This is a genomic window from Streptomyces sp. NPDC059355 (assembly GCF_042752335.1).
In the GTDB taxonomy this organism is placed as follows: domain Bacteria; phylum Actinomycetota; class Actinomycetes; order Streptomycetales; family Streptomycetaceae; genus Streptomyces.
This window is the reverse complement of sequence record NZ_JBHYXN010000058.1, coordinates 1-47912: the sequence shown is the minus strand read 5'-3', so window position 1 is coordinate 47912 and position 47912 is coordinate 1. Positions and strand designations below refer to the sequence as shown.

Below are 47912 nucleotides of genomic sequence, written 5' to 3'. Positions count from 1 at the left end.
TGGCAGCAAGGCCACCGCCCCGAGCGCACCCGCACCACTCACTTACGCCGCCTCCTCGCACATCCCTCGAAATGAAAGATCAGCAACGGGGTCCTGAAGGAGGGGGATTCCTAGCTCACTTGGCCCGACCTCCGGCGGGGGTGCGGGTCTTACAAGATCAGCACTAGCCGGGTACGAGACCAGCCCGGACGAGCATCACGCGGGCGGAGTTCTTGTCCCTGGGGGACACGGTTTCGCACGCGGTGCACGTATACGTTCTCTCGGAGAGAGGTAGGCGGTGCTTGGCTCTCGCTCCGCAGTGCGCGCAGTCCATGGTGGTGTGCGCGGGGTGGACAAGGTGCACAGTCCGGCCGTGCTTGCGGGCTATCTCGACCAGTGCGGTCTTGGTGGCACCGATCGCGGCGTCGGCCGCCTTGCGGGCCATGGTGGTCTTCGCGAGGAACTTCGGCTTGAAGTCCTCGACCGCGAGAGTGTCGAAGTCCCGAACAACAGCCTTGGCCCACTTGCGGCCGGTGTCCTGCCGCTGTCGGGCGATCTTCTTCGACACCTTTGCTGCTGCCCGGCGGGCCTTCTTGTAGCCCTTGGTGTCGGGCCGGTTCTTCGGGGTCCGGCGACGCGCCATCATCCGCTGATAGTGCGCCAGCTTCGCAGCGGCCGTCTTCCCGTGCTGTGCGTGGGGAAGATCGTGGGCGTCGGACGTGGTGGTCGCGGTCTCCTTAACGCCCCAGTCGATCCCGATGGCCGCGCCGGTCTCCGGCAGGGCCTCGGTCACAGTGGCCACGACGAACGAGGCGTACCAGTGGCCGAGGCTGTCCCGGTACACGCGAACGCTGGACGGCGGCTTGGGCAGCTCGCGCGACCACACCACCGTCACCACGATCCCGCCCGCCAGATGTAGACGGCCGTCCTTCAGCCGCAATCCACGGGTCGTGTAGTTCAGCGACGGCGCCGCCTCCCGCTTTCGCTTGACGCGGGGCATCCCGGCCCGCTGCTGCATCGGCAGCTTTGCCTTGATGTCCTTCAACGCCTTGGCACGGGACTTGGCGAAGTCTCGGATGATCTGCTGCTGCGGAACCGAAGCTCCCTCACGCAGCCACGTCATCGACCGGCGGGCCTCGGTCAGCATCTTGTCGAGCTGCGCCGGCCCGCACGTCGTCTTCGTCTCGGCGTCCTTGTTGTACTTGTGGACCTTGCGGGACATCGCCACACACTCGTTCCACACCCAACGACACCTCCCCCACTCCGCTTCCAGAGCAGTACGGGAGGCGGACGACAGGCGCAACCGACAGGTGTACCGGGCGCGCCCGGCCACCTCGTCGGCTATCGCTGCTGTCGTCATGATCCAGAACCTAACACCCACCACTGACAACGGAAGAGAGTGCAGGTTAGAACAGATGCGCAGAGAACTCCGCCGCTTCGCGGCTCCGGTCCAAGGATCCATTCCTCCCCCGCCTGAAGGCGGGAGCCTCCTGGAAGAAGTCCGGTGAACTGGTGTCCGAGTCCGGAGCGCGGGAGCTGATCGGATAGCTGGTGCACGTCATCGAGGCGGGCGGCGCACTCATCATCTTCGCGGGTGCCGTCTGGGCCTTCGCCCGGTTCGCCACAACCAGCCTGCGCAGGCGCTCCCTCATCGGCGAGTTCAACAAGATCCGTCTCAGCCTGGGCCGCTTCCTCGTCCTGGGACTGGAATTCCAGCTGGGGGCGACGTCCTGCGCACGGCGGTCGCCCCCAGCTTCACCGAGATCGGCCAGCTGGCGGCCATCACCGCCATCCGCACCATCCCGAACTTCTTCCTCACCCGCGAGATCACACAAGAGCGCGCCGAGATCGAAGCCGACCAGAGGGAGCCCCTGCAGCGGACCGTAGCCTCCTGACCATTCGGCTCCCCACCACCAGCGTTTGACCCTGCCAAGCCGGTCACCGCGCACCCGCCGCCCGTCAGACCGCCTCACCAGCAAACGAACACACCGGCTGGAGATGCACCCCAGCGCGTATCGCTCCGCGGCCTGGGAACACGAGCAGTCATGCACGGACAACATGCGCGTCCCGCGAGCAATCCGTTCGGCCCGGCACCCGCAGTCCAGGCGCCCCCGTCCGGCAGAGCCGGCGCCAAGCACTCGCGCCGGAGCCGGATCGGCGGCCGGCTACACCGCCGCATCCTGGCATACCGGGCGATCGAATTCCTGTCCGCGCACATCCCGGACAACTCAGGCCCTGGCGAGGAATGTCTGCTCCTCGTCCACATCCGCCATGTCGTCGGCCAGGTCCGCTACACAATCTGCCCTGACTGCGCCCGCGGCACCATCACCGCCGTCATCATCGACGAGCGCTTCCACAGCGCCGGCCTGGGAACGCGGGCGCTCTCGCACCTGCGTTCCCGCCACCCGACGACTGCCTGGCGCAGCACGGCGACCGGGCGCACCACACGAAATCTCCTGCGCCGCATGCTTTTCCCCACCACCACCGCTGCCACATCCTGCGACCATGCGCGCCAGCCACTGATTGACCCAACGCCAGCCGCCTCCTGACCAACGCCCCGCCGCCTGCACGAGAGTGCCGGACGAGACCACGATCTGACCGGAATCGACCAGCCGCCGCTGGCGTGGAAGGTGTCCGCGTGCTGCAGGTAACGCCGGCTTCGCCGTTGAGAACCACTGGCTCCTGGTCATCAACCACGCCCACCAGGCCGAACTCTGCTCCTCACAACGTCCACCGCCTGCGTCGCGACCACGGGATGCTACCCACCCCGGTGCACGCGCTGGTGTCCTGCAGCCGTCCTTCCGCTCACAACGACGCCGACACCGCGGTCGCGGTCGCTGGATCGTCGACAATTCGGCTTACGCGCTCGCCGTCCATGCGTTCCACGGAGGCAAGGCAGTCAGCGCCTGCTTCCGGGGCCGCCAGCAGGCCGGACCCGTGCAGCGACAGCCAACACCCAGCAAGTGTGTACACCCGCGAAGTCGGGGCAGAAGGTGCGGACAGCCGTCAGCCAACTGGGAGGGAGCGGTCGCCATGTCTCGCTCGACCACCATGATCGGCCCCGTTCGGGCAAAAGAAGCGCAAGTCACAGGTATCCCGGGAACGCCGGTGGAGGATCGGGAACCGGTCCGGGTGGAGAACGCCCGTGAGATGGCGCCCGGCGACGCACGCGAGCTGTCGCGTGTCTTCTTCCGCAGACTGCGAACGCTGGAGGAGGGCACGCGCGAGTACCAGTACACGCGCAACACCCTGATCGAGATGAACCTCTCCCTCGTGCAGTTCGCCGCGCGGCGCTTCCGCGCCCGCGTGCTGGGCGGGGGTCTGGACATGGACGACATCATCCAGGTGGGAACCATCGGCCTCATCAAGGCGATCGACCGCTACGAACTCGAGCGCGAGGTCGAGTTCTCCACCCTTGCCCTCCCCTACATCATCGGTGAGATCAAGCGCCACTTCCGCGACACCACCTGGGCCGTGCACGTCCCCCGCCGTCTACAGGAACTGCGTAGCGAGCTCGCCAAATCCCAGGAGGCCCTGACCGACATCCTGGGCCGGGCCCCGACCGTCAAGGAGGTCGCCGGTCACCTCGAACTGACCGAGGAACAGGTCATCGACGGACTCATCGCGGCGAACGGATACACGAGCGGCTCCCTCGACACCGCCGCCGGCGAGAGTGACGTTTCGTCCCCGACCAACCGGACCACCCGCCCGCTGGCGGAGCTCGTCGGCGATATCGACCCCGCGATGGAACTCTTCGAGGACTTCCACACCCTCGCACCGCTGCTGCAACAACTGGCCGAGCGCGATCGGCTGATCCTGCGGATGCGCTTCGGCCAGGAGATGACCCAGGCCGAAATCGGCGCCGAGCTGGGCATCTCCCAGATGCAGGTGTCCCGCCTCCTGTCCCGAACTCTCGTCCGGCTTCGCGCCGGCATGCTCACCGGGTAGAGCCGACCGATGACGTCCCTACCGGGGAACGCGGTGCCGCGGTCTGACCCACCGTCCGGGCGACCTGGTCGAATCCCACACCACCGACAGCAGCTCCACGCTGCGGCTCCACAAGGCAATGCCCTGAGACAAGGGGTCCCCTACACTGTCACGACCATGCTGAGGCTTCTCGCATCACCCGGGTGCCTGCAACCGACCCAAGGCGCCGGCAGCGACCGTGGCGTGAGCCTGCTGTCGGGAGTAGAAGCCAGGGGTCTACGCGGGGGTGGAGCGACAGTGGAGACCCATGAACCGGAGGCGGGCGGTCCGATGAGCGTTGGTCCTCCCTCCGGGAGGCAACGCCGTCGGCTGATGCTCGCGGGTGTCCCGGGGCCGGTCGCCAAGGGCCGCGCCTTCACGCGCCAAGCACTCCAGGACTGGGGCTGGGACAGAACCGAGACCTCCGAGGACACCCTCCTCCTCGTGTCCGAACTGCTGACCAACGCGTCACTGCACGCAAACGGCTGCCACGAACTCGTCCTGACTGCCGACGAGACGGCCTTGCACATCGAGGTCCACGACGGCACGACAACCACTCCAGTCCGCCGCTCGGCGCCCCAACGCGGCATCCCGGGCGGCCGCGGTCTGTACATCGTGGAGCGTCTGTCCGATCGCTGGGGCACACACACGTACGGGACCGGCAAGGCCGTGTGGGCCGAGATCGAGGCTTCCCGGCTGGAGTACGGCATGGCAGCGGGAAGCTGACCACTCCGGTCCCGCACTGCTCACGTCGATCCAGAACATGCCGCGCTGTCGAGCACGACGTCGGTCACTTCGAGCGGGCCTTCCAGAGCATCGACTCCTTCTACCTGGACACCGCCACCCACCCGCCCCGTGTGTGACATCCCCCCTGGCAGCGAAACCCCGGCTTACAGGTGGCCCGGGTCCGCGGCTGGGGAGGGGCGCGGGTTCCACGGCCGTGTGGCGCAGGAGCATCGCATCCCCCTGAAGCCACGGTGTCCCGGAACTCCTCCAACCGGGCTGTCGGAGAAGCAGGACGGCTCCGAGGCGATGGGCGCCGGCGCCCAGGACTACCTCGTCAGGGGCAAGGTCGAAGCCTGCGGCCGGCTCGGCATCGAGGGGTTCCTGCCCCTGATCAACACCACACCGTCCCAGGACCCCGCGGCGCACTTGGACAGCCTGATCCGCCAGACCAGAGCACTCAACGCGGGAAGACACACCGACGACCCCTCCGTACTCCGCCTCGACTGGGGTTTCCACCAGGTCTGAAATTCATTGCTGGTGCCGAGGGGGGCGTTGTTGTCCCGGGCGGAGCCGGGTCGTGACGATGGCAGCGCCCCTCCTCAGTGACCGGCGGGAGCCTCCGATCTTGGTGGTCCGACTGCTACCGGCGGCGATCTCGCTCGCCGGAACGGTCAGCCTCCGTCGGTCGCCGTGCGGGACCGTACCTCCTCCGGAGTGAGGTAGTGGTCCGTGTACTCGAAGTCGCGCAGCGTCCCCGGCTTGTACGTTTGGAAGCCGGTACGGACGAAGTCGTCGCCGGCCACGGCGTTCAGGAGCCAGTTCGTCATCACCCGGGTCTTCGCGGCACCGGTGCGCAGCGCCGCCCAGTGGTAGCCGCGAGCCACCGCCTGGGCGGCCATCCCGCGCAGGTCGATGCCGAGCGGCCGGGAGACGCCGTCGCGGCCGCCGAGGTCCACGACCAGTCCGAGGTCCTTGTGGACGTACGGACGCAGCGGCGTGCCCCGCAGTGTGGCGACCACGTTGTCGGCGGCGACCTTGCCCTGGCGTTCGGCGTGCTGTGCGGTGGGCGGGCACACCGTACCGTCCCCGCCGCCGGCGAGGTCGGGCACGGCAGCCGCGTCACCGAGCGCGAACGCACCGTCCGCCCCGGGCACCCGCAGGTCCGCAGCGACGACGAGCCGGCCGCTCTTCGCGGTCTCGGCACCCAGCGTGGCGACGAGCGGGCTCGCGGCGACGCCGGCCGTCCAGATGAGCGTGCGGCAGGGCAGCACCCGCCCGTCGGTGAGGGTGACGTCTTCGGGGCCCGCCTTGGCGACGGAGGCGCCGAGCGAGACCTCGATGCCGCGGCGGCGCAGCACGTCGAGGGCTGCCCGGCCCAGCCGGTCGCCGAGCTCGGGCATCAGCTTCGGGGCCACGTCCACGAGGTGCCAGCTGATCTCGCGCCGGTCCAGCCGGGGGTAGCGGCCGACGGCGTTCGTGGTGAGCCGCTCCAGGGAGGCTGCCGTCTCGGTGCCTGCGTACCCGCCGCCCACCACGACGAAGCCCAGGCGTGAGGCCCGTTCCGCCGAGCCCGGTGCGGCGGCGTCGGCCAGGTCGAGCTGGGCGATCACGTGGTCGCGGAGGTGGGCCGCCTCGGCCAGCGTCTTCATGCCGCGGCCGTGCTCCGCCAGGCCCGGGATGTCGAAGGTGCGGGTCACGCTGCCCGGTGCGAGCACCAGGTGGTCGTACGGTTGATCCACCATCTCCCCGGTGATCTTCCGGATGACGCAGACCTTGGCCCGGGTGTCCACGCCCACGGCCCCGCCGGGCACGATCTGGGTCCGGTGGCGGCGGCTGCGGCGCAGCGACACCGCCACCGACTGAGGGGTGAGCACCCCGGAGGCCACCTGCGGCAGCAGGGGCAGGTAAAGCTGGTAGGAGAACGGAGTGACCAGCAGGATCTCCGCCTCCCCCGGTGACAGCGTCCGCTCCAGGCGGCGTACGCAGGCGACGCCGGCGAAGCCTGCACCGATGACCACGATCCTCGGTCGCACCATGGTGTCCGTCCCTTCTCGGGTATACGAGTCCCCGGCGCACCTTCCCCCGCAGGCCGTTTCATGCACGCGAAGAGCGGGACGGACAGCTGACGACACCGATCCTGCCCATCAGGGCTACTTGGCGCCGACCAGCATCCGTGCCCGTGTCGAAGCCGGACGACCTGCTCATCGCCATCGCTGCCGCCGTGGAGTCGCAACGGGCCAGGGGTTGCGGGGCCACCGAAGAACGCGGCTTGGACCACGCCTTCGGTTCCCGGCGCGCGTAAAGGATCTCGACACACCGACCCCGAGAGCCGTTCAGATTCGTTGGGCGCGGTGGAGGGGGGCGTGGAGTCCGTGGCCTCGCAGTGCGGCCCGGGCGGCGTTCGCGCCGGGTGCTCCGTGTACGCCGCCGCCGGGGTGGGCGGCCGCGGAGGCGAGGTAGAGGCCCTTGACGGGGGTCTCGGGCCGGCCGGTGCCGGGGGTGGGGCGGAAGACCGCCTGCTGGTGGAGGGCGGTGGTGCCGTTGTTGATGGCGCCGTTGTGGAGGTTCTCGTCCATGGCCTGGAGCGTGGTGGGGGCCAGGATGCGGCGGGCGAGGATCCGGGTGCGGAAGCCCGGTGCGAACCGTTCCACCTGGGCCTCGATCCGGTCGGCCATGGCTTCCTGTTCGCGCGTGTCCCAGCTGCCGGTGATGCCGTCGGGGCCGGCGTCGGAGGTGACGTGCTGCGGGACGTGGGTGTAGGCCCATGCCGATTCGGTGCCGGCGGGTGAGCGGCTCGGGTCCGCTGTGGTCATCTGGCCGAAGAGGGCGAACGGCTCGTCGGGCACCTGATTCATGGCGATCTGCGAGGCGAACCGGGTCAGGCCGTCGACGCCGTCGGCGACGTGGACGGTGCCGGCGCCCGCGGCTCGCGGCGCCGTCCACGGCGCCGGGGCGGACAGGGCCCAGTCGACCTTGAAGGTCGCGAAGTCCCACTGGAAGCGTTCCAGGTCCCGCAGGAGCCGGGAGGGGAGGTGCTCCTCGCCCACGAGGTCCCGGTACAGGGCCGGGGCGGAGGTGTCGGCGAGTACGGCCCGGCGTGCGGCGATCGTCTCCCCGCCCTCGGTACGTACCGCGACCGCCGTGCCGCCGCGTACGACGACGCAGGCGACGCGTTCCCCGCAGCGCAAGACGCCTCCTCGCCCGCGGAAACGGCTCACCAGTGCCTCGGTCAGGGCGCCGGACCCTCCGACGGGAACCGGAAAGCCGTGGCTCTGGCCAAGCATCGACATCAGCCAGCCGAAGCCGCCGCTTCCGGCGGCTTCCGGGGACAGGTCCGCGTGCAGGGCATTGCCGGCCAGCAGGAGCCGACCGCCCTCCCCTGCGAACTCCTCCTCGCCCAAGCGGCGCACCGGCAGGACCAGCTTGCGGGCCAACCGCAGGCCGCCCGCGGCTCGGAGCCTCACGGCCAGGCGAAGGCCGGCGCGGACCGGGGGGAAGGGGGTGAACAGGGCCTGCACCAGATCCGGGCCCACATGGGCCCACGTCCGGTACATGTTCTGCCAGACGTCAGCGTCGGCCGCCGCGAACTCCCCCAGCCCGGCAGCCGTTTCCTCGACACGGCGCTCCAGCACCGCGCACCTGCCGTCCAGCAGCGGGTGCGCCAGCACGGACAGGGCGTGGCTCCACCGCAGCCCCTCGGCGGCGAGGTCGAGGCGCGCAAGGACCGGGGAGGCGGCGGCCAGCGGGTAGAAGGCGCTGAAGAGGTCCGAGATGTAGTCGGGGTGGACGCCTCTGTCGCTGCGGACCGCGCCTCCGGGCTCGGGCTGCGCCTCCAGGACCTCCACACTCCAGCCGGCGTCGACCAGGACGTTCGCGGCCACCAGCCCGTTCGGGCCCGCGCCGATCACCACCGCGTCAGGCATGACGGACCTCACGGTGGTCGTTCTCCACGAGCCTGGCCAGGCGTGCCAGCATGCCCCGATGCCTCAGCTGGAGCGCAGCCTCGCTCACGGGGTTGTGAAGAGTGCCGCCCAGGCCGCGCAACGGGTGCTCGTCGCAGACGACGAGGGTGTCCTCGCCCCACGGCCGGAGCTGCAGGAAGATTCTCGCCGTCCCCAGGGCCTTGAACGATGCCTCCAGTTCAAGCTCGCTGCCTGGCTCCTGGTGCCGGACCGTCGTCACCCCCTCGGTCGACCAGGGGCCCAGCCGCACGGTGTAAAGGAGCTGGGAGCCGACTTCGGGCCAGGCCTGATCAAGTGGCGTGGACTCGCAGGGTCCCACCACCCACTCCCCGTAGCAGCTTGGATCCGCGAGCACTGCCCAGACAGCCGGCGGCGAACGGTGAATCAACTGGTGCCTTACGGCCATGAGCAGGCCCTTCTCGTGGAACGGAGGATGCGAACTCGGGGAGCACTCTCCTCGACGCAGGCGTTTCGGCCCGTCGACTGCGCGATTGCATCAGGGCAGAGGGAGTACGTCTTCACGCTGCTCGGCTCACTCGCTGGCTGCCAGAACGGTGCTACCCGGCGCTGCGCCTGCCGGGCGGATCCTGGGGGTCCACGCCCGTCGTGGCGGAGGCGTCCTTCGTTCCACTGGGCCGCTGGGACCGGCCGCGGGGGCCTAGGTCGTGCATGCCCTTCTCCCCGGCGCCCTTGCTCTGGTCCTCGCCTCGTTTGCCTCGGCTCTTGACCGGCTTGCCGTGGGGGTTTCCGGCTTCTTCCTTGGAAACCGTCGGTTCGGGGCCCTTGGCGGGCGCATATTTGTCCGGGTGGAAGGAACGGTGGGCGCTCCGGTTCTCCTGCTGACGGGTCTGGTCCACGTCGGGGGACCAACCGTGCTGCTTGGTGCCCTCGTAGGGACTCGGTCCCTTGCCGTGCTTCGGCTGGGACGGCTTCGGCTGCTTCGTCATGGCCTGGCCTGCTGTCTGATTCGGGAAGGCGCGCACAAGTACCAGCACGTCTGCCGTTGGTCTTCTCATCGTCCCACCGTCCACCGAAGCGGTCGCGTCGACTCCGGACGAGGCGCCGGTCAGGCCGCGGCTGTGGTGCGCGCGAGCTCGCCCACCACGTCGGTCAGGCGCCCTCTCCGTACATGGGCGGCGCGCTGTCTCGCGGCTCCGCCGCCGGAGCGCCGCAGGCGGTCGAACAGCTCCGCCACAAGATCCAGGTCACCGGTCGCAGCCAGCCCGGGAGCTGCGCGCTCCAGCAACCTCTCCGCCAGCAGCACAGCCGGTACGTGCTCTCCCCGCACGGGATCGAGCCCCTCGCCGATCAGGCCGCGATGGGCAGCGTGGGCGTGGGCAGCGTGGAGGCAGCCGTCGGGGAGGGCAAGGGGTGGCCGCCCGTTGTCGACGTCGGGCAGCAGTGCGGTGGCCAGGCCTCGTACGAGGGCGGTGAGCAGCACGACCACGTCGAGGTCGGCGTTCACGTCACAGACGCGGATCTCCAGCGTGGGTACGTGCTCGGACGGGCGGGCGTGCCAGTAGATCATCCGGCGGTCCAGCAGGGTGCCGCTGCGGACCAGGTGGCCGGCGAGGCGCTCGTAGCCGACCTCGTCGAGCAGGGGCGCGGGGCCGACGCCCGGCCACCGCGCCCACTCGACCGACCGGTGACTCGCCCAGCCGGTGTCCCGGCCCAGGGAGAACGGCGAGTTGGCGGCGATCGCCTGGAGTGTCGGCAGCCAAGGTCGCATGTGGTTGGCCAGCGCGAGAGCTTGGGCGTGTCCGGTCACTCCTACGTGGATGTGGCAGCCGCACACCATCCCGTCGTATCCGCCCACCAGGGAGGACCACCTGGCGGCCATCCGCTCGTAGCGCTCGCCAGGGGTTACGGTCGGCGGACGCCCCGGTGGGACGGCGGGAGTGCCGGTGGCGACGAGAAGGCACCCTTCACCGGCCGCGGCCTCCGCCATCACCCTTCGCAGCAGGGCCAGTTCGGACCTCAACACGGCCAGTGTCGCCGTGGGGCGGGTGCACACCTCGACCTGTGCGCCGAAGCTCCGTCTGTGCCTGTTCGCCCAGGACCGGGACCGCAGCTTTCACGACACAGGGGCCCCTGGCCACGGGTATGCCCGTGCGCCGGTCCACGAGCAGGAATTCCTCCTCGACGCCAACCGTCATCCGACAGCTTCCCCATGGCCGCCCGGCTCGTACGGGGTCGACGGCGCGTATCGGCACGGTCACCATGGCACACATAGGCAAGCCCTTCGCCGAACGGGCTGAGTAGGCCGTGATCGGCTCACTCCTGCTGCATCGCGTCTACCCCTCCGATCCGCCGGCAGTCCGAACGCATCTCCTTCGCGCGTGGCAGCGCCACCATGGCGCGACCGGCAGCCCCCGACTGTCCTACGATGCCGTTGAGGGCCTCGGGACGAGCAGCACCGGAGGGCACATGCCTGAGCAGGGCCGGGAATCGGAGGCTGACCTGATCAGCATCGCCCAGCAGCAGGCATTGCGATGGGTCGGCCTGACGGCTGCCTCCGATACTGGAATGGACCGATTCGCGCGCCTGGTTTCACGGGTCCTCCGCGTGCCGATGGCCTTCGTTTCACTGGTCGAGGCGGACCGACAGATCCTGCCCGGAATATTCGGCCTGACGGAGCCCTGGGCGGGGCGCCGCGCGTTGCCGCTGTCGCATTCGCTGTGCCGGTACGTGATTGCCTCCGGGCAGCCCCTCGTCGTCCCGGACGCCCGCGCCGACCAGCGCCTCAGCACCCACCCGGCCGTCACGGACCTCGGAATCACCGCGTATGCGGGAATGCCGCTTACCGATGCCGACGGGCTCGTCCTGGGCTCCCTGTGCGCCATCGACCACCAGCCCCGCACGTGGGGGCCGGGCGAGCTCTCCGACCTGGAGGATCTGGCCGCGGCCTGCTCCGCCGAGCTTCGCCTGCGCATCCTGTCGGCCCAGAACCGGTCCGCTCAGCAGGTGCTGGAGACCGCACGAGCCGCAGCCGAGGAGGCGAGAAGCGACGCGCAGCGCCTGGAGCAGCAAGCCCAGGCTGGATTGGACCATGCCGAGCTGCTGCTGAGGGCCTCGGAGGAACTGGCCCAAACGTCGGGGCTGGAGGACGTCCGGCGACGAGTGCGGGACCTCTTCGTGGGCGCCGGAAAACCGTCGTACGTCGGCCTGCTGGTCGCCGACAAGGACGAACTGCACAGGGTTCCCGACCCGGACATCGAGCGCTCGGTGGAACGGGAGGTTCTCACGCTGTCCGTGGACGCCGCGTTCCCGAGCACGCAGGCCATGCGGGAGCGGCGGGCGGTTTTCGTGCCCGACCGTGAGGCGCTCGTCGCCGGGTACAGCCCCGAGGCGGTCGGCTTCTTCGACCGCATGGGCTTCACCACGGTGCTGTGCCTGCCTCTCTGGGGCAGCCGCGCCCTGCTGGGCGTGCTCGCGATCTGCTGGGCCAAGCGGCACGAGGTGGGCGTCACCGAGCGGGCCACCCTCACCGCCGCGTCCGGTTACATCGCGCAGGCGGTGGAACGCGCCCTGTATCTGGATGAACGGATCTCGGTCGCCCGGCAGCTCCAGGCCGCCATGCTCACCGACCTCCCGCTCACCGACGGCGTCGAGATCAACGCCCTGTACCAGCCAGCCGCGGACGACCACATGATCGGCGGAGACTGGTACGACGCCTATTACCTGCCCCGCGCTCCCGCCTCCGACGGTCAGAGCTCGCTCATGGTCACGGTCGGTGACATCACCGGCCACGACATGCACGCCGCCACGATCATGGGCCAGGTCCGCAGCATGCTGCGCCAGGCCACCCTCGACCACCCGCCCTACAGCCCCGCCACCGCGCTGACCGCCCTCGACGCTGCCTGCTCTGTCCTGCCCGTGGAAACCAGCGGCACCCTGGTGCATGCCCGCCTCGACCCCGTCGACGGCAGCCCCGATTGGAAGCTGACCTGGTCCAACGCCGGCCACCCGCCGCCGCTGCTGCGCACTCCCGATGGGCATGTGGCCCAACTGGTCGAGCACGACGTGCTGCTGCACCGGTCTCTCGGTCCGTTCGACCGCACGGAGCACCAACGTCCGCTGCGTCCGGGCTCGACGCTCCTGCTGTACACCGACGGGCTCGTCGAACGCCGCGATCACGACATGGACGCCGCCATCGCGCAACTCATTGCCCTGCTCGCCCGCCACGGGGACCGCCCCTTGGACGAATTGCTCGGCCGGATCAACAACCGCCTGGCGCAGCCAGCGCCCGAGGACGACGTCGTCCTTCTTGCCGTGCGTACACCTGTAGTCGCGCGGCTATGAGGGTGCGGAGACGACGGCGGGTACGGCGCTCGACTTCGCTTGCCGGTTCACGACGGGGGTAGGCGCCATCCATACCCGATGCCTACCTGGGCGCGGGCCCCACGACGGCCTCCCAGGAGCCCCTCCGATCCCTCGGCCTCAACGACAGCGGTGCATTATGCGGTTTCCGTTCGGCTTCCGATCCGCCCGAGCGCGGCGCCCTCGGCGCGGACGGCGGCTCACGTACGGCTCCTGGCTGGCGGGCACGCTCAGCGGGACCGGTGTGACGAGGCTGCCCGCCAACGGGGATGGTGTCCTCGTCCTCGCCCTCACCGGAGAGTTCGACAGCGGCACCGTGGCGCCATTCCGCAGGGCACTCGCCGAGGCGCAGGCCACCCAGGCCGTACGGACGATCATCGACGTCTCGGGGGTCGCGTACGCCGACTCCGGTCTGGTCCGGCTCCTCCTGGAGGCACATCACCTGCTCCCCCGGCTCACAGTGGCCGGCCCTCTGCCGCCGCAGCTTCGCAGGCTCTTGGAGCTCAGCGGCGCCGCCGGGACGCTGAGCATCACGCCGGACGTGGATGCGGCCCGCGAGGCTTGAGGCAGAGGCTTCGCTCCTTGCCGACGGCTCCCTGCTTCGCTGGTGCTCGCCCGGTGCAGCCCGAAGAGGGACATCGGATTCACGGTGGCGAGCAGAGGCGCCTGCGCCTCCACCAGGTAGCGGCCGTAGGCGGGATCCAGGCCGAGGTCGGTCATCAGGTCCGCGAAGAGCTGGGCGTGGATGAGCTCGTCTCGGCCGTCACCGAACTCGTCGTCCTCGATGGCCACCATCGCGGCCCCGTTGTCCAGGACGACCTCGACCGGCTACTCCACCAGGACCGGGCCCTGCGGCTCCACGATCACCCGCCGGGCATCCGCCATGGCGGGGGGGCCGGGCCGGGAAGGGGTTCAGGCACGCCGCGCACGGATGACCACCAGCTCTTCCCGTTCCTCGGCTGCGGCCGCCAGACCCTGCTGTTCGAGCCAGGCTCGACGCGACCGCAGGACCGGGCCCCACGGCACGGAGGCCGTCGCCATGACCTCAGCGGCCAGCCCTGCCCACCCCAGCCGATCGAGGGTCTCCTCGGCACCGCACATCCCCGAGTGCACCAAGAGCAGGACTCCGCCGGGCCGCAGCAGGGCCGGAGCATCCGCGCAGATCCGGTCGATGACCGCGCGCCCGTCGAGACCGGCGTCCCAGGCCCGTTCCGGCCCCCGCGAGGGCGGTCGTCTGTCAGGGGCGGGGACGTATGGAGGGTTCGAGAAGACAACGTCGAAGCGGCGCCCCGTGGTGCGGGCCTCGAAATCCCCGTGCAGGACGCGCAATGGAAGACGGTGAATCCAAGCGTTCAGCCGTGCCGTGACCACCGCGGGCCAGGACACGTCGACCGCCGTAACCCGGGCGCCCCTGGTCGCGGCGTGCAGGGCCAGGGCGCCGGTGCCCGTACCGATCTCGAGGACCTCGGCACGGGGCCCGAGGTCCTCATGCGCGAGGGCCGCGGCGAGCAGCCGGGTGTCCGCCTGCGGCTGGTAAACGCCCGGCAGGGCCACCAGGCCACCGGGCAGCGTGACCAAGGACAGAGCAGTACTGGGCACCCGTACCTCCGATTTCACTGTGGGTCGCCGAGCGAGTCACAGCGATTGATGAGGCACTGCGCCTGCCCTCCCCGGGGCACCGCATCCGAAGGAGCGTCGATCTTCGGATGATCAGACCAAGAACGCGCCGCCACTCCTGGCGAATTCAACAAGATCCGGTTGAGCCTGGGCGCTCCTGGCTCTCGGACTGGAGTTCCCGCTCGCCGGTGACGTGCTGCGCGCCGCGGTCGCCCGGCCTCACAAAGATCGGTCAGTAGGCAGCCATCGCCCCGATCCGGAACCTCCTGAACTGCTTGCCACCCGGGAGATCGCTGAGCAGCAGACCGAGATCGAACAGGATCGCGAAGCACCCGAGCATCACTTCGCGGCTCCCGGAAAACCCCTTGTCACTTTGATCTGAGCGTTGGGCGCACTCGGCGGGGCAGGCGCGCATCGGAGGTGGTCAATCTTGCCCAGAGCAGTGGTGGATACAGTGCGAGGGATCCGGTCCGCGGCCATGGAGCGAGCCGACTACCTGCGCCGCGCGGTGCGAAGAGCCGGGAGCGAACGGGACGAGGTCCTGCTCGGCGCCAAGAGCGTGATCGCGGCAATGGCGGCGTGGGTTCTCGCGCGCTACCTGCTGCCGCCGGCGGTGTCGACGTTTGCGCCGTTCACCGCGCTGGTGGCACTGCAGGCAACCGTGTACCGCTCGGTGCGCGACTGCCTCCAGTACGGGCTGGCGATGGCGGCGGGAGCCACGCTCGCCGCCACGCTGGCGGCCGTGGCCGGCATCCACGGCTGGACGTTCGGCCTCCTCACTCTGCTCGCGCTCCGCCTCGTCGACCTCGCCGACACCCTCGAAGCAAGCGATCCCGACCGGGACCACCTGCGCCAATGGCGCCGCGACTGGCACAGGCTGTCCGCCGAATGCGAGCGCATCCGCCACGCCATCGAAGCCGAGATCGAAAACGGCCGCATGAACCCACGCCGCACCATCAGCGGCTCCGGCGAGGTCCTCCCCCGGGCTCGCGAAGCAATCACTGTCGCCGAACGCAGCATGGACCACCTGCGCTCCATGACCCGGACCTTGGACCACGCCCTCGAAAGCGGGGAACTCGGGAATCTCCCGGCCACTTTCCGTCCCCGCTTCAGCGCTGTCCTGCGCGCTGTGCCCACGGCGATGGAGGAGATCGGCCAGGCGTCACACACCGATCCGAACCTCCTCGATGTGAAGATCGGCGAAGCGGCCGGAGAACTCGACGGGGTGCAACGGGAGGAACGGACCACGCCGGAAACCTCCCCTGCCGCGCACGCCTTGCAGGGCACGCTCCTCACGGACGCCGGCCGCATCCTGGCCGATCTCAGGCCGGGCCGGCAAAGCCTCGCCAGCACCTGAAGACCTTCGACCCGGCATGGGCTCCGCGTGATGCGACATGAGCGGGGTAGGCGGCAGGGGAGAGACGTCAGCCGCCGAGGCAGGCGGACGCCACCGCGGTCGGGTCACCTGCGAAGCCGACCGCGCCGACACTCCCCTAAGGCGCCGCCCCCGCCGTGGACACTGCAGTGAGGGCGTGGCGTCGGCAAGGAAAGACCATGAAAGCGGCAGTGTACGAAGGACCGCGGACTGTGACGGTCACGAACGTCCCCGACGCGAAGATAGAGCATCCCTGCGACATCCTGGTGAAGATCACCACCACCAACATCTGCGGCTCCGACCTGCACATGTACGAGGGCCGGACCTCCTTCGAAACGGGCCGGACGCTGGGCCACGAGAACCTCGGCCAGGTCGTCGAAGTCGGCAAGGCCGTCAGCAAGGTCCAGGTCGGCGACTGGGTGGTTATGCCCTTCAACATCGCCTGCGGCTCCTGCAAGCAGTGCGAACAGGGCCTCACGAACTACTGCCTGACCATGCAGCCCAAGCCGGACATGGCCGGCGCCGCGTACGGCTTCGCCGAGATGGGCCCGTACCAGGGCGGCCAGGCGGAACTCCTGCGTGTCCCGTACGGCGACTTCAATGCCCTGCGCCTGGGTGAGGACGCCGCCGAGCGGCAGCTCGACTACGTGATGCTGGCCGACATCTTCCCCACCGGTTACCACGCCACCGAAATGGCGGGCGTGCAGCCCGGTGACCAGACGATCGTCTACGGGGCGGGCCCGGTCGGCCTGATGGCCGCCTACTCCGCGATCCTCAAGGGCGCCGGCCGCGTATGGGTCGCCGACCACCAGCCCGATCGGCTGCGGCTCGCCGAGGAGATCGGAGCCATCGCCATCAACACCGCCGAGCATGACCCGGCCGAGGTCGTCAAGGAAGCCACCCTCGGCCTGGGCGCGGACAACGGCTGCGAATGCGTCGGCTACCAGGCCCACGACCCACAGGGTCAGGAGGACGCGACCCTGACCATGAACGGGCTCATCGACTCGGTCCGGTTCACCGGCGGCATCGGCGTGGTCGGCGTGTTCCTGCCCGAGGACCCTGGCGGCGCCGAAGCCCAGGGCGAGCTGGAAGCCCAGGGGAAGGTGCCGCTGGACTTCGGGATGCTCTGGTTCAAGGGCCAGCGGCTCGGCACCGGCCAGGCGCCGGTCAAGCGCTACAACCGGGCCCTGCGCGACCTGATCGCCGGCGGCAGGGCCGAGCCCAGCTTCCTCGTCTCACACGAACTCAGCTTGGACGAGGCGTCCTCAGCGTACGAACACTTCGACAACCGCGACGACGGCTGGACCAAGGTCGTCCTCCACCCCAACGGCAGCCACGGCTCCGGCCGGCGCGCATCCGCCTCCAAGCGGGGCAGCAGGAGCGCTGGGGACAGCTCCTCCCATCAGACCCTGGAGGAGCTACGTCGAGAAGCGAAAGCGCAGGGCGTCGAGGGCCGCTCTCACATGAACAAGGAGCAGCTGCAGCAGGCCCTCAAGCACTGAGCATCGACCGACGGGCGGGTTTGGCGGCGGGTTGAGCCATGACGCGAATCAGTGACCGAGGGCGTTCTTGAGTTGCTGCTTGGTCATGGCCGAGCGGCCCTCGATGCCGCGCTTCTTTGCCTCCCGGTAGAGCTCGTCCTTGGTGCGCTCGGAAGAGCCTCCGCCTCCGCTGCCGGACTTCTGTCCGCCGCGCTGCGACGCCGACATCCCCTGCGTGGAACTGCGGCTGGCCGTCTTGCTCTCCCCCGACCGCGCTCGTTCCTTGTTCACCGTCCGAGACGCCATCTCCTTCGCCCGGCCCTCGGACATGCCGCGCTGCTCACCAGACTCCTTGATGTGCTCGTACTGCCGCTCACGCTTCGGGCTCGAACCTCGGGGCATGACCAAACCCTTCATCGACGGTGTCGTGTCACCGGTCATCGTGCGCGCACCCGGCGTGCCTCGCATCTCGTCGAAGCGTGGCGGGTCCGTAGCGGCATGCCGCTCACGTTCGGATCAAACGGGGATGCTGCGTCCTGGAGCTCGACACTCTGGTGGATTGAGCCAAAGGGGATGAATGGGACCGCTTGCGATATCAAAGCGGGATGCGCGGGTAGCCGGAACATCATGACTCCCAACAATCACACCCCGCTCCGCGCCATCGCGCTCGTCTGCACCCTGTCCCCCTCCCCCTCACCGTCGAGCTCCCAGCTGCTGGCCGAGCAGACCATGGCCGCCCTCGCCGAGCACGGCGTCACCGGGAAAACCATCAGGATCGCCGACCACGACGTGAAGGCCGGTGTGAAGACCGACATGGGCGACGGGGACGCCTGGCCGGAGATCCGCGACACCATCCTGGGCTGCGACATCCTGATCCTCGCCACGCCCATCTGGCTAGGCCACCCCTCCAGCATCGCCCAGCGGGTCCTGGAGCGCCTGGACGCGGAGATCTCCGAGACTGACGACGAGGGCCGCATGCTCACCTACGGCAAGGTCGCCGCGGTCTGCGTCGTCGGCAACGAGGACGGCGCGCACAAGGTCAGCGCCGACCTCTTCCAGGGCCTGAACGACGTCGGCTTCTCCCTCGCCCCCAACGCCGTCACCTACTGGGTCGGCGAAGCCATGCAGGGCACCGACTACCAGGACCTCGACAAGACCCCTGAGAAGACGGCCGCCACGACGGCCACCCTCGCCGCGAACACCGCCCACCTCGCCCGCCGCCTCAAGGCCGCGCCGTACCCGGCGAGCTGACCCATAGCTCACCCAGCGCGCCACGGAGACCGGAGAAACGAATGTCGTCCCAGAAAGTAACCAGCGTTTCCGACCCCGTCACCCGCCACCCGCGCCCGCCGTTTCCCGACCAGGATCAGGAGCACCCCGGTTCGACCGAGGAGATGGATCCCCGCCCTGACCACGGCGAGGACTCCTACCACGGCCACGACATACTCCTGGACCGGGCTGCTCTGGTCACTGGAGGCGATTCCGGGATCGGACGGGCTGTCTGCCTGGCCTTCGCCCGGGAGGGCGCGGACGTCGTCTTCACCCATCTCGCCGAGGAAGCCGACGAGGCGGCCGAGACCGCACGACTGGTCGGCGAGGCAGGCCGTAAGGCGGTTCCCGTGCTGTGCGACATCCGTGAGGAGGCACAGTGTGAAGCCCTGATCGACCGCGCGATGAGCGAGCTGGGGCGCATCGACATCCTCGTGAACAACGCCGCGTACCAGATGTCCCAGCCCGACGGGATCGAGGCGATCACCACCGAGCAGTTCGACCGGGTGATGAAGACCAACCTGTACGGAATGTTCTGGCTTTCCCGCGCGGCCCTCGCCCACATCCCGCGTGGCGGGACGATCATCAACACCGCTTCGGTGCAGGGCTACCAGCCCAGCCCACACCTGCTCGACTACGCGATGACGAAGTCCGCCATCATCTCCTTCACGCACGGGCTGGCGCAGATGCTCGCCGAGCGCGGCATCCGCGTCAACGCCGTCGCCCCCGGGCCGGTCTGGACGCCGCTGATCCCGGCGACCATGCCCGACGTGACGGAGTTCGGCAAGCAATCGCCTCTTGGCCGAGCGGCCCAGCCTGCCGAGATGGCTCCTGCCTACGTCTTCCTGGCCTCACCCCAAGCCAGCTACATCACCGGGGAAATCCTCAACGCCACCGGCGGCACACCCCTCCCGTGACCGCCGCCATCAATGCGCGGGTCCCGCCTCCAGCGGGCCCCATCCATCCGCGGTCGGAAGAGAAGGGCCCGCGGGCCCGCTCCAGGCATGGCCATCACCCCTACCACGACGTTGGCACCACCCATGAGGAGAACGATCATGACGAAGCAGCAGCCGGCAGATGACGCCGCCAGGAACGAACTGCCGGGCCAGCCGGGCCCGGTAGCCCCGCCCGTAGCCGAGCCCACGCAACCGGGGGAACCGCTGCCCCCGAAGCCGGACCAGGACGGACCCGAGACGGTGAGCCCCACCGGGCAGCCCACCGGAGCGGACCAGGCCCGCGCAGCGCAGAGCGGCGCCTACCTGACCACCGCCCAGGGCACCCGCCTGCCGGACACCGACCACTCCCTCAAGGCCGGGGCACGAGGACCGGTTCTCCTCCAGGACCACCACCTGCGCGAGAAGATCACCCACTTCGACCACGAGCGGATCCCGGAGCGGGTCGTCCACGCGCGTGGCGCAGCAGCCCACGGAGTCTTCCAGGGCTACGGAACCGCCGGAGAGGTGTCCAAGGCCGCGTTCCTCGGCAAGGACGTGGAGACACCCGTATTCGTACGCTTCTCCACGGTCCTCGGCTCGCGCGGATCCGCCGACACGGTGCGCGACACGCGTGGCTTCGCGACGAAGTTCTACACCGAGGAAGGCACCTTCGACCTGGTCGGGAACAACATCCCGGTGTTCTTCATCCAGGACGCCGTCAAGTTCCCCGACGTCATCCACGCCGGCAAGCCGCATCCGGACCGCGAGATCCCGCAGGCGCAGAGCGCGCACGACACGTTTTGGGACTTCGTGTCCCTGCACACCGAGGCCACCCACCACACCATCTGGAACATGTCCGACCGCGGCATCCCGAGGTCGTTCCGGATGATGGAGGGCTTCGGAGTCCACACCTTCCGGCTGGTCAATGCGGCCGACGAGAGCGTACTGGTCAAGTTCCACTGGAAGCCGAAGCTGGGCGTGCACTCCCTGGTCTGGGAGGAAGCGCAGTTGATCAATGGGATGGACCCTGATTTCCACCGCCGCGACCTCTTCGACGCCATCGAGTCCGGCGCCTTCCCCCAGTGGGAACTGGGCATCCAGGTCTTCCCCGACACCCCGGAACAGGCCTTCGAGGGCATCGACCTCCTCGACCCCACCAAGATCGTGCCCGAGGAGCTCTCGCCCGTTCAGCCCATCGGGCTGATGACCTTGAACGCCAACACCAAGAACTACTTCGCCGAGACCGAGCAGGTCGCCTTCCACCCCGGCCATCTGGTCCCCGGCATCGACGTCACCGACGACCCGCTGCTCGCCGGCCGGCTCTTCTCCTACCTCGACACCCAGATCAGCCGGCTCGGCGGTCCGAACTTCGGGCAGATTCCGATCAACCGGCCTCAGGCGCCCGTCAACGACATGCTCCGCGACGGCATGCACCAGAGCGCCGTCCACACCGGCGTCGCACCGTACCGTCCGAACAGCCTCGACGGCGGCTGCCCCTTCCTCGCCGGCGCCGACACGGGCGCCTTCATCGAGACGCCCGTAAGGGTTCCGGCAGCCGGCAAGGTCCGCGAGGCACCCGCCTCGTTCGCTGACCACTTCACCCAGCCGCGGCTGTTCTGGCTGAGCATGACGCCGCCCGAGCGCGAACACATCGTCGCCGCCTACACCTTCGAACTGAACAAGTGCTACGAGCAGGCCATCAAGGAGCGCACCCTCCAGGTCCTTGCGAACATCGACACGGAGCTGTGCGAACAGGTCGCCACGGGCCTCGGCCTACCGGCCCCCGCGTCCACCGAACCGCTCGCCGAGCCCGAACCCAGCCCCGCCCTCTCGCAAATGGGAGGGACCTGGCCGATCGACGGCCGTGTCATCGGCATCATCGCCGACGCCGCCTCCGACCTGGACGGCGTTCGGACCGCCCGCCAGGCCGTCCTGGACGCCGGCATGGTGCCCCTCGTCGTCGCCCCGACCGGCGGTACCCTCAACTCCAAGGGTGGCCCGATTGCCGTTCAGCGCACCTTCGCCACCGCCCGTTCCGTCGAATTCGATGCCGTGCTGCTGGCCGGAGTGCCGCAGGCCGGCGCGGACGCGTACGGTGCCCGCGACGCCAAGGCCGGCACTGCCCAGCCGCCCGAAGCTCCCGACCCGCGCGTGCTGCTGCTCCTCACCGAGGCATACCGTCACGGCAAGGGCATCGGCGGGTGGAACGGCGCCGAGCGCCTCCTCGAAACGTGCGGCATCGCAGCAAACGAGCCGGGCATCGCCACCGGCGAAACCAGCACGGCGATCGTGGAGGAACTGACGCAGGCACTGGGCGAACACCGCGCATGGGACCGGTTCCCCGCCAACCTCTGAGGCCGTCCGCCCCTCTCCCGCTCACCCCCGAGTCACCGGCGGGCGGGACTGTGCGGGCAGGTGACGGAGCAGTGCGTGCTGTACTCCGCGCTCGACGCCCACATCAGGGACCCGTCCGTCACCGTCGCCCGCGACGCCGTCGCCCACATCCACTCGGACCGCGCCGATGCCGCCCTGAAGATGATGGAGATCAGCATGGAGGCCCGCATCGTCCCCGCGGCAGGGGCCTGTATCTGGAGGAGGCAACGCCAGCGCGCGTTTGGCGGTCGGCGGCTCGTCCCACCGGCCGTGTCAGTCCACGGCGAGCACCTGGCGCAGGGAGCAGAAGCAGGCCGAGGTGGGTGGGCCCACGGTCAGTCCTTGGCACTCGGGACGGCGAGGGGCTCGCCCGGAGCCTTCTTCTTCGCCGCCTCCATCTGTTCGCCGAGTTCAGTGAGGCGGTTGCGACCCATGGCCTTGCGGACGTCGGGGCACCACTCCTTCTCCTCCTCCTCGACGTGGTGCCGGACGCTATCCATCAGGACGCTCATCTTGGCGTCGAACCGCTCGTCGGACGCGTCCAGGTCTTTGAGCTCGGAGAGCATCCACAGCACGACGTGGTGCTCCTCGATGCTTTCCAGGACGTGGTCCTTGGTGTCGGGCGCCGCCTCGCGGGCGGCCGAGTAGAAGATCTTCTCCTCGATCCAGGTGTGGGTGGTCAGCTCGTGGATCACCTTGTCGGCGATCTTCCGCTTCTCCGCGTGAGCGTCCTCGCCGGCCTTCTCGAACTGCTTCTCGACCGTCTTGTGGTCTCCCTTGAGCAGCACGATCCCGTCCACCAACGCCTCCGAGGCTTCGCCGTACCGGGCGGCGCAGCCGGCCACCCCACGCCCCTCTACCCGGCGCACGCTCGCGATGCTCGCCCGAAACGAAGGATTGGCCCGTATGGACGACGCGCCTGGCTGAGCCAGCCGAGTCGTTGGCAGGTGCACACCGACCCACCCGAAGGACACCCAGAGCGGCGCGACGGCCGCCCGGCTGCAGGTGAAACACCGGAAGGACTGAGCGGTGTCGGAGGTCAGCTCGACGCGCCGCCCCGTACTGCCCGGCAGGACCTCCACAGTCCCGCATGTGGATGATCACGTACCGGCACTCCTTGACGCCGTGAGACCGCTCTGTGCGAAGCCGGGTTCGATCCGGAGACCGCAAGCGGCTGGCCTGGTCAGCCTTCGACTCCGGTGGCGGTGTGGGCGGCGCCCACCGGCTTCGATTCAGGTGACCCTCGCTGTCTCAGGTAGACGGAGAGGACGACCATGGCCGTCACGGCCAGCAACTCCGACTGCCAGTTTTGCAGGGTGCGGTTCCAGAAGTCGGCGGACATCACGTAGGTCGTCCAACTGACCGGTTCCTGCATTTGCCGCAATTGCTCCTCGTTGAATGCAACGGCCCCGGTGACAGATTGCGCCAGCCACGACAGCAGGAAGATCAGGCTCATCACCAGGCCGAGCGACCGCGAGTACAGGGCCCGCCGCCAGCCGCCGTACGACGCCCATCGAGGAGAGTCGGCGCGCGCGTGCGCCCCGACCCGCTGCTCCTCATCCGTTTCCGTCCCCGCCTTGTCCAGCGGCTTGGACTCCGGCGATCCCCGCTGTACCAGCCACACGGTGCCGATGATGTAGAGGGAGAACTGGAGGAATTCCGACTGCCAGTTCTCGGTGACGTCGACCATGAAGTCCGAGGTGAAGAGGTAGTCGGCGAACGAGAGCGGGTGCAGGCTCTGCGCCTCCAGGATGCCGTTGAGCTCCGCGTGACCGGCGATCGCCTGGCCCAGCAGGCAGAGCAGGAAGCCGATGCCGAACGCCAGGGTCAGCCCGTTGTCGCGGAAGAAGCGTCGGCTCACGCTCATCGGTGCATCAGGCCCACCGTGAAGGCGTAGGCAAGCCCGCCGAACACCCCGACCAGAAACAGCACGAACAGCACGCGCACCTGGGCCACTCAGTCCCCCTTCAGCTCGCAGTGGTACGGGCGCCCTGTCCGGGGGGTGCATCCGGCGGCCGTGACGCTCCACCCGTCGGGGAAGGAGGCCAGGAAGACGCTGTCCTGAGTGAAGACCACCAGGGCCTGGGAACCGTAGACGTCGACCCGCTCGGCCGGCCCGGCCGCGGCCGGCAGCCGCAACGCAGCCACGGCCGGCCCGCACGGCGCTTCGGCCTCCAGCTCCTCCCGCGTCGCCGGCGCGAGAGCCTCACACATCCGTACGTCGTCAGCGGCCGTCAGCGCCCGCTCGAACCTCCGGGCTGCCGCCTCGGCCGCCTCTGCCCGTTCACTGACCGTTGCACACCCCGATGTGGCCAGGCACACCGCGCCTGCCAACAGCCAGCCAGTCATCGGACGCATGCGCCAGAGCATGGCGCCAACGACGCTGCGGCCCCCTGCATTCCGTCGCGACACGCGCTGTTAGGGCCGTTCGGAGTGCGCCGTGACCCCACGTCCCGCTCGTGCCTGATGCAAGGACGCCTGCCACAGCCTGCGTCATGGTCGGACAACACATGCTCCACCACGCTATGAGTGCGGCCGAGCAGCTCGTTGCCGTCCGCCGTCTGAGCGGCGCTCCGGTCCATCGAACGCAGAACTGGTACCGAGACTCGCCCATCAGCGGGCCTGTCGTTCGGGTGCAGTCCTGGCCACGCCGTGACGGCGGCCTGCCGACGGGTAGGCGTCGGGTATGAACTCACACATCCTCGACGCCTCGCCCACCGACAGGCATGCAGCAGCGCTCGACACTGCCTCGACATGGTGGCTGACGAGCCTGGACCGGCTCGAGCGGACCACGGTGGCCGATCCGGCCATCAGGGTGCTCCAGCGGGGCATCCACTCGCTCCGCCTGGGCCGGATGCGCGATCTCTTGCGCGGGAGACCGCTGGGCCACCCGGTGCACCCCGTGCTCGTGCAGGTACCCATCGGGTGCTGGCTGTCGGCCTCGGTACTCGACGTCGTACCTGGGGCGAAGCACGCGGCGACCACCCTGACCGCCGTCGGACTGGCCGGCGTCGCCCCGGCAGCGGTGGCCGGCTGGGTGGACTGGGCAGACCTGCCACCGCAGCAGGCCCGGGTCGGCCTGGCCCACGCGGTCTCCAACGTGGCTGCGGTGGCCTGCTATACCGCGTCCCTGACGGCGCGGCTCCGCGGCCGCTCGGCGAAGGGGCGGCTGTGGTCCCTGGGCGGACTGGTGGCCGTGGCCGCCAGCGGTGCGCTGGGCGGGCACGTGGCGTACCGACAGGCCGTCGCAGCGCACGCCGCAACATGAAGGACGGCTCTTCTCGCCGTTCCAGCCCGACTCCGATGAGCCCCAGCCGTTCATCCGACTTGCGTGCCGACCCTGCCCGCGCCCTCGCCGAGCCGAACCTTCCTATCCGGAGGTGGGGGGCGTTGCGGTGTGGTCCGGATGGTGGCGGGTGCGGCGAATCGTCTTGAGGCGGGCCTCCAAGAGGTGAGCGCGCCCGCCGACCAGCTCGTCGACAACGTCGCGTTCCATCCCTACGAACGGCTCGTAGTAGGTGGAGTTGTAAGCCTCGATGATCTGGAACGTCCAATGACCCGGGATCACGTTGCGGCCCACGATTTCACGCTCGACCCGTGCGGCCTCCTCCTCGTGACCCGCCTCCCGCAGGAGGCGGACCGCATCGCCGAGCTCGAAGTCCGCGGTCCCGGTCAGCTGGTGGAATCCGTAGAGGTGACCCCGGGCCCGCTCCGTGGTCTCCAGCGCCTTCGAAAGCGCGCCCAGCGCGCGCACCGTCTTCTCCTCGACACCGTCCGGCACCTGGTGCGCCGGGTCCATCTCGCGATTGCTGTCCATGGAGGTTGTTCTGCCCGAAGAGTGCTTCACCGAGCGGCCGATTGGGCCGAGCGGCCCAAGGCAGTCTCGTCAAGCGGCCCGGCCAACGGTACGTTTCCGTCGTCGAAGCGCCCTCCCGGAAAACTTCGAAATGCAGGCGAGCACTTCTGCCCGGCCACCAGGATAAGAAACAAGTAAAAATCGGATGCATGCCCCGGATGCGTCCGGGCAGATGATGCTTCGGAGGTTGATAACTATGGTTCCCCTGCTTCTTGTTCTACTGCTGGTCCTGATTCTCTTCGGCGCTGGTTTCGCGGTGAAGATTCTCTGGTGGGTCGCGATCGCAGTCCTCGTCCTGTGGCTTATCGGTTTCGTGGCCCGTCCGAAGGGCGGTAGCGGCCGCTGGTATCGCTGGTAGCCGCATGACGACAGTGCAGTTCCGGACACTACTTGGCGGTGGCGAGACGTCGTGATCCCGTAACCATTAAAGGGGGATATCGGGGGCATTCGGAGAGCAGCCGGGACGCCGCCCCGGTGCGGCGTCGAATCCGAGTGCGTGAAGCCGACATGGTTGGGCAGAAGGAGTTCAGGCGGAACGCAGCATTCCCGCCGTGTACGACGTACGGAAGAAGGAGGACCGGGCGGAGAATTCAGTCCCCGCCGTCCCCCATTGACCGGAGGAGTTGTTTTCGCGTGACTGAGCATGTGTGGAGTTACCAGCCGACCGCGGGCCACCTGGCCGGGACGGACCTGACCGGCTACAAGGTCGAGGCCACCGACGGGAGAATCGGCAAGGTCGACAAGCACTCCGACGAGGTCGGTGACGCCTACCTGGTGGTCGACACCGGTGTGTGGATCTTCGGCAAGGAGGTCCTGCTGCCGGCGAGCACCGTCATCCGGATCGACCCGGAAGACAAGAAGATTCTCGTCGACCGCACCAAGGAGCAGATCAAGAACGCCCCCGAGTTCCACCGGGACAAGCACCTCGGCGACGCCGGGTACCGGGAGGAGCTGGGCACCTACTACGGCACCGGTGCGCCCTTCGGCGGCCGACCCGCCTGATCGCGTTCCCACACCACGATGCCGGTCCCGCCACCCTCCTGGGTGCCGGGACCGGCGTCGTGTCGGTCAGCCGCCCTCGAATGCGAAGACCTCGGCCAACGCGGCTTCCTGCTCCTCCACGTCTCCGGCACTCCTTGCGATCACCGCGTACCGCCAGGAACGGCCGTCGGACGGCGCGTCCGCGTAGAGGACCACGCCCTCGGCGCGCTCCGGATCGAACGCAAGGCGGGAAGCGTGCAGCCGGGCGAGGGCTCCTTCGAAGTGCATGGGATCGCGTGTCCAGCCCTTCGACACCGACCATGCCGGTTGCGTGTTGGCTGATCCCGCTGTCAGCCGGGTGACCATGGTGTGCGGTGTGGTGGTGGCCGTGCGACGGACGTTGCTCTCACTCGCGTGCGCCACGCCATCTACGTCCACCAGCGCATCGAGTCCGAAGGGGCCGGCGTAGCCGTGATCGGCCAGATGGCGGCCCAGGGCTGTCCCCCACTGCTCCAGCTCGTCGGCCACATGCGCATAGGACGGCGGCAACGGGGAGGTGTACCCCGTGAAGGAGCCATGAGCCGTACGCATCGCTCCGCTGAACAGCGCGTGCGTCCCGGAGGTTGTGACCTCCATCTGAATGCTCACCGATTCGGCCACGTCGAGGCACTCCTCCACCACCCACATGCCGTCGGGCCCACCGACCGTGTCCAGCGGGAGTGCCGCCCCACCCCTTATGTCGTCGCGGGACACGAAGCTCATACCGTGCCCTCCCGCCGAGCGATCGGGCTTCACCACGACGCGCTCGTACTCCCGCAGGAGGGCACGGGCCACACCCTCGGCCTGCGGACGCGGGCACACCCGTCCCGGCGGCAGCCGCATGCCCAGCTGTTCAGCCGCCTCGCGGAACCCGGTCTTCGTGTTCAACAGCATGGTCATCTTCAGCGCGGCCTCGGCAGCCTCAATGGTGGGGTACGGGTGGACCGTGAGGCCGACGTCCCGGGCGAACGCGATCGCCGAAGCATCCAGCGCAGTCGGCAGCAGCGCGGCACCCCGGTCCCCGGCGAGAGCCCGGACGTGCTCGACGAGGCCGGCCTCGCGCACGGCACGAGCCAGCGGGACGGCTCCGGCGGGCGGTACCGCGACAACCGTCACCGATTCCGGGGGCACCCGCGTCAGGCCGTACACGTACCGGAGGAACTCCCCGCTCAGCGGCACGGGGGTGACCAGCACGTCCCCCGGTCGCAGCAGCCACGCCTTCCGCGGCGCCTGCTGGGCCCACTGCGTCAGGATCTGTCCCTCATTGAGATCCACCGCCAAGTCCGAGAGGAAGTTCGCGAACACAACAATCGGCTTCGACTCGGTCACCACTCTGCTCCTCTTCTCGCCGCGCGACCCTCTGCCGGTCAGCCAAGTAGGGCCCCGCTCAGCTCTTGCCGTGTGCCTGGGCCCAGACACGGAGAGCCGCGTCGCCCCGCCACGTACGGGTCGGAGGCGCTGGTACCTCATGCCCGTCCTACCCGGATCGTGCGACAAGACGGGCCTTCCCGGCGACCCTCATGAGACAACTGCACCTGGGACGTGGCGGCACATCAAGGGAACGGCTCCCACTCCTCGGGTCCGGCTCCCCGCCATTCCACGAAGTCGGGGTCGGTGAGGTCGACGTCCTCGGCGTTTTCCATTCCGGCAGCGGCGAGGAAGGTTCGGACATCGGCTGGGCGGTGCGCCACTCCGATGGCGACGCCGTCGTAGCGGACACGGCGCCAGCCCTGCTGGTCGGGCGGGTAGATGATCAGCTTGGCGGACATGGCCCCAGCCTCTGCCTCACCAACCACATCGGCACCCCTCCACGTACGAATGGGTGACTGCGACCGGGTTCCTGTCGCCCCGGAGCAGCGCCGTTCGTAGTAGTCCACGCCGAATTCCAGTGTCCGGCCTGGCCGTCGTACATCAACAGCCGTGACCGTGTCACAGGGATTGGCGTGCGGGTACCTCATCCGAAACAGCGTGCTGGAATGAGCCCCGGTGCCAGTTTGCTATGCGGGCACTACCACAGACCGCCTCACCTCGTGCCGGCAGTCATCGGAGTGTGGATGCTCAGGCGGAATCCACAGGTACCGCTCAGAGGGTTCTTCCTCTGAGCCTGCCATAGGGCCCAGAGGAGACCTTCTAAGCGCCGGGCAACCAGCCTCGCATCGGCTCGCCCCCACCCGGTCCCGTAACCTCCCGAACATATAGGAAATCTTGGGGACTTGATGAGGCGCAGGCTGGGGCACAGACGGCGAGTCTGGGGAATCGTGCTGGCGGTGTTCGGTGTCTCGATGCTGGTCGCCGCGCTGGTGGTCATCGGCCGGTTGATGCCTCCGGGCGGGTACGACGGGCTGCGCATGGGCGACGAGTCCATGGCCCCGTCCTCCCCTCGCGGTGCGGCGCTCTGGTACGAGCTGTGCGGTGCGGAGCGGGTGCACCGCGGTGATGTCGTAGTGCTGTCCACCGGCAGGCCGGCCAGTGACGTGGGTGTGGGAGGGCGGGTTGTGGCAGTCGGCGGGGACCGGCTCTCATATCAGGTCGGCGACCGCACGCTGATGCTGAACGGAAATCCGCTGACCGAACCGTACCTGCCGCCCGCAAGCCAACCCTCGGTCGTCGCCTTCGACGTCCAGGTTCCCGAAGGCCGGGTGGTGGCCCTCGGCGACAACCGGGCCGTCTCATATGAACATGACTTCCCCAACGGACGCCCCGGCACGTTCAACACCGCGGACATCCGGGGCAGGGCCGTCCCCAAACCGGACTGGCTCCTGGTGGCAGCCAGTGCGATCGCACTGGGCGTGCTGCTCATCCTCGTCGGCGGCGGCCTGGGCCTGTCGGCACTGATCACCAGACGCCGCACACGCCCCACACCGGATCAGCCCGCGCACCAGTGACGGCCATCGACCGGGTCGACCAATGCGTCGCGCTCTTCGGCGTTTCGTCGAGCGCTTGACGATCACTCGCTCAACATCCGCATCAGTGATCTTCCGCGGAACACCCGGCCGCGGCTCGTCGCCCGGCCAGTCCAGACCGTGCTCGAGGAAGCGCCGCCGCCGGGCGCGGACCGTGTCCGGCGCGATCCGCAACCGCCGCGACACCTCCATGACCGAGTGCCCCTCCGCGCAATCCAGCACGATCCGCGACCGCGTTCGCGCCCCGCCGGTCACCTTCCTACGCCGAGTGGGGCGTGTTGGCGCCCGGTAACGTCTCCGGCAACGGCTGCTGGCGGACAGTGGACGGTGCACCACTCATACGTGCCTGGACAAAGAGAGGGTGTGAGAGCGTGGCGTTTCAGCATCCGGCGCGCAAGCGTCAGGATGGTCGGCGGGGACGGTTCGAGGAGTTCGCTGAGCTGGCGTCGAATTTCACCAGCTCGCCGCTGTTCGCGGTGCTGTGCCTGTTCCTGGTGGGCGGGTTCGTCGCGGTTCACGTGGTGGGGCTGTCGACGGAGTGGCAGGTGCTGGTCGGCGACTCGATGGCGGCGGTGACGTTGTTGCTGCTGGCGATGCTGAAGAACTCCGAGCGGCGGGCCGAGCACGCGATTCAGCGCAAGCTCGACGCGATCGCCCGGGCGATGCTGGAGCAGCAGGAGGGCAAGCGCGGGCAGGCGTACGAAGACCTGAAGGCGGCCGTCGGAATGGAGGAGCGCCTCTAGTCGGGGCCGCGGTTCAGCTCTGGGCGGCGATGGCGCGGTCGACCCGGGCCAGATAGTCGCCACTGCGGCCCATCCGGCATCTGCCGCACCCGCTTACGCCGCGTGATTCCCCCGGCTGGCCCACACACCCGGGCGGTGCCGGCGCGCCCGTGCGGTGACAGGGCTACAAAGGCCCGGAGGCAACCTCTTGCGACGCTCAAAGCAGCCATTCGGCGTTCCTCCACGTACCTTGCGGGCTTGCCAGGGAAGGCGCACCGAGGAAACCTCCAGTCAGGTCTCCTTGGTCCATACCTCAGGGCCGCCGCCCTCCCACTGGATCGGCCCGTCTTCGGACAAGTCCGCATCCTCCAGGCCGGCCCGGCGCAGGAACTCCGACACGTCCCCGCGCGAGAACGCCCGACCCAGGTCCGCGTCCACGCCGAGCGCGTGCGCGGTGACCTTGCGTCCCCCCTGCGGGGACACGGGGTGGATCACGATCGCCGTTTCGTCCGCCATACGCCCACAGTGCACCGAGCCGACCAATGCGGCATCCCAGGGGCACGACCAGAAACGTAAGAGCAGCTACAAGCAAGTGCCGCCATCCAGCAACTGATGCTGCCTCAAGTTCTGCCAGAGCGGCAGCGTTTAGGGAAAGGCGGTGGGGATACACGCGTGGATACCGGAAGGTGCCACCAGCGGGTGAGGCCTTCTGGTGCGGGCCTGAGCCGCACGGCGCCCTCCCCCCTGGTGTCGTACGGCCGGCCCGCCCCGCACGACGGGCTGCCGCCCGGATCCGTACGGAACCCGCACGCCCAGGGCTACCCCGGCCGCCTCCCCAGCCGAGAACCCCAAGCCGTTCGGGCAACCCCCGACGGCAGCAGCCCGGCACAGCGCCCACATAGACCCGCCGATCAAGACGGGCTCCGCCAGGCGTCCGCGTGCTCACTCGGCCAGGGCGACGAGCCGTCGATATCCGAGTTGGTCTGCCCGTCTGGCGGTCAGGTGAACGTGCACATCGGTTAGGAACTCCTTCAAAGCCGTATACCCGGCCGTGTAGGTGACCTCCAGCTCAGCGGCGCCCGGCGGGATCCAGAAGATCAGCAGCAGGACGTTCCTGCGCGTTCCGTCCGGGCTGGCGAAGGCCAGCTCATGAACGACCAGCCGCGGCTCGTGCGAAGGAAGTGCCTCCACCAGCTCGTCATGAGTCAGGTTTGCCTCGGCATCCGGCACCAGGACACCCGGGACATCCCCGTAGCGCAGGGCCACGGTGTTGATCTCCCGCCTCTCCCTCAGCCGGTGCAGGGCATCAAGAGAGCTTTCCGAAAGGCCGATCGGGCCGCTCACAGGGACTTCACCTCGGCTCTGGTCAATGCCTGGCAATCGGGGCCAGGCGGGGCGGTCGGTGCTGGGGTCAGGTGTGGAGGCGGCTGTTGGTCCCGTCGTGGCCGTCGGCATGTGCGTCGTCGAACCAATAGTCGCCGGCCGCAAGGTAGCGGAAGGAGTGCGCGCCGTGGGCGGGAAGCGTCACGGTGGCGGCGCGGGAGCCGTCACCACGAGGCTCCAGGGGGTGGGCGGCAGGGTTCCAGTGGTTAAAGTCCCCCACGACACTGACCGGCCCGTCCGGGGTGCCCTCCGCAAGGATGAATGTGATCTGGGTACGGCCCTTGAGCTGCTTGCGTTCGAGCACTTTACGACTCCAGTCACGAAAGGCGGGATTCCAGCCCGTGCATCCTCACCTGGCGCGCGGGGTGTGCTGCGGTGCAGGGCCGCATGCCCGATCGAGGTCACCCGGGTGGCCGCGAGCCCGCCACCTCTGGAACCCACGGCGCCTGGTGGTCGGGACCGGACGCCGGTACTCATGAGTGGAGCAGTGTGATCGGTTCCGGATCAACCTTCGACACCGGTGAAAGTGGGCGAAGCTCCGACAGGCTCTCCGCGAGTGGAGCGACGACACGCGACCGGCGCCCCCGGGCGGCTCCCCGATGGCGGCGCCGGCCCCCACGCCGACCACCGAGCATCGGCCGGGTCCGGGTGGATGTCGGCGGCCGCACTTCGACGTCGTTGTCTCATCTCAGCCGTACGCTGTCGCGGTTGACCGGACACCGATGAGTAGTAGTGGGCCCTCGTCCGGGTTCTATCCGGCCAGTCCCCGGAGCAGGCTCTCCAGTTCGCGCTCGCCTTCGCGGGTCTGGGCGCCGTGGGCCATTCCGCCGCGTATCAAGTGCTCGGCCGCGGGGCGAACAACCTGACTTGCCCAGGCGTCGTGCTCCCGCAGGAGACCCTCGGCCAGGTCCTCTGGGACGATGGCGCGCTTGGCTGCAGCGATCACACCCTCGGGCAGGGCTGCGATGTTGCAGGCGAGGCGATCAACGATGTCGTCGAGTTCGTCAGCAGGGACCGCCCGGTTCACCCAGCCGTAGCGCTCTGCGGTTTCGGCGTCGTACAGGTCGGCACCCAGTACCACCTCCAGCGCGCGATTGCGGCCGACCCGGCCGGCAAGATACTGCGTGCCTCCTCCACCGGGGACGATGCCCATGAGAGCTTCGATCTGCCCGATCCCGGCGCGACCGATCGCCGCGAACGCCATGTCCGCGGCCGTGACGAATTCCGCCCCTCCTCCGCGCGCAATCCCGGCAAGTTTGACGATGGTCACCTGGGGCTGGTGCCGAAGCATCTCCCCCAGAGCCTGGAAGACGTTGACGCCGTCTGGAAGGTCGGCCGCGAACTCGTCGAAGGCGTCTGGCATGTCGACGAGCAACATGTCGACGTGGGCTACGAAGAACTCCGGGTTGGCACTGTCGAACACGATCACGTGAATCGAATCTTCGTCCCTCAGCGCGGTCAGCAAATGCCGGAGGTCGGCCATCAGAGCGGCATTCAAGACGTTGACGGGCGGGTTGTCGAGGGTGACGCGGGCGATGCCGTCCTCGTAACTCACCCGCAGGGTCGCGTAAGCGTGGTAGTTCATGAAGGTCTCCGATGGGTACCTGATATGCATCTAGGTTCCTGATGCATACTTAGATTGCGTTGGCGGGCGACCGGGGTCAATAACGCACTTTCGGCATCTCAAGGATCGCGAAGGATACCTACATGGACGCTTCTGAAACCGGCGCCGCCGCCAGCAGTGGCACCGTCTACCGATCCGACTGCCCCAGCCGCCCGATCCTCGACCAGATCGCCGACAAGTGGTCGATGATGGTGATGGAAGTCCTCGACAAGCCCACCCGGTTCAACGAAATCAAGCGCTGCCTCAAAGGCGTGACCCAGCGGGTCCTGACCCAGACCCTGCGCCGCCTGGAGCGCAACGGAATGATCGTGCGCCGCGTCCTGCCCACCTCGCCGGTCGGGGTCGAATACTCCCTCACCCCACTCGGCGAATCCCTGCGGGAGCCGTTCGGCCGGTTGTACGATTGGACGGTCAACAATGCGGACGCGATCCGGGCGCATCAAATGGAATACGACCACCGCGTTCAGAGCTGAGAAGGCGTGCCGAAGAGGCAGAGCCTGACCGTGAAGCCGCAGGCGGGCCCTGACGCAAATCCGCCTATCCGCCTGGCCCGTAGGCGACTCCGTTCTCTCCTGACGATGGGCCTCGGTCCCCTGCTGCCGACCGTTACGGGCACGGCCTGCCGCTGGATGGACCGAGACCGGGCCACCCGGGACCTCGACCGGATCAGCGCGCCGGGCGCAGCAGTCGAGCTCACCTCCGGCGGCCCCCGGCGACCTCGAACCGCCCCCTGACTCCACGTCGTCGACGAGGTCCGCATCCGCCATCTTGGCCCCGAACGCAGCCCCAGGTCCGGCATCTACACCATCCAGGCCGCAATCCGCGCCTCACATTGCGCCCGCAGGGCTGGCCGCCCTAACAACACCTGACGAAATGATCTTCGGGCTGCTTGGATGGCTCTGAGGACGTTGATCTGGGGGTGTGGGGTGGCTCGGCGGAAGCCGTGGGAATGCCGGCGGCGATCGCGATCACCTTGTTCAGGCCTTCGACCCGGACCGGGACGCTGCTGTCGTTGGTGGTGCCGTTGCCGAGCTGACCGTGCCTGTTGCTCCCCCCAGGCCACCACGGTCTGATCGGAAAGCAGGGCCAGGCTGTGGGCTCGGATAGAGAGGCAGGGTGGGGCGGAGGGGGTGAGCCCTCCGCACCGGTGGGTGTCAGCCCCTCGGACAGTGCCCGGAGCCTCCGCTGAATGATCTTGAAGTCCTGGAGAGGCAGTCCTTTGTCTAAACGGAGGTCCTGCTCACCGGCCCGCGATCGCTTCCGCCCATGTGGCTCCGTTCTCGTGCAGCTGGCCCGTGGGGATGCGGACCGCGAAGAGCACGGTGTCGTCTTGGGCCTCACGAGGAGCGACCGCATCCAGGAGGGATCGCAGCAACGCGGGCAGCCGGATCCCCGGTTGTGCTGTGGCGAGGAGGTGGGCGAGTTGGTCGATGTTCGCCTCGATGTCCGCGCCGCGTTCCTCGACGAGCCCGTCGGTGTACAGCAACAGAGTGCTGCCCGGGCCCAGGGAACGGCCGGCGCAGGTACGGGGCATCTGCGGCAGGCCAGGGTGCAGGAGTATGTCGTGCTGCGGCAGGCTCTCCACGACGCCGTCCGCGGTGACCAGCAGCGGCGCGGGGTGGCCGGCGTTGCTCCACTTCAGATGCCAGTAGCCGTCGGCCGCCGGACGGAGGTGGGCGTGGACCGCAGTCCCGCTGGCCGGGACGTCCAGCCGGCGGCAGGCGCGTTCGAGCGCAGTGAGGGCTTGGTCGGGGCCTTTGCCGGGGTGGTCGTGATCGGCCTGGCGGAGCATGCTGCGGACCTGCCCCATGAGGGCGGCGGCCCGCATGTCGTGCCCAGTGATGTCGCCGACGGTCAGAGCCAGCCCTCCCCTCACGTCGTCGTTCGCGACCTTTGGCAGCGGGTAGGCGTCATACCAGTCACCGCCGACCATGTCGTCGCGCATGGCCGGCCGGTACAGGGCGGCCAGCTCCAGGCCGGGGGCGTCAGGGAGCTCGGTGAGCATGGCCCGCTGGAGCTGGCGGGCGGCCGTGACCCGTTCATCGAGGTGCAGGGCGCGCTCCACCGCCTGCGCCGTGTAGCCAGCGAGCGTGGTCAGCACCGCACGCTCCTCCACACCGATCGCGTACGGGGTGTCCCACCCCAGCACCAGGGTCCCCAGGATGCGGCGCGTTCCGCGCAAGGGCAGGCAGACGGCGGTCGCAAGGTCCTGGGTGCCGAAGGCCGGGCTTGCCAGGGGAACGCTCGCAGCCCCGTCGGCCTGCGGCACTGCGTCGACCACGATCAACCGGTTCTCGCGCACCGCCTGCGCGGCCGGCCACGGCGAACCAAGATCGAAGGACTCTGGAACAGCGGGCCAGTCACCGTCGATGGGACTGCGGACGTGGTGGAGCCCGCTCTGTCGCAGGAGAACCAGGTCGATGCAGACGGGCTTGAGGTCTCCGCTGACCAGGTCCCCGACACGCTGGCGCACGTCGTCCAGGCCACTGGTGTCGGCGAGGTCCTCCGAGGCCCGCAAGAGCAGCTCGGAACGGTTCAGCAGCAGCTGCGCACGGTGCGCTTCCCCCTCGGCCGCCTGCACCGCGCCCTCGGTGGCTTCGCGGGCCTGGCGCCCGTTCTCGGAGCGCTTGCGCATCCGCATCTGCGCGCTGCAGGCCGCCGCCAGATCCGACAGGTCCTGTACTTCGTCCGCACTCCGCACCCGGGGTGAGGGGTCCATAACGGCCAGGACGCCCAAGACCTCGCCGGAACCTCCGAGGAGAGGCACACCCGCGAACGCGAAAGCCGCCCCACCCTGCTCCGCGTGTGCGAGGAACTGGGGGCGTCCGCTCTCCGCGACCCGCTGGCAGCACTCCAGCTCGTCCCGGGAGGGTTCCGTTTCTGGCGGCCAGCACTCGGGGAGCGCGCCTGCGGCCTCGCCGGCGGGCTCCAGCCAGATGAGCCCGAGCGGGACCGCGAGAACACGGGTGGCGAGTCGGGCGAACCGATTCAATCTTTGCCCTCCAGTAATTCGGCGGAGCAGGGCAAAAAGAGCTTGTCGCGATCCGGACCTGGCCTTATGCCTTGGGATCCCCCATTTTAGAACGAGCGCAACGTGAGGCGCGCATACCCCAGTAGGGCTTGTTGATGTGTGACATCCATCGTGTCGCACTGACAAGCACCCTCGACCAGAACACCCCAGACCCCCGACAGAACTCGCCCGGTTACCGCGTCAGACGAAGCGCCAAGGGGTTTCGAGCGGCTGGATCAGCAGCACCAAGATCATCTGACGGCGGCTTGGGGGCTCACCTTGACTGGACCCCTAAGACCGATTGACCTGCGGTTTCCTGGATCTCAAACAGTCACGCAGCTACGCGCGGCCTCCGCCGGACAGGTTCGGGCGAGGGCCGCGCATCCAGGACGTCGAGGGACCCCGACGCTGCGGCCAACGAACAGATCAGAGCTCCGTCCACAACTTCTTGCTCTTACGCCGCCCCCGCCCGCAGCGCCAACGGGCACGGCCTGCCCGGCCTGCCCGGCCTGCCCGGCCTGCGCCAGCATCGGCTCCACCGCCGCTCTGAGCGTCACAAGGGCCTCCTCACGGCGGCCCCTCTTCCAGAGGCGACCAGACCCGCGGAAACGGCGCTGGAGGCGGTTGGCGCGTCAGCGCGCCAGCCCCTGTCCCGCTGCCGCAACCACGGTGCCGAGCTGTCCCGGCCACAGGTCAAGGGCTTCGGCCGGCGTGGGCGGGCCCTCCCGCGGAGGATGCGTTCCGCGCTTACCGGGTGAGGGTGAAGAGGTCGCGTGCGCCGGTGATGTCCAGGAGGCGCAGGGCCTGTTCGGGCAGCCCGCGCAGTTCCAGCAGGCCTTGCTCGGTTTCGGCGCGGTTGCGGAGGATGAGGAGGGTGTTGAGGCCGGCGGAGTCGATGAAGGTGACGGCCGACAGGTCCAGGACGAGGGTGCGGCCGCCCAGTGCGAGGGGGTCGGTGGCTGCGGTGATGCGTGGGACGGTGTCCATGTCGAGCGCCCCGGTGATGGTCAGGACGGTCCGCTGTCCGGTGTGTGTGGCGGTGTCGATGGTCAAGGTGGGGTGCATGGTTGTCGGATCCGCCTTCGGGGGTCGGAGCCCATTGCGGTCGGCTCCCGGATTCGGGCGGAGAAGGCCGTCAAGCGCACGGCCGCCAAGGGGCCGCGCAAAGCCGAGCGAGACCACCCGTACCTTCCACCGGCCACCCGAGTGGCCTCCCAGCGGCGCGGGGTCTCCCACCAGACCAGGCTGGTTGTCCCCCGAGCGTGCCACGCACCCGCCGCGAAGGCCAGATCACACCCGGCCATAGTGCCCCTGCCAGGGGCGGGGCCCCGCCGGGGGTCGGTTCTCGGTCCTACCAGGGGGCGTGGGCGCAGATGGTTTTGCCGCCATGGGGGTTGGGTTGGGTGTGGGTGTGGGTGGTGAGGCGGTTGATGAGGTGCCATCCGTAGCCGCCGGTCCCATCCGTCCGGGGCGGGCGGGGCTCTGCCGGTTCGGGGCTGGTGTCGGTGACGCGGATTTCGATGTGGTCGTCGTGGAGTTCGAGGTGGAGGACGGCAGGGCCGTCGGTATGGCGGATCGCGTTGGTGAGGAGTTCCGTGACGACCATGAGGACCGCGTCGGTGTACTCGGGCCGGGCCGGCGCCCGGACCTGCGCGGCATGGTTGAGGAAGTCGTGGGCGACACTCCGGGCCGTCGTCGTGGGCCGGCCGGTGCGTGGCACGGGCCGGTCGAGGACGAACACGGGCGGAAACACGGAGTCACCTTCCTGGTGGCGTGTGCACTGCGCCTGCCCCCGCTGCGGGCCCCCACCCCATTTTCGGCCCGCCCATGCCTATCGCCGTGACCAGGTGTTCGTTCAGGAGGCCTCGTCGTGGGGGCCGTGCCAGTCGAGGCACAGCACGGTGGCATCGTCCTTCGGAGGACGGCCGTCGTAGGCATCGGTGACCGCGCCGACCAGCGCACGCACCACCTCCCGAGGATGCTCCTCCGCGGTCTTGCGCAGCAGGGCGGGCAGGTCGACCGTTTCGGCGTCGCGTTCCTGCATGCCGTCGGTGTGGAGCAGGAGGCGGTCGCCGGGTCGCAGGTCGAGGCCCTGGACGCGGTAGGCGCCCTGGGCGGGGATACCAAAGGGCAGGTCCACGGCCAGACGGAGTTCTTCGACGGCGCCGTCGCGCAGGCGCAGGGGCCAGGGGTGGCCGGCGTTGACGAGCTGGGCGCCGGTGCCGTCCAGGGCGATGCGCAGCAGCTGGCCGGTGGCGAGGCTGTGGCGGCCGTGGTCGAGAAGGGCCTGGTGGAGCTGGCGGGCCTGTTCGGCGAGGTCTTCGCCGGCGCGGCGGGCGCCGCGGGAGGCGGCACGAGCGGCTGATCGCAAAGGGCGGCTGCCGCCTGGATCTGGACCACTACCTCGAGGCCCTGATCCGCAAGCCCGGTGCCTTCCCCGGCGCCACCGCGCTCGAACAGGCCCGCTCCGCAGGCAAGTTCACCCCGGTCCATGACGCCTGGTGGGCCGCGGCGGTCAAGGCCCACGGAGACACCGCCGGCACCAGGGCCCTGATCGAGGTGCTGTTGCTGGCCCGCCACGTCTCGCATGAGCACCTGGTCGCCGGTCTGGCGACCGCGCTGCGGGCTGGGGCCCTGACCGCGGACGCGGTCGCGCTCGAGGCACGCAAGGTCGCCCAGGCCGAGGACGAGTCGGCCGGGCACGCTTCGCGGGCCGGCGCCGCGGGTGAGGCGACGGTGACGTTTCTGCACGAGTGGCGGCTCGCACATCTTCCCCCGGACACCAGGCCGCTGCCCTCGGTGACCCACTACGACCAACTGCTCCGACGCCGTCGCGCCAGCGGCGGTGAACACCGCGAGGGAGAAGCACAGTGACCCTGCCCCGCCAGCGAGGATTGACCGAGCAGGCCGCCAACACGGCCATCGACACCGCCTGCCGCCTGTTGCGGCTTCCGTCGATCAGGAACGAGTTCGCCGACATCGCTGACCGGGCGATGAAGGACCAGATGACCTACCGCGGCTTCCTCGCCGAACTCCTGATGGCCGAGTGCGACGACCGGGCCCGACGCCGGTCAGAACGACGGATCAAGGCAGCGGGGTTCCCGCGGGACAAGTCCTTGCGGACCTTCGACTTCGACGCGAACCCCAACATCGACGCAGCCGCCATCCACACCCTCGCCAGCTGCGAATGGATCAAGAAGAGCCAGCCGCTCTGCCTGATCGGCGACTCCGGGACCGGCAAGTCCCACATGCTGATCGCGCTCGGCACCGAGGCAGCGATGGCCGGCTACCGGGCCAAGTACGTCCTGGCGACGAAGCTGGTCAACGAGCTCGTCGAGGCCGCCGACGAGAAGCAGCTGACCAAGACGATCGCCCGCTACGGCCGCGTCGACCTGCTCTGCATCGACGAGCTCGGCTACATGGAACTCGACCGTCGCGGCGCCGAACTCCTCTTCCAGGTCCTGACCGAACGCGAGGAGAAGAACAGCGTCGCCATCGCCTCCAACGAGTCCTTCGGCGGTTGGACCAAGACGTTCACCGACCCCCGCCTCTGCGCGGCCATCGTCGACCGCCTCACCTTCAACGGCACCATCATCGAGACCGGAACAGACTCCTACCGCCTCGCCAGCACTCGAGCCCGCGCCGAAGCCGCGGCCAGCTAGCTCCCGCCAGGGCCGTCGGCCACCTCTCCATCCTCACGGGGAGTTGGCCAGCGGCCCATCAGCGCGAAGAGCGGTCCGCTACTCGCCGGGGGACGCAGGCTCTGGGTCAGGCACTGGCTGGCCGACGTCGGATGGCCAATTAGGGCGGAAGCGTTCGACCAAGGCTGTGAAGTCGTCCCGCAGATACCGAGAATCGCACGGCACCAGCCGGATCTGTTGGCGACTGTCAGCCCAAAAGATCTTGAAATCGGCAACCGTGCCTTCCGCTGGCCAGTCTTCGATCTCGCCTGACAGCCACAGGGCGTCGACAAACCCTCCGACGCTCAGGCCGATGTCCACGAAGATCCCGATCGTACCGGGCCGGGGAACCAGCACCACGGTGCCTTCGAATGCCTGCCCGAAGCGCAGGCCCCTTCGAATCCGAGTCCACTCGGCATCTGTCACCACCAACAGATCATCGCACCTTCCTCCGGGACGCCAGCATCCGGGACTCACCGTGAACCGAACCAGCTTCCCCTCACGATGTTCGCCTCAGCGACACTGCACTGCCGCTACTTCTCGTGAACATCCACGAGCCAGATGCTGACCAATCGCTGCTGAAACCCATCGACAAACGCTGCTGCTGAACGTGAACAAAGCCAGCCCGGGATGTACGTTGGCTCGACCAGCCAGCGCGGCCTGCACCAGATGGTGTTCGATGTCGTCGGCCGGGCGGTAAATGAAGTCCTGGCCGGCCGTGCCAGCGCCGTCGACGTCACCCTCACGCCCGACGGTGGCGTACGTGTCGCCGACGACGGGCCGGGTGTCCTCGTTGAGGCCGCAGGGGACACAGGCGGTCCCGGCCTCGAAGCCCTACTGACCCAAATGCACCCCGGGGCGGAGCCAGGCGGCCGCCACGCTGTGGCCATGAGTCTCTTCGGCGTCGGGCCCTGCGTCACCAACGCCCTGTCGAGCCGCCTGACAGCCGAGGTACGACGCGAAGGGGTCCACTGGGTCCAGGAGTATACGCGCGGCGTCGCGCTCACCCCGCCCATCAGCGCAGGACCGACGACCAGAGGCGGGACCACCATCGCCTTCTGGCCCGACACCGACATCTTCGAGACGGCGGAGTGCTCGTTCGCGGTGCTGGCAGAGCGCTTCAGGGAACTGGCCTTCCTCAACCGGTGCCTGAACATCTCGCTGACCGACGAACGCCCCCCGGGCGGGTCCCGATCGGTGCGGTGCCGGTTCCCGGGCGGGGCTCGGGACTTCGTCGCCTTCCTCGACGCGCAGGGAGGAGAGTCCGTTCACCCGGACGTCTTCGGCTTCGAGCGCGAAGACCCGCGGATCGCCGGGACGGTCGAGGTGGCCCTGCGGTGGCGTGGCTCCCACGAGGAGCGGCTCCGGAGCTACGCCAACAGCGAGCCCACACCCTACGGCGGCACGCACATGGCAGGGTTCCGCGACGGGGTGGCGGCCGCGGTCAACGCGCACGTGCGGGAGCGCCGGCTCTTGGCGGAGGCAGACCCCGATCTCAGCGTCGACCAGATCGGCGACGGTCTGACGGCGGTCGTGTCGGTGAAGCTGGACCGGCCCGAGTTCTCGGGCTCCACGCGCGGCGTGCTGGGCGGGGCCGCAATGCGCACCAGCGTCGCCGAGGCCGTACGGTAACACCTCGGAACATGGCTGGAGGGGCACCCAGAGCAGGCCGCGGCCATCGTCGGCCGGATCATCCAGGGCGCCCGCCAGGACTAGATGGTCGATTCCAAGGGATCGGCTGCGCGCAAACGGGGAGGGAGTCCAACGTCAGTGTGTGAAGACAGAGTTGGACTCCCTCGCCACCGCACTTTCGTCCGTCTGCGATTGGTGCTCAGCTGCCTCGTGGGTCGCAAGTTCCTCGGGTGTGCCCACGACGGCGGGACCACAGCCGAGCGGCAGGCGTTCCACGACCATCGCGATGGCCTGTTGGGGTGTATCCGCCGGCCCTACAGACTCAGTGCGGAGGGGCCCCGAGACCCAGTACCCGCCTCCGGCTGCCGGCTGGATGTAAGGGATGTCCCACGTGTGCCGATATTCGGTGCAGCGGCTGAAATGCAGTTCGCCCATCCCAGTCCAGGGAAACAGCTGCCGCAAGCGGGGCTCTGCGTATGCGGCGGCCAGAAGCGCGGTCCGTACGCGCCCATCAGTCCGGACGGCCTGCCAGCCTGCCTCGACGATCGCCGTCGATGAAGTGGTGTCCACGAGGTCATCATGCACGGCGTCGTTCCGTCTGGGTCGCCCCCGTCGACGGTCGAACGCTCCCTAGAACTTGATCACCCGAGCAGGAAAATCCTGAACGTGGAGGCGGCTTTCGTCTGATCATGTGTTCCGACCAAGGATGCGCGTGACCGAGGCGAGGGCCGTAAGGGTGAGTCTGCTGCCTGATGCTGTCCGGAAGGAAGCCTTCGGGGAAGCGTCACGCTTCCGGGGTGAGTTCTACGAGTGTCTGACCGCTCGGCGCGACGAGTTGTTCGAGCTGGTGGACGCGATGCTGTGTGCGGAAGGTGCGGTGAAGTCTCCAGTGGACTTGACGCTGCTCCCTGAGCATCGGCGTGGGCACGGAGCGATGTACGGCGGCTTGAACCACGGCCGACTCGACGTCGAACGGCTGCGGGCGGCGCTGGCCGGGCTGTCGCTGCCGCGGTTCGAAGGCGGGCGTCCGGTCCTGGCGGTCGATGTTTCTCCGTGGCTTCGCTCGGACGCGCCCTGCTCGGCCGAGCGGCTGTTCTGCCACGTCTACGGCCGTGCGAAGACGGCGTCGCAGTACATTCCTGGTGGCCCTACTCCTTCGTGACGCCGACCGCTGGACCTGGATCCTGATCGTCGCTCACACCAAGCTCCGGCTTGCCCGGCCGCTCGCCGCAGACCTCCGCCTGCCCTGGGAGAAGCCCACCACCTCCGACCGGCTCACCCCGGCCCGGGTCCGCAGGGGGTTCAGGAACATCCGTGCTCACCTCGCCCCGCGCGTGCCCCGGCGGGTTCCCCGTCGGATCCCGGACGCCCTCTTCGACGCACTGTTTGCCGCCTTGAGTTGCCGCCAACTTGAAGTGCCAGGTCAAAGGGCTGGTGTGATCGGTCCTCCAGGTACTCGTGCTGGTCGTGGGCGTGAGTCCACGGAGAAGATCATTCGTCAGCGGTTGACTTCGAGGTTCGTCAGGACGAGCAACGCGCGCAGAAGTTGGGTGGCGTGTGCGGGATCAGCCCGGAGTTTGGTGAGGATCCGCCAGTTCTTGAGGTGAGCGAAGCCGTGCTCGACCGGTGCGCGTTCGACGGCGAGAAGTCGGTTGGCTTCCTTCTGGCCCGGGGTGAGCTTGTGCGTGCGGGTGGCGGCGTAGCCGGTGACGATCACTGGGTCGTGGATGCTGTTGTCCAGGCCGCGGAAGCCGAGATCGGCCAACGCCCCGAGGCCGGCGGTGCGTAGGTGGGTCAGGATGTGGTCGTGGCGGGCGGCGGTGTTGTCGTGGGTGCGGCCGGGCCGGGCGGCGGATATCCAGATCAGGCGACCCTTCTCGTCGGTCAGGGCGAGGAAGTGCAGGCCATGGCTGCGGTGCTTGCCGGAATAGTTCCGCCGGTCGGCCCTCCCGGTGCGACGCTGGGTGCGGATGAGGGTGCCGTCGATCAGGACCACCTCCCCGCCCTGCTTGGCGACCTTCATCAGGGCGCGGTCCAGGCGCGGCGCCTGGGCGGCGAGCAGTCCGATCAGCTCGTCCCGCCAGCGGCGGACCGTAGACTCGGACACGTCGTTGCCGCCGGCCATGTCGGCCAGGCGCTGGTCGTGACGCAGCATGGCCAGGACGATCACCGCGATCTTCCCCGGCGGCAGGATCCGCCACCTGGACCGAATCGCCTTCAGATGGCGTCGCAGTAGATCAGCGAGGTGGTTGACCGTGCGCGTGGACAGCGGCAGACGGCACTGGTAGACAAATGAGCAGGTGTCCTCGGCGCGCTCTTTGGTGTTCGTCACACAATTCCAACGGCCGCCGGGGGCACCCCGGTTACGACCGTTCCGAGCCGCTCCGAGTGGCGGCGTTCCCGGTCACAGGCGGGTGGTGAAGCGGCCGTCAGGTAGTTTCCGCAGCCAGCCGCGATCGACGAGTCTGATCAGCTTGCTGCGCAGCGGTTCCAGCTCGGCCTTCACGCTGATGTCCACCCCCACCACCTCGCCGACCTCGCGGGCCATGACCGGTCCGGCGGCCTGCCGCACGGCGCTGATGATGCGCTGGTAGTCCCAAGGAAGCGAGCCCTCCTCCACACCCGATTCGCGGTGCGGGATCAGCATCACCGCTCGTCCGGCCACCTGCCCGGGCGGGGGCGCGGCCGAGGCGCGTTCCTCAGCGAGCTGCCCAGCCATTCGTTCAAGGACACGTTCGGCGACGGCGAGTTCGTCCCGCTCGGCCCGCACTTCCGCAAGCCGTTTGGCCAGTTGATCTTCGAGTTCGTCCAGTTCCGCGCGCCGCGCAGTGATCCGTTCCAGCAGCTCGGGATCCAGCATGCACAGGATCGTAGAAGACCGCCCAGCCACAGGGGCAAGAACCGGCCTTCAGCTCCCTGCCTCTGCTGCCGACTGCTTGATCAAGAACTGCTTCGCTGCATCGACCGCTTCCTTGTTGAGTTCCTCGATGGGGACTCCCCAGCTCTCCTGGCAGTCGTCCCAGCTGAGGGCACAGGAGACGAGGGGTTCCAGTTCTTCCGGATACCCAAGGTCATAGGCGATGTCCGCCCAGATGATGTGGGTGCCGGTGGCAGGGGCCAGGGTTCCGTCAGCGATCTGGCCGGCGACCCAGTGGGCCATTGCCCACTTCGCGGCGCGTGGATCAGTAGGGGGCTGGAAGACCAGTCCCAACTCCTCCAGCACCTGATCGAAGAGTACTGGGGCTTCAGGCTCTTCGGCCCGGAGGAGGCCAGCCAGCATGGCGAGGGAGGGGCTCTCAACCCCAGCGATCAACGCGGCAAGCCCTGTCTGGATGAGCCGGTCGGACCCGACGTGACTGCAGAATGCCCGCTCGCGCGCGATGTGGCTGAGCTGCTTGAGGGCGTCGTCGGGGGTCATCAGCGTCTTCTCGGGCGGCGTCTTGGAACAGAAGGCTCGCACATTCGCCTACGCCGCTGCCTCGCGTTTCTCTTCGACTCAGCCGTGCTGACAGACGATCTTCTCCGCAGACTCACGCCCACGACCAGCACGTGTACCTGGAGGACCGATCACACCAGCCCTTTGACCTGGCACTTCAAGTTGGCAGCAACTCAGGGGAATCCATCCCGCGATGGAGGCGATCGCGATAAAGGACCCGCCGCCCGTCTCCGTCAGGACGGGGACGGCGGCCCGGGCGACGTGGACCGTGCCCAAATAGTTCACGCGCATGGCCCGTTCGAAGTCCGCGGTGCACTGTTCCAGGACTCGGCCGAGCGGAGCGATGCCCGCGCAGTGGACCACCTGGCCGAAAGGGCCGACCGCGGTGCGAGCACCCTGCACTGCCCTTCGGGCTGCCGCCTCATCGCCCACATCGCAGACAAACGGGGTGATGAGGGGAGAGATGGTGGCCAGCGTGCGCAGGCCGTCCTCGTCGATGTCGATCGCGGCCACGCGCGCGCCGCGCGCCGCCAACTGGGCGGCGGCGTAGCGGCCGACGCCGCTGGCGGCACCGGTGACCAGCGCGGCGTTCAGCGGTGCAGACGACGTTCACATGTGGGCCCCTTTCGAAGGTGGACGGTATGGGGCCGGGTCAGGGCTGGAGAAGGTCTTCGAAGTAGCCGGGGCCCGAGCTCGGGAGTGACTTTGTCGCGCTGACATAGCGCAGCGTTTCGGTTTCCCATGCGTGGTAGCCGGCCACCCATGCCGTCATCACGCCGATGTAGGCGTCGACGGCTGCGAGCTGAGAGGGTTCGAGACGGAGCTGGGCGCACATGGCCGGCACCTCGCGGGCGCGTTGCTGAAAGCGTGCGCAGCGCCGGCTGACCTCATGGCGGGCGGCGGTCAGGGCCTCCTCGCGTGAGCAGTTCCGTTCGTGCTCGATGACCAGGACGAGGTTGTCCATGTCGCCCCGGGCTTCCTCCTTTTCCAGCGAGTACACGTCGTTGCACATCAGCGTGAGGTCGACAGCGATCTCACGCATGATCCTCAGCTGCGGACTGTGGAAGGCCGCCGGCGAAACGGCAATCTGCGCCGCCCGCTCGCCCAGGGACAGCGGTAACGCTGTAGCGGCGATCCCCCGGCGGACCTGCAGGTACTGCTCCATGTCGGTGGGTGTCCCGCGGCATCTGTTGATGGCTTCGTGCGCGTGGGCCGCGAAGTAGTACTCCCCAGTCGTGGGCGGCGCGCGGCAGCCACGAGGGAGGGGCTTCGTGCGTGCTGCGCTGCCAGAGGTCGGCGAAGGCGGACAAGCACGGGCCCTCGCCGCCTTGTGGTCCGGTGCCGTGGACGATGTCGATGAGGCTCTGGCACACCTCGGCGACCTGGTGGGGGGCCTGCCCCAGGGGGCCGTCGAACTGGTCATCGAAGAGGAAGAAGAACGCCATCGCATCCGTGCACAAGTCCAGCTCCCGGCCGCTGGCGTAGGGGAAGCCGTAGGCGGCGAGCCGCGGCATGTCCCACGACCGGTACCAGTCCAACGACTCTCCGCTGGTGATCAGGCCGCAGGCCTGCACCCAGGCCAGGTTCCGCACGCGGGCGCCCTCGAGATCCGGGCTCACCGCCAACGGGAAAGGAAGACCGAACTCGACGTCCTGCGGCATACGACCCCCCACACAACCCAGCCAGCCGTTCGAATGGAGTATCGGCGCAGACAGCCCACCAGTGACCTGCGGAAACCGACACCGGCCGAAACCCGCCCGCACGACGGCCGACCGACACCCCTCCCACGCCGCAGCCCCACCCCCGAGGCCATAGCCAGTCATCACGGTTCCCCCGCAGACCACCAGAGCCCCACCGGACCGGTCGATCACCCACACCTCCCCCAGCACCGCCAACGGCCCGCTACCGGGCGCGGTCAGCCGGAGCAGCGACGTTGCGGACTCCCCGGCCGTCAGCCCGGCCAGCGCGTCGGCGTCGGTGGACCCGGCGCATCAGCCGGCCGCCGCCGCAGAGCCCGCTCCCAATTGGGGGACGTCCTCGGGCGTCACGTCCAGGCGCAGCCGCTTCAGCCGGAGCGGATGGCGGAAGACGCCACCCCGGTCCACGGACCGGTCAGCGCTGATCTCCGCCACCACCTCCGGGCGCACCAGGACGGCGTCGAGGACGTCGCGGGAGCCCCACGCTGCGGCGAAGCGCACACCGGTCCAGGGGTGCCCCGGCTCGGCGGCGGTCAGGTGCTCGGCAACCTGGCGTGCCGGCTCCGGGCGCAGCGCGACGGTACGGCCCACCGCCCGCAGACGGCCCGTGTCGTCGTGGCGGCCGAGGACGAGAAGCCCGGGGCGGGTCAGGGTTCCGGTGACGGCGCCGATGATCGCCTCTGTGGTGTCGCGGCGGCGGACCTTGGTCCAGCCCCGATAGTTCGGGAGGTATTTGCTGGTCAGAGGCTTGATGACCAGGCCTTCGACGGCTGATACGTCGGTCCAGGTCTCCAGCCATTCTTGTGCTGTCGCCAGGTCGGTGGTCATCGGGCACAACGTCCACGGGGCTGTAAGAGGTCCTAACAGAAGCTGTTGATCATGTGACTTTCGGTCCGGGTGGTCGTTGGTCTGGGCGTGGGGAAACGTCAGTCGCGGCCATGGATCG

50 protein-coding genes and 7 pseudogenes are annotated in these 47912 nt (G+C 68.8%); 23 read left to right on the top strand and 34 right to left on the bottom strand.

What is annotated here, in order from left to right:
* Nucleotides 1–163 precede the first annotated feature (163 nt).
* Nucleotides 164–1339 carry an RNA-guided endonuclease InsQ/TnpB family protein gene (locus tag ACFXGI_RS35050; RefSeq protein ID WP_384715870.1) on the bottom strand — a complete coding sequence of 392 codons (1176 nt, stop codon included), beginning with the start codon at nucleotides 1337–1339 and terminating at the stop codon, nucleotides 164–166.
* 191 nt (nucleotides 1340–1530) lie between these two features.
* On the opposite strand from ACFXGI_RS35050, the pseudogene ACFXGI_RS35045 reads away from it, so the two are divergent.
* From ACFXGI_RS35045 to ACFXGI_RS35025, 5 genes and pseudogenes are all read left to right on the top strand, one after another.
* A pseudogene (locus ACFXGI_RS35045) lies at nucleotides 1531–1874 on the top strand (DUF1622 domain-containing protein).
* Nucleotides 1875–2024: 150 nt separating this feature from the next.
* A complete protein-coding gene (locus ACFXGI_RS35040; protein ID WP_384715867.1) occupies nucleotides 2025–2528 on the top strand; it encodes a hypothetical protein in 504 nt (167 codons plus the stop codon).
* Nucleotides 2529–3012: 484 nt separating this feature from the next.
* Nucleotides 3013–3927 (top strand): SigB/SigF/SigG family RNA polymerase sigma factor, encoded by a 915-nt coding sequence (locus tag ACFXGI_RS35035; protein ID WP_384715864.1) that lies wholly within the window; start codon nucleotides 3013–3015, stop codon nucleotides 3925–3927.
* A gap of 351 nt (nucleotides 3928–4278) precedes the next feature.
* The gene (locus ACFXGI_RS35030; RefSeq protein WP_384715861.1) at nucleotides 4279–4671 is read left to right on the top strand and encodes an ATP-binding protein; all 393 of its coding nucleotides are present in this window, start codon (nucleotides 4279–4281) and stop codon (nucleotides 4669–4671) included.
* A 306-nt stretch (nucleotides 4672–4977) separates the two neighbouring features.
* Complete coding sequence (locus ACFXGI_RS35025; protein ID WP_384715858.1) at nucleotides 4978–5196, top strand: hypothetical protein; 219 nt, start codon at nucleotides 4978–4980, stop codon at nucleotides 5194–5196.
* 146 nt (nucleotides 5197–5342) lie between these two features.
* On the opposite strand, the gene ACFXGI_RS35020 is transcribed toward ACFXGI_RS35025, so the two are convergent.
* The 5 genes from ACFXGI_RS35020 to ACFXGI_RS35000 form a co-directional block, all read right to left on the bottom strand.
* A complete protein-coding gene (locus tag ACFXGI_RS35020) occupies nucleotides 5343–6707 on the bottom strand; it encodes an NAD(P)/FAD-dependent oxidoreductase (protein WP_384715855.1) in 1365 nt (454 codons plus the stop codon).
* Nucleotides 6708–7004: 297 nt separating this feature from the next.
* Nucleotides 7005–8594: a phytoene desaturase family protein gene (locus ACFXGI_RS35015; protein WP_384715852.1), complete on the bottom strand. Its 1590-nt coding sequence runs from the start codon at nucleotides 8592–8594 to the stop codon at nucleotides 7005–7007.
* Nucleotides 8587–8952, bottom strand: a complete 366-nt coding sequence (locus ACFXGI_RS35010) for an SRPBCC family protein (protein WP_384715850.1) — start codon at nucleotides 8950–8952, stop codon at nucleotides 8587–8589. The genes ACFXGI_RS35015 and ACFXGI_RS35010 overlap by 8 nt, the downstream gene beginning before the upstream one ends.
* A 238-nt stretch (nucleotides 8953–9190) precedes the next feature.
* On the bottom strand, nucleotides 9191–9580 hold the full coding sequence (locus tag ACFXGI_RS35005) for a hypothetical protein (RefSeq protein ID WP_384715847.1): 390 nt from the start codon (nucleotides 9578–9580) through the stop codon (nucleotides 9191–9193).
* Between the two features lie 119 nt (nucleotides 9581–9699).
* Nucleotides 9700–10614 (bottom strand): glutamate-cysteine ligase family protein, encoded by a 915-nt coding sequence (locus ACFXGI_RS35000; protein ID WP_384715844.1) that lies wholly within the window; start codon nucleotides 10612–10614, stop codon nucleotides 9700–9702.
* A 446-nt stretch (nucleotides 10615–11060) separates the two neighbouring features.
* Here ACFXGI_RS35000 and ACFXGI_RS34995 point away from each other — a divergent pair, with 446 nt between their 5' ends.
* On the top strand, nucleotides 11061–12935 hold the full coding sequence (locus tag ACFXGI_RS34995) for a GAF domain-containing SpoIIE family protein phosphatase (RefSeq protein WP_384715841.1): 1875 nt from the start codon (nucleotides 11061–11063) through the stop codon (nucleotides 12933–12935).
* A 262-nt stretch (nucleotides 12936–13197) separates the two neighbouring features.
* Nucleotides 13198–13518 carry an STAS domain-containing protein gene (locus tag ACFXGI_RS34990; protein ID WP_384715838.1) on the top strand — a complete coding sequence of 107 codons (321 nt, stop codon included), beginning with the start codon at nucleotides 13198–13200 and terminating at the stop codon, nucleotides 13516–13518.
* Between the two features lie 20 nt (nucleotides 13519–13538).
* On the opposite strand, the pseudogene ACFXGI_RS34985 reads toward ACFXGI_RS34990, so the two are convergent.
* Both ACFXGI_RS34985 and ACFXGI_RS34980 read right to left on the bottom strand, forming a co-directional pair.
* Nucleotides 13539–13754: pseudogene (locus tag ACFXGI_RS34985) on the bottom strand (iron-containing redox enzyme family protein); the annotation flags it as partial.
* A gap of 111 nt (nucleotides 13755–13865) precedes the next feature.
* Entirely contained in the window at nucleotides 13866–14552 is a 687-nt protein-coding gene (locus tag ACFXGI_RS34980) for a HemK2/MTQ2 family protein methyltransferase (RefSeq protein WP_384715835.1), read from the bottom strand.
* 496 nt (nucleotides 14553–15048) lie between these two features.
* On the opposite strand from ACFXGI_RS34980, the gene ACFXGI_RS34975 reads away from it, so the two are divergent.
* Together ACFXGI_RS34975 and ACFXGI_RS34970 are read left to right on the top strand one after the other, a co-directional pair.
* Entirely contained in the window at nucleotides 15049–15927 is an 879-nt protein-coding gene (locus ACFXGI_RS34975; RefSeq protein ID WP_384715833.1) for an aromatic acid exporter family protein, read from the top strand.
* Between the two features lie 197 nt (nucleotides 15928–16124).
* Nucleotides 16125–17447 (top strand): glutathione-independent formaldehyde dehydrogenase, encoded by a 1323-nt coding sequence (locus ACFXGI_RS34970; protein ID WP_384715830.1) that lies wholly within the window; start codon nucleotides 16125–16127, stop codon nucleotides 17445–17447.
* A 48-nt stretch (nucleotides 17448–17495) separates the two neighbouring features.
* On the opposite strand, the gene ACFXGI_RS34965 is transcribed toward ACFXGI_RS34970, so the two are convergent.
* Nucleotides 17496–17828 (bottom strand): plasmid stabilization protein, encoded by a 333-nt coding sequence (locus tag ACFXGI_RS34965; protein ID WP_384715827.1) that lies wholly within the window; start codon nucleotides 17826–17828, stop codon nucleotides 17496–17498.
* 225 nt (nucleotides 17829–18053) lie between these two features.
* Here ACFXGI_RS34965 and ACFXGI_RS34960 point away from each other — a divergent pair, with 225 nt between their 5' ends.
* The 4 genes and pseudogenes from ACFXGI_RS34960 to ACFXGI_RS34945 all read left to right on the top strand — a co-directional run.
* On the top strand, nucleotides 18054–18677 hold the full coding sequence (locus ACFXGI_RS34960; protein WP_384715824.1) for a flavodoxin family protein: 624 nt from the start codon (nucleotides 18054–18056) through the stop codon (nucleotides 18675–18677).
* Nucleotides 18678–18718: 41 nt separating this feature from the next.
* Nucleotides 18719–19612 (top strand): SDR family oxidoreductase, encoded by an 894-nt coding sequence (locus tag ACFXGI_RS34955; protein WP_384715821.1) that lies wholly within the window; start codon nucleotides 18719–18721, stop codon nucleotides 19610–19612.
* Nucleotides 19613–19750: 138 nt separating this feature from the next.
* Entirely contained in the window at nucleotides 19751–21985 is a 2235-nt protein-coding gene (locus ACFXGI_RS34950; RefSeq protein ID WP_384715818.1) for a catalase, read from the top strand.
* 39 nt (nucleotides 21986–22024) lie between these two features.
* Nucleotides 22025–22195 (top strand): annotated as a pseudogene (locus tag ACFXGI_RS34945) (isochorismatase family protein); the annotation flags it as partial.
* A 143-nt stretch (nucleotides 22196–22338) separates the two neighbouring features.
* On the opposite strand, the gene ACFXGI_RS34940 reads toward ACFXGI_RS34945, so the two are convergent.
* From ACFXGI_RS34940 to ACFXGI_RS34930, 3 genes are all read right to left on the bottom strand, one after another.
* Entirely contained in the window at nucleotides 22339–22803 is a 465-nt protein-coding gene (locus tag ACFXGI_RS34940) for a hemerythrin domain-containing protein (RefSeq protein WP_384715879.1), read from the bottom strand.
* Between the two features lie 383 nt (nucleotides 22804–23186).
* The gene (locus ACFXGI_RS34935) at nucleotides 23187–23870 is read right to left on the bottom strand and encodes a DUF6766 family protein (RefSeq protein ID WP_384715815.1); all 684 of its coding nucleotides are present in this window, start codon (nucleotides 23868–23870) and stop codon (nucleotides 23187–23189) included.
* An 89-nt stretch (nucleotides 23871–23959) separates the two neighbouring features.
* Nucleotides 23960–24361 (bottom strand): hypothetical protein, encoded by a 402-nt coding sequence (locus ACFXGI_RS34930; RefSeq protein ID WP_384715812.1) that lies wholly within the window; start codon nucleotides 24359–24361, stop codon nucleotides 23960–23962.
* A 328-nt stretch (nucleotides 24362–24689) separates the two neighbouring features.
* Between ACFXGI_RS34930 and ACFXGI_RS34925 the strand changes: the two genes are divergently transcribed.
* Nucleotides 24690–25271, top strand: coding sequence for a DUF2231 domain-containing protein (locus ACFXGI_RS34925; RefSeq protein ID WP_384715809.1), 582 nt, complete (start codon nucleotides 24690–24692; stop codon nucleotides 25269–25271).
* A gap of 102 nt (nucleotides 25272–25373) precedes the next feature.
* Here the strand turns inward: ACFXGI_RS34925 and ACFXGI_RS34920 are convergent, their stop codons facing one another.
* Nucleotides 25374–25820, bottom strand: a complete 447-nt coding sequence (locus tag ACFXGI_RS34920) for a hypothetical protein (protein WP_384715806.1) — start codon at nucleotides 25818–25820, stop codon at nucleotides 25374–25376.
* Nucleotides 25821–26031: 211 nt separating this feature from the next.
* On the opposite strand from ACFXGI_RS34920, the gene ACFXGI_RS34915 reads away from it, so the two are divergent.
* Entirely contained in the window at nucleotides 26032–26217 is a 186-nt protein-coding gene (locus ACFXGI_RS34915) for a hydrophobic protein (protein WP_384715876.1), read from the top strand.
* A gap of 275 nt (nucleotides 26218–26492) precedes the next feature.
* Nucleotides 26493–26861, top strand: coding sequence for a PRC-barrel domain-containing protein (locus ACFXGI_RS34910; RefSeq protein WP_384715803.1), 369 nt, complete (start codon nucleotides 26493–26495; stop codon nucleotides 26859–26861).
* Nucleotides 26862–26927: 66 nt separating this feature from the next.
* On the opposite strand, the gene ACFXGI_RS34905 is transcribed toward ACFXGI_RS34910, so the two are convergent.
* Together ACFXGI_RS34905 and ACFXGI_RS34900 are read right to left on the bottom strand one after the other, a co-directional pair.
* Nucleotides 26928–28208: a peptide ligase PGM1-related protein gene (locus tag ACFXGI_RS34905; protein ID WP_384715800.1), complete on the bottom strand. Its 1281-nt coding sequence runs from the start codon at nucleotides 28206–28208 to the stop codon at nucleotides 26928–26930.
* Nucleotides 28209–28432: 224 nt separating this feature from the next.
* Nucleotides 28433–28648, bottom strand: coding sequence for a hypothetical protein (locus ACFXGI_RS34900; protein WP_384715797.1), 216 nt, complete (start codon nucleotides 28646–28648; stop codon nucleotides 28433–28435).
* A gap of 489 nt (nucleotides 28649–29137) precedes the next feature.
* Here ACFXGI_RS34900 and lepB point away from each other — a divergent pair, with 489 nt between their 5' ends.
* Nucleotides 29138–29764, top strand: coding sequence for a signal peptidase I (lepB, locus tag ACFXGI_RS34895; RefSeq protein ID WP_384715794.1), 627 nt, complete (start codon nucleotides 29138–29140; stop codon nucleotides 29762–29764).
* 129 nt (nucleotides 29765–29893) lie between these two features.
* Here the strand turns inward: lepB and ACFXGI_RS34890 are convergent.
* Nucleotides 29894–29974: pseudogene (locus ACFXGI_RS34890) on the bottom strand (hypothetical protein); the annotation flags it as partial.
* A gap of 179 nt (nucleotides 29975–30153) precedes the next feature.
* Here ACFXGI_RS34890 and ACFXGI_RS34885 point away from each other — a divergent pair.
* Nucleotides 30154–30525 carry a low affinity iron permease family protein gene (locus tag ACFXGI_RS34885; RefSeq protein WP_384715791.1) on the top strand — a complete coding sequence of 124 codons (372 nt, stop codon included), beginning with the start codon at nucleotides 30154–30156 and terminating at the stop codon, nucleotides 30523–30525.
* A 270-nt stretch (nucleotides 30526–30795) separates the two neighbouring features.
* Here the strand turns inward: ACFXGI_RS34885 and ACFXGI_RS34880 are convergent, their stop codons facing one another.
* From ACFXGI_RS34880 to ACFXGI_RS34865, 4 genes are all read right to left on the bottom strand, one after another.
* The gene (locus ACFXGI_RS34880) at nucleotides 30796–31020 is read right to left on the bottom strand and encodes a hypothetical protein (protein WP_384715788.1); all 225 of its coding nucleotides are present in this window, start codon (nucleotides 31018–31020) and stop codon (nucleotides 30796–30798) included.
* A 426-nt stretch (nucleotides 31021–31446) separates the two neighbouring features.
* Nucleotides 31447–31848 carry a cofilin family protein gene (locus ACFXGI_RS34875; RefSeq protein WP_384715785.1) on the bottom strand — a complete coding sequence of 134 codons (402 nt, stop codon included), beginning with the start codon at nucleotides 31846–31848 and terminating at the stop codon, nucleotides 31447–31449.
* Nucleotides 31849–31915: 67 nt separating this feature from the next.
* Entirely contained in the window at nucleotides 31916–32191 is a 276-nt protein-coding gene (locus ACFXGI_RS34870) for an isoamylase early set domain-containing protein (protein ID WP_384715782.1), read from the bottom strand.
* Between the two features lie 447 nt (nucleotides 32192–32638).
* Nucleotides 32639–33472 carry an enoyl-CoA hydratase/isomerase family protein gene (locus tag ACFXGI_RS34865; protein WP_384715779.1) on the bottom strand — a complete coding sequence of 278 codons (834 nt, stop codon included), beginning with the start codon at nucleotides 33470–33472 and terminating at the stop codon, nucleotides 32639–32641.
* 122 nt (nucleotides 33473–33594) lie between these two features.
* On the opposite strand from ACFXGI_RS34865, the gene ACFXGI_RS34860 reads away from it, so the two are divergent.
* Nucleotides 33595–33984, top strand: coding sequence for a winged helix-turn-helix transcriptional regulator (locus tag ACFXGI_RS34860; protein ID WP_384715776.1), 390 nt, complete (start codon nucleotides 33595–33597; stop codon nucleotides 33982–33984).
* A 382-nt stretch (nucleotides 33985–34366) separates the two neighbouring features.
* On the opposite strand, the gene ACFXGI_RS34855 is transcribed toward ACFXGI_RS34860, so the two are convergent.
* The 5 genes and pseudogenes from ACFXGI_RS34855 to ACFXGI_RS34835 all read right to left on the bottom strand — a co-directional run.
* On the bottom strand, nucleotides 34367–34867 hold the full coding sequence (locus ACFXGI_RS34855) for a hypothetical protein (protein ID WP_384715773.1): 501 nt from the start codon (nucleotides 34865–34867) through the stop codon (nucleotides 34367–34369).
* Nucleotides 34752–36503, bottom strand: coding sequence for a SpoIIE family protein phosphatase (locus tag ACFXGI_RS34850; protein ID WP_384715770.1), 1752 nt, complete (start codon nucleotides 36501–36503; stop codon nucleotides 34752–34754). Before ACFXGI_RS34850 ends, ACFXGI_RS34855 begins: the two co-directional genes overlap by 116 nt.
* A 765-nt stretch (nucleotides 36504–37268) precedes the next feature.
* Nucleotides 37269–37586 (bottom strand): STAS domain-containing protein, encoded by a 318-nt coding sequence (locus ACFXGI_RS34845; protein ID WP_384715767.1) that lies wholly within the window; start codon nucleotides 37584–37586, stop codon nucleotides 37269–37271.
* 286 nt (nucleotides 37587–37872) lie between these two features.
* Complete coding sequence (locus tag ACFXGI_RS34840; RefSeq protein ID WP_384715764.1) at nucleotides 37873–38274, bottom strand: ATP-binding protein; 402 nt, start codon at nucleotides 38272–38274, stop codon at nucleotides 37873–37875.
* Between the two features lie 102 nt (nucleotides 38275–38376).
* Nucleotides 38377–38871: pseudogene (locus ACFXGI_RS34835) on the bottom strand (PP2C family protein-serine/threonine phosphatase); the annotation flags it as partial.
* 209 nt (nucleotides 38872–39080) lie between these two features.
* Here ACFXGI_RS34835 and ACFXGI_RS34830 point away from each other — a divergent pair.
* Both ACFXGI_RS34830 and istB read left to right on the top strand, forming a co-directional pair.
* Nucleotides 39081–39395 carry a hypothetical protein gene (locus tag ACFXGI_RS34830; RefSeq protein WP_384715761.1) on the top strand — a complete coding sequence of 105 codons (315 nt, stop codon included), beginning with the start codon at nucleotides 39081–39083 and terminating at the stop codon, nucleotides 39393–39395.
* A complete protein-coding gene (gene istB / locus ACFXGI_RS34825) occupies nucleotides 39392–40183 on the top strand; it encodes an IS21-like element helper ATPase IstB (RefSeq protein WP_384715757.1) in 792 nt (263 codons plus the stop codon). The genes ACFXGI_RS34830 and istB overlap by 4 nt, the downstream gene beginning before the upstream one ends.
* Nucleotides 40184–40261: 78 nt before the next feature.
* Here the strand turns inward: istB and ACFXGI_RS34820 are convergent, their stop codons facing one another.
* Complete coding sequence (locus tag ACFXGI_RS34820) at nucleotides 40262–40630, bottom strand: hypothetical protein (protein ID WP_384715754.1); 369 nt, start codon at nucleotides 40628–40630, stop codon at nucleotides 40262–40264.
* 459 nt (nucleotides 40631–41089) lie between these two features.
* Between ACFXGI_RS34820 and ACFXGI_RS34815 the strand changes: the two genes are divergently transcribed.
* Nucleotides 41090–41833 carry a hypothetical protein gene (locus tag ACFXGI_RS34815; RefSeq protein WP_384715751.1) on the top strand — a complete coding sequence of 248 codons (744 nt, stop codon included), beginning with the start codon at nucleotides 41090–41092 and terminating at the stop codon, nucleotides 41831–41833.
* A 135-nt stretch (nucleotides 41834–41968) separates the two neighbouring features.
* Here the strand turns inward: ACFXGI_RS34815 and ACFXGI_RS34810 are convergent, their stop codons facing one another.
* Nucleotides 41969–42403 carry a DUF6193 family natural product biosynthesis protein gene (locus ACFXGI_RS34810; RefSeq protein WP_384715748.1) on the bottom strand — a complete coding sequence of 145 codons (435 nt, stop codon included), beginning with the start codon at nucleotides 42401–42403 and terminating at the stop codon, nucleotides 41969–41971.
* Between the two features lie 136 nt (nucleotides 42404–42539).
* Here ACFXGI_RS34810 and ACFXGI_RS34805 point away from each other — a divergent pair.
* Nucleotides 42540–42994 (top strand): annotated as a pseudogene (locus ACFXGI_RS34805) (transposase); the annotation flags it as partial.
* Between the two features lie 337 nt (nucleotides 42995–43331).
* Here ACFXGI_RS34805 and ACFXGI_RS34800 read toward each other — a convergent pair.
* The 7 genes and pseudogenes from ACFXGI_RS34800 to ACFXGI_RS34770 all read right to left on the bottom strand — a co-directional run bounded on the left by ACFXGI_RS34800 (nucleotide 43332) and on the right by ACFXGI_RS34770 (nucleotide 47794).
* Nucleotides 43332–44165 (bottom strand): transposase family protein, encoded by an 834-nt coding sequence (locus ACFXGI_RS34800; protein WP_384715745.1) that lies wholly within the window; start codon nucleotides 44163–44165, stop codon nucleotides 43332–43334.
* 72 nt (nucleotides 44166–44237) lie between these two features.
* Nucleotides 44238–44693 carry a hypothetical protein gene (locus ACFXGI_RS34795; RefSeq protein WP_384715742.1) on the bottom strand — a complete coding sequence of 152 codons (456 nt, stop codon included), beginning with the start codon at nucleotides 44691–44693 and terminating at the stop codon, nucleotides 44238–44240.
* Between the two features lie 48 nt (nucleotides 44694–44741).
* On the bottom strand, nucleotides 44742–45251 hold the full coding sequence (locus ACFXGI_RS34790) for a hypothetical protein (protein ID WP_384715739.1): 510 nt from the start codon (nucleotides 45249–45251) through the stop codon (nucleotides 44742–44744).
* Between the two features lie 78 nt (nucleotides 45252–45329).
* Nucleotides 45330–45851: an SDR family NAD(P)-dependent oxidoreductase gene (locus tag ACFXGI_RS34785; RefSeq protein WP_384715873.1), complete on the bottom strand. Its 522-nt coding sequence runs from the start codon at nucleotides 45849–45851 to the stop codon at nucleotides 45330–45332.
* A 70-nt stretch (nucleotides 45852–45921) separates the two neighbouring features.
* Nucleotides 45922–46434 (bottom strand): terpene synthase family protein, encoded by a 513-nt coding sequence (locus ACFXGI_RS34780; protein WP_384715736.1) that lies wholly within the window; start codon nucleotides 46432–46434, stop codon nucleotides 45922–45924.
* A gap of 121 nt (nucleotides 46435–46555) precedes the next feature.
* Nucleotides 46556–46714, bottom strand: a pseudogene (locus tag ACFXGI_RS34775) (terpene cyclase); the annotation flags it as partial.
* Between the two features lie 546 nt (nucleotides 46715–47260).
* The gene (locus ACFXGI_RS34770; protein WP_384715733.1) at nucleotides 47261–47794 is read right to left on the bottom strand and encodes an ATP-dependent DNA ligase; all 534 of its coding nucleotides are present in this window, start codon (nucleotides 47792–47794) and stop codon (nucleotides 47261–47263) included.
* Nucleotides 47795–47912 lie beyond the last annotated feature (118 nt).

Coding starts and splice junctions, on each gene's coding strand:
- ACFXGI_RS35050 (WP_384715870.1), bottom strand. CDS start 1,339: ATGACGACAGCAGCGATAGCCGACGAGGTGGCCGGGCGCGCCCGGTAC.
- ACFXGI_RS35040 (WP_384715867.1), top strand. CDS start 2,025: ATGCACGGACAACATGCGCGTCCCGCGAGCAATCCGTTCGGCCCGGCA.
- ACFXGI_RS35035 (WP_384715864.1), top strand. CDS start 3,013: ATGTCTCGCTCGACCACCATGATCGGCCCCGTTCGGGCAAAAGAAGCG.
- ACFXGI_RS35030 (WP_384715861.1), top strand. CDS start 4,279: ATGCTCGCGGGTGTCCCGGGGCCGGTCGCCAAGGGCCGCGCCTTCACG.
- ACFXGI_RS35025 (WP_384715858.1), top strand. CDS start 4,978: ATGGGCGCCGGCGCCCAGGACTACCTCGTCAGGGGCAAGGTCGAAGCC.
- ACFXGI_RS35020 (WP_384715855.1), bottom strand. CDS start 6,707: ATGGTGCGACCGAGGATCGTGGTCATCGGTGCAGGCTTCGCCGGCGTC.
- ACFXGI_RS35015 (WP_384715852.1), bottom strand. CDS start 8,594: ATGCCTGACGCGGTGGTGATCGGCGCGGGCCCGAACGGGCTGGTGGCC.
- ACFXGI_RS35005 (WP_384715847.1), bottom strand. CDS start 9,580: ATGACGAAGCAGCCGAAGCCGTCCCAGCCGAAGCACGGCAAGGGACCG.
- ACFXGI_RS34995 (WP_384715841.1), top strand. CDS start 11,061: ATGCCTGAGCAGGGCCGGGAATCGGAGGCTGACCTGATCAGCATCGCC.
- ACFXGI_RS34975 (WP_384715833.1), top strand. CDS start 15,049: ATGGAGCGAGCCGACTACCTGCGCCGCGCGGTGCGAAGAGCCGGGAGC.
- ACFXGI_RS34970 (WP_384715830.1), top strand. CDS start 16,125: ATGAAAGCGGCAGTGTACGAAGGACCGCGGACTGTGACGGTCACGAAC.
- ACFXGI_RS34965 (WP_384715827.1), bottom strand. CDS start 17,828: ATGCCCCGAGGTTCGAGCCCGAAGCGTGAGCGGCAGTACGAGCACATC.
- ACFXGI_RS34960 (WP_384715824.1), top strand. CDS start 18,054: ATGACTCCCAACAATCACACCCCGCTCCGCGCCATCGCGCTCGTCTGC.
- ACFXGI_RS34955 (WP_384715821.1), top strand. CDS start 18,719: ATGTCGTCCCAGAAAGTAACCAGCGTTTCCGACCCCGTCACCCGCCAC.
- ACFXGI_RS34950 (WP_384715818.1), top strand. CDS start 19,751: ATGACGAAGCAGCAGCCGGCAGATGACGCCGCCAGGAACGAACTGCCG.
- ACFXGI_RS34935 (WP_384715815.1), bottom strand. CDS start 23,870: ATGAGCGTGAGCCGACGCTTCTTCCGCGACAACGGGCTGACCCTGGCG.
- ACFXGI_RS34930 (WP_384715812.1), bottom strand. CDS start 24,361: ATGCGTCCGATGACTGGCTGGCTGTTGGCAGGCGCGGTGTGCCTGGCC.
- ACFXGI_RS34925 (WP_384715809.1), top strand. CDS start 24,690: ATGAACTCACACATCCTCGACGCCTCGCCCACCGACAGGCATGCAGCA.
- ACFXGI_RS34920 (WP_384715806.1), bottom strand. CDS start 25,820: ATGGACAGCAATCGCGAGATGGACCCGGCGCACCAGGTGCCGGACGGT.
- ACFXGI_RS34915 (WP_384715876.1), top strand. CDS start 26,032: ATGATGCTTCGGAGGTTGATAACTATGGTTCCCCTGCTTCTTGTTCTA.
- ACFXGI_RS34900 (WP_384715797.1), bottom strand. CDS start 28,648: ATGTCCGCCAAGCTGATCATCTACCCGCCCGACCAGCAGGGCTGGCGC.
- ACFXGI_RS34880 (WP_384715788.1), bottom strand. CDS start 31,020: ATGGCGGACGAAACGGCGATCGTGATCCACCCCGTGTCCCCGCAGGGG.
- ACFXGI_RS34865 (WP_384715779.1), bottom strand. CDS start 33,472: ATGAACTACCACGCTTACGCGACCCTGCGGGTGAGTTACGAGGACGGC.
- ACFXGI_RS34860 (WP_384715776.1), top strand. CDS start 33,595: ATGGACGCTTCTGAAACCGGCGCCGCCGCCAGCAGTGGCACCGTCTAC.
- ACFXGI_RS34855 (WP_384715773.1), bottom strand. CDS start 34,867: ATGCGGTCGCTCCTCGTGAGGCCCAAGACGACACCGTGCTCTTCGCGG.
- ACFXGI_RS34845 (WP_384715767.1), bottom strand. CDS start 37,586: ATGCACCCCACCTTGACCATCGACACCGCCACACACACCGGACAGCGG.
- ACFXGI_RS34815 (WP_384715751.1), top strand. CDS start 41,090: ATGAGTCTCTTCGGCGTCGGGCCCTGCGTCACCAACGCCCTGTCGAGC.
- ACFXGI_RS34795 (WP_384715742.1), bottom strand. CDS start 44,693: ATGCTGGATCCCGAGCTGCTGGAACGGATCACTGCGCGGCGCGCGGAA.
- ACFXGI_RS34790 (WP_384715739.1), bottom strand. CDS start 45,251: ATGACCCCCGACGACGCCCTCAAGCAGCTCAGCCACATCGCGCGCGAG.
- ACFXGI_RS34780 (WP_384715736.1), bottom strand. CDS start 46,434: ATGGAGCAGTACCTGCAGGTCCGCCGGGGGATCGCCGCTACAGCGTTA.
- ACFXGI_RS34770 (WP_384715733.1), bottom strand. CDS start 47,794: ATGACCACCGACCTGGCGACAGCACAAGAATGGCTGGAGACCTGGACC.